At 61.3% G+C, this 54700-nt stretch carries 58 protein-coding genes (2 of these 58 running past the window's edge); 15 read left to right on the top strand and 43 right to left on the bottom strand.

The features are described 5' to 3' along the window. The 3 genes in view from ACOZHM_RS09190 to ACOZHM_RS09180 are tightly spaced (at most 5 nt apart) and all read right to left on the bottom strand, a layout consistent with a single transcriptional unit that may run on beyond the window. A protein-coding gene (locus ACOZHM_RS09190) for a DUF1684 domain-containing protein (protein WP_421568938.1) crosses the window boundary here: on the bottom strand, positions 1-946 show its 5' portion. It extends 23 nt beyond the left edge of the window; 946 of the gene's 969 nt are visible here — the first part of the coding sequence; it begins with the start codon at positions 944-946; its stop codon lies off the left edge, out of view. Between the two features lie 5 nt (positions 947-951). Continuing rightward, positions 952-3984, bottom strand: coding sequence for a TonB-dependent receptor plug domain-containing protein (locus ACOZHM_RS09185; protein ID WP_421568937.1), 3033 nt, complete (start codon positions 3982-3984; stop codon positions 952-954). Continuing rightward, a complete protein-coding gene (locus ACOZHM_RS09180; protein ID WP_421568936.1) occupies positions 3965-5152 on the bottom strand; it encodes an OsmC family protein in 1188 nt (395 codons plus the stop codon). The genes ACOZHM_RS09185 and ACOZHM_RS09180 overlap by 20 nt, the downstream gene beginning before the upstream one ends. A 171-nt stretch (positions 5153-5323) precedes the next feature. On the opposite strand from ACOZHM_RS09180, the gene ACOZHM_RS09175 reads away from it, so the two are divergent. The 4 genes from ACOZHM_RS09175 to ACOZHM_RS09160 all read left to right on the top strand — a co-directional run bounded on the left by ACOZHM_RS09175 (position 5324) and on the right by ACOZHM_RS09160 (position 9445). Continuing rightward, positions 5324-5728, top strand: coding sequence for a barstar family protein (locus ACOZHM_RS09175; RefSeq protein WP_421568935.1), 405 nt, complete (start codon positions 5324-5326; stop codon positions 5726-5728). A 567-nt stretch (positions 5729-6295) separates the two neighbouring features. Continuing rightward, positions 6296-7063 (top strand): M15 family metallopeptidase, encoded by a 768-nt coding sequence (locus tag ACOZHM_RS09170; protein WP_421568934.1) that lies wholly within the window; start codon positions 6296-6298, stop codon positions 7061-7063. A 67-nt stretch (positions 7064-7130) separates the two neighbouring features. After that, positions 7131-8822, top strand: coding sequence for a YadA-like family protein (locus ACOZHM_RS09165; RefSeq protein ID WP_421568933.1), 1692 nt, complete (start codon positions 7131-7133; stop codon positions 8820-8822). A 134-nt stretch (positions 8823-8956) separates the two neighbouring features. Beyond that, the gene (locus ACOZHM_RS09160) at positions 8957-9445 is read left to right on the top strand and encodes a GIY-YIG nuclease family protein (protein ID WP_421568932.1); all 489 of its coding nucleotides are present in this window, start codon (positions 8957-8959) and stop codon (positions 9443-9445) included. On the opposite strand, the gene ACOZHM_RS09155 is transcribed toward ACOZHM_RS09160, so the two are convergent. The 13 genes from ACOZHM_RS09155 to ACOZHM_RS09095 form a co-directional block, all read right to left on the bottom strand. Further along, positions 9442-9930 (bottom strand): hypothetical protein, encoded by a 489-nt coding sequence (locus ACOZHM_RS09155; RefSeq protein ID WP_421568931.1) that lies wholly within the window; start codon positions 9928-9930, stop codon positions 9442-9444. The genes ACOZHM_RS09160 and ACOZHM_RS09155 overlap by 4 nt on opposite strands. 334 nt (positions 9931-10264) lie before the next feature. Next, positions 10265-11098, bottom strand: coding sequence for a DUF5677 domain-containing protein (locus ACOZHM_RS09150; protein ID WP_421568930.1), 834 nt, complete (start codon positions 11096-11098; stop codon positions 10265-10267). A 101-nt stretch (positions 11099-11199) separates the two neighbouring features. Further along, the gene (locus ACOZHM_RS09145) at positions 11200-11871 is read right to left on the bottom strand and encodes a hypothetical protein (RefSeq protein WP_394161434.1); all 672 of its coding nucleotides are present in this window, start codon (positions 11869-11871) and stop codon (positions 11200-11202) included. Positions 11872-11929: 58 nt separating this feature from the next. Then, positions 11930-14845 carry a MobF family relaxase gene (mobF, locus tag ACOZHM_RS09140; protein ID WP_421568929.1) on the bottom strand — a complete coding sequence of 972 codons (2916 nt, stop codon included), beginning with the start codon at positions 14843-14845 and terminating at the stop codon, positions 11930-11932. A 65-nt stretch (positions 14846-14910) separates the two neighbouring features. Next, positions 14911-16818 carry a type IV secretion system DNA-binding domain-containing protein gene (locus ACOZHM_RS09135; RefSeq protein ID WP_421568928.1) on the bottom strand — a complete coding sequence of 636 codons (1908 nt, stop codon included), beginning with the start codon at positions 16816-16818 and terminating at the stop codon, positions 14911-14913. Continuing rightward, entirely contained in the window at positions 16796-17869 is a 1074-nt protein-coding gene (locus ACOZHM_RS09130) for an ankyrin repeat domain-containing protein (RefSeq protein WP_421568927.1), read from the bottom strand. The genes ACOZHM_RS09135 and ACOZHM_RS09130 overlap by 23 nt, the downstream gene beginning before the upstream one ends. Before the next feature lie 380 nt (positions 17870-18249). After that, a complete protein-coding gene (locus ACOZHM_RS09125; RefSeq protein ID WP_192095073.1) occupies positions 18250-18417 on the bottom strand; it encodes a hypothetical protein in 168 nt (55 codons plus the stop codon). Between the two features lie 160 nt (positions 18418-18577). Then, positions 18578-19288: a hypothetical protein gene (locus ACOZHM_RS09120; protein WP_421568926.1), complete on the bottom strand. Its 711-nt coding sequence runs from the start codon at positions 19286-19288 to the stop codon at positions 18578-18580. A gap of 45 nt (positions 19289-19333) precedes the next feature. Then, a complete protein-coding gene (locus tag ACOZHM_RS09115) occupies positions 19334-22123 on the bottom strand; it encodes a hypothetical protein (protein ID WP_421568925.1) in 2790 nt (929 codons plus the stop codon). 88 nt (positions 22124-22211) lie between these two features. Next, positions 22212-22871 carry a hypothetical protein gene (locus ACOZHM_RS09110; RefSeq protein WP_394161447.1) on the bottom strand — a complete coding sequence of 220 codons (660 nt, stop codon included), beginning with the start codon at positions 22869-22871 and terminating at the stop codon, positions 22212-22214. Beyond that, a complete protein-coding gene (locus tag ACOZHM_RS09105) occupies positions 22844-23818 on the bottom strand; it encodes a hypothetical protein (RefSeq protein WP_421568924.1) in 975 nt (324 codons plus the stop codon). Before ACOZHM_RS09105 ends, ACOZHM_RS09110 begins: the two co-directional genes overlap by 28 nt. Positions 23819-24014: 196 nt before the next feature. Continuing rightward, a complete protein-coding gene (locus tag ACOZHM_RS09100) occupies positions 24015-24632 on the bottom strand; it encodes a hypothetical protein (protein WP_421568923.1) in 618 nt (205 codons plus the stop codon). Between the two features lie 33 nt (positions 24633-24665). Next, positions 24666-25100 (bottom strand): hypothetical protein, encoded by a 435-nt coding sequence (locus ACOZHM_RS09095; protein WP_394161450.1) that lies wholly within the window; start codon positions 25098-25100, stop codon positions 24666-24668. 996 nt (positions 25101-26096) lie between these two features. On the opposite strand from ACOZHM_RS09095, the gene ACOZHM_RS09090 reads away from it, so the two are divergent. Beyond that, entirely contained in the window at positions 26097-27146 is a 1050-nt protein-coding gene (locus tag ACOZHM_RS09090) for an HNH endonuclease (RefSeq protein ID WP_421568922.1), read from the top strand. A gap of 129 nt (positions 27147-27275) precedes the next feature. Here ACOZHM_RS09090 and ACOZHM_RS09085 read toward each other — a convergent pair whose 3' ends face one another. The 11 genes from ACOZHM_RS09085 to ACOZHM_RS09035 form a co-directional block, all read right to left on the bottom strand. Further along, a complete protein-coding gene (locus ACOZHM_RS09085) occupies positions 27276-27542 on the bottom strand; it encodes a hypothetical protein (protein WP_421568921.1) in 267 nt (88 codons plus the stop codon). Continuing rightward, complete coding sequence (locus ACOZHM_RS09080; RefSeq protein ID WP_421568920.1) at positions 27523-27834, bottom strand: hypothetical protein; 312 nt, start codon at positions 27832-27834, stop codon at positions 27523-27525. The genes ACOZHM_RS09085 and ACOZHM_RS09080 overlap by 20 nt, the downstream gene beginning before the upstream one ends. Positions 27835-27884: 50 nt before the next feature. Beyond that, complete coding sequence (locus tag ACOZHM_RS09075; protein ID WP_407364906.1) at positions 27885-28226, bottom strand: hypothetical protein; 342 nt, start codon at positions 28224-28226, stop codon at positions 27885-27887. Between the two features lie 90 nt (positions 28227-28316). Then, the gene (locus ACOZHM_RS09070) at positions 28317-28535 is read right to left on the bottom strand and encodes a hypothetical protein (RefSeq protein ID WP_421568919.1); all 219 of its coding nucleotides are present in this window, start codon (positions 28533-28535) and stop codon (positions 28317-28319) included. Positions 28536-29030: 495 nt separating this feature from the next. Then, a complete protein-coding gene (locus ACOZHM_RS09065; RefSeq protein WP_407364908.1) occupies positions 29031-29390 on the bottom strand; it encodes a hypothetical protein in 360 nt (119 codons plus the stop codon). Then, a complete protein-coding gene (locus ACOZHM_RS09060) occupies positions 29377-29688 on the bottom strand; it encodes a hypothetical protein (RefSeq protein WP_421568918.1) in 312 nt (103 codons plus the stop codon). Before ACOZHM_RS09060 ends, ACOZHM_RS09065 begins: the two co-directional genes overlap by 14 nt. A gap of 406 nt (positions 29689-30094) precedes the next feature. Next, positions 30095-30673, bottom strand: a complete 579-nt coding sequence (locus ACOZHM_RS09055; protein ID WP_421568917.1) for a hypothetical protein — start codon at positions 30671-30673, stop codon at positions 30095-30097. Beyond that, a complete protein-coding gene (locus ACOZHM_RS09050; protein WP_421100563.1) occupies positions 30670-31347 on the bottom strand; it encodes a ParA family protein in 678 nt (225 codons plus the stop codon). The genes ACOZHM_RS09055 and ACOZHM_RS09050 overlap by 4 nt, the downstream gene beginning before the upstream one ends. A gap of 192 nt (positions 31348-31539) precedes the next feature. Continuing rightward, positions 31540-32010, bottom strand: a complete 471-nt coding sequence (locus ACOZHM_RS09045; protein ID WP_421568916.1) for a hypothetical protein — start codon at positions 32008-32010, stop codon at positions 31540-31542. Then, positions 32007-32249, bottom strand: a complete 243-nt coding sequence (locus tag ACOZHM_RS09040; protein WP_421568915.1) for a hypothetical protein — start codon at positions 32247-32249, stop codon at positions 32007-32009. The genes ACOZHM_RS09045 and ACOZHM_RS09040 overlap by 4 nt, the downstream gene beginning before the upstream one ends. After that, positions 32246-32434, bottom strand: coding sequence for a hypothetical protein (locus ACOZHM_RS09035; RefSeq protein WP_421568914.1), 189 nt, complete (start codon positions 32432-32434; stop codon positions 32246-32248). The genes ACOZHM_RS09040 and ACOZHM_RS09035 overlap by 4 nt, the downstream gene beginning before the upstream one ends. Positions 32435-32613: 179 nt before the next feature. On the opposite strand from ACOZHM_RS09035, the gene ACOZHM_RS09030 reads away from it, so the two are divergent. Next, positions 32614-34533 carry a type 4 pilus major pilin gene (locus ACOZHM_RS09030; protein WP_421568913.1) on the top strand — a complete coding sequence of 640 codons (1920 nt, stop codon included), beginning with the start codon at positions 32614-32616 and terminating at the stop codon, positions 34531-34533. 253 nt (positions 34534-34786) lie between these two features. Here the strand turns inward: ACOZHM_RS09030 and ACOZHM_RS09025 are convergent, their stop codons facing one another. The 6 genes from ACOZHM_RS09025 to ACOZHM_RS09000 all read right to left on the bottom strand — a co-directional run bounded on the left by ACOZHM_RS09025 (position 34787) and on the right by ACOZHM_RS09000 (position 38904). Further along, positions 34787-35923, bottom strand: coding sequence for a restriction endonuclease (locus ACOZHM_RS09025; RefSeq protein ID WP_421568912.1), 1137 nt, complete (start codon positions 35921-35923; stop codon positions 34787-34789). 56 nt (positions 35924-35979) lie between these two features. Then, on the bottom strand, positions 35980-36675 hold the full coding sequence (locus ACOZHM_RS09020) for a DUF6988 family protein (protein ID WP_421568911.1): 696 nt from the start codon (positions 36673-36675) through the stop codon (positions 35980-35982). Positions 36676-36803: 128 nt separating this feature from the next. Further along, entirely contained in the window at positions 36804-37052 is a 249-nt protein-coding gene (locus tag ACOZHM_RS09015; RefSeq protein WP_421568910.1) for a DUF6624 domain-containing protein, read from the bottom strand. Between the two features lie 75 nt (positions 37053-37127). After that, on the bottom strand, positions 37128-37625 hold the full coding sequence (locus ACOZHM_RS09010; RefSeq protein ID WP_421568909.1) for a hypothetical protein: 498 nt from the start codon (positions 37623-37625) through the stop codon (positions 37128-37130). Between the two features lie 75 nt (positions 37626-37700). Next, positions 37701-38084: a hypothetical protein gene (locus tag ACOZHM_RS09005; RefSeq protein WP_421568908.1), complete on the bottom strand. Its 384-nt coding sequence runs from the start codon at positions 38082-38084 to the stop codon at positions 37701-37703. Between the two features lies 1 nt (position 38085). After that, positions 38086-38904 carry a hypothetical protein gene (locus ACOZHM_RS09000; RefSeq protein ID WP_421568907.1) on the bottom strand — a complete coding sequence of 273 codons (819 nt, stop codon included), beginning with the start codon at positions 38902-38904 and terminating at the stop codon, positions 38086-38088. Positions 38905-39009: 105 nt separating this feature from the next. Here ACOZHM_RS09000 and ACOZHM_RS08995 point away from each other — a divergent pair, with 105 nt between their 5' ends. The 3 genes from ACOZHM_RS08995 to ACOZHM_RS08985 all read left to right on the top strand — a co-directional run bounded on the left by ACOZHM_RS08995 (position 39010) and on the right by ACOZHM_RS08985 (position 42462). After that, positions 39010-39369 (top strand): helix-turn-helix domain-containing protein, encoded by a 360-nt coding sequence (locus ACOZHM_RS08995; protein ID WP_236512292.1) that lies wholly within the window; start codon positions 39010-39012, stop codon positions 39367-39369. 26 nt (positions 39370-39395) lie between these two features. Beyond that, positions 39396-39704: a hypothetical protein gene (locus ACOZHM_RS08990; protein WP_394161478.1), complete on the top strand. Its 309-nt coding sequence runs from the start codon at positions 39396-39398 to the stop codon at positions 39702-39704. A 151-nt stretch (positions 39705-39855) separates the two neighbouring features. Then, positions 39856-42462 (top strand): AAA family ATPase, encoded by a 2607-nt coding sequence (locus ACOZHM_RS08985; protein ID WP_421568906.1) that lies wholly within the window; start codon positions 39856-39858, stop codon positions 42460-42462. A 348-nt stretch (positions 42463-42810) separates the two neighbouring features. Here ACOZHM_RS08985 and ACOZHM_RS08980 read toward each other — a convergent pair whose 3' ends face one another. From ACOZHM_RS08980 to ACOZHM_RS08955, 6 genes are all read right to left on the bottom strand, one after another. Beyond that, complete coding sequence (locus ACOZHM_RS08980; protein ID WP_421568905.1) at positions 42811-42996, bottom strand: hypothetical protein; 186 nt, start codon at positions 42994-42996, stop codon at positions 42811-42813. Positions 42997-43032: 36 nt separating this feature from the next. Then, complete coding sequence (locus ACOZHM_RS08975; protein ID WP_421568904.1) at positions 43033-43296, bottom strand: hypothetical protein; 264 nt, start codon at positions 43294-43296, stop codon at positions 43033-43035. Next, complete coding sequence (locus tag ACOZHM_RS08970) at positions 43293-43625, bottom strand: hypothetical protein (RefSeq protein WP_421568903.1); 333 nt, start codon at positions 43623-43625, stop codon at positions 43293-43295. Before ACOZHM_RS08970 ends, ACOZHM_RS08975 begins: the two co-directional genes overlap by 4 nt. A gap of 467 nt (positions 43626-44092) precedes the next feature. Further along, a complete protein-coding gene (locus ACOZHM_RS08965; protein ID WP_421568902.1) occupies positions 44093-44467 on the bottom strand; it encodes a hypothetical protein in 375 nt (124 codons plus the stop codon). Further along, on the bottom strand, positions 44452-44676 hold the full coding sequence (locus ACOZHM_RS08960; protein WP_421568901.1) for a hypothetical protein: 225 nt from the start codon (positions 44674-44676) through the stop codon (positions 44452-44454). Before ACOZHM_RS08960 ends, ACOZHM_RS08965 begins: the two co-directional genes overlap by 16 nt. Before the next feature lie 143 nt (positions 44677-44819). Next, positions 44820-45215 carry a hypothetical protein gene (locus tag ACOZHM_RS08955; RefSeq protein WP_421568900.1) on the bottom strand — a complete coding sequence of 132 codons (396 nt, stop codon included), beginning with the start codon at positions 45213-45215 and terminating at the stop codon, positions 44820-44822. Positions 45216-45844: 629 nt separating this feature from the next. Between ACOZHM_RS08955 and ACOZHM_RS08950 the strand changes: the two genes are divergently transcribed. The 6 genes from ACOZHM_RS08950 (at position 45845) to ACOZHM_RS08925 (ending at position 50490) form a co-directional block, all read left to right on the top strand. Next, on the top strand, positions 45845-46270 hold the full coding sequence (locus ACOZHM_RS08950; protein ID WP_394161496.1) for a low affinity iron permease family protein: 426 nt from the start codon (positions 45845-45847) through the stop codon (positions 46268-46270). 85 nt (positions 46271-46355) lie between these two features. After that, on the top strand, positions 46356-46772 hold the full coding sequence (locus ACOZHM_RS08945) for a hypothetical protein (protein ID WP_421568899.1): 417 nt from the start codon (positions 46356-46358) through the stop codon (positions 46770-46772). Positions 46773-46909: 137 nt separating this feature from the next. Next, complete coding sequence (locus ACOZHM_RS08940) at positions 46910-47407, top strand: ferritin-like domain-containing protein (RefSeq protein ID WP_313318627.1); 498 nt, start codon at positions 46910-46912, stop codon at positions 47405-47407. A 49-nt stretch (positions 47408-47456) separates the two neighbouring features. Beyond that, complete coding sequence (locus ACOZHM_RS08935; RefSeq protein WP_421568898.1) at positions 47457-48095, top strand: DUF6766 family protein; 639 nt, start codon at positions 47457-47459, stop codon at positions 48093-48095. Between the two features lies 1 nt (position 48096). Next, on the top strand, positions 48097-48660 hold the full coding sequence (locus ACOZHM_RS08930; protein ID WP_421568897.1) for a cysteine hydrolase family protein: 564 nt from the start codon (positions 48097-48099) through the stop codon (positions 48658-48660). A gap of 141 nt (positions 48661-48801) precedes the next feature. Next, positions 48802-50490, top strand: a complete 1689-nt coding sequence (locus ACOZHM_RS08925) for a diguanylate cyclase (RefSeq protein WP_421568896.1) — start codon at positions 48802-48804, stop codon at positions 50488-50490. A gap of 15 nt (positions 50491-50505) precedes the next feature. Here ACOZHM_RS08925 and ACOZHM_RS08920 read toward each other — a convergent pair whose 3' ends face one another. From ACOZHM_RS08920 to ACOZHM_RS08905, 4 genes are all read right to left on the bottom strand, one after another. Beyond that, positions 50506-51435 (bottom strand): NAD(P)/FAD-dependent oxidoreductase, encoded by a 930-nt coding sequence (locus ACOZHM_RS08920; protein WP_421568895.1) that lies wholly within the window; start codon positions 51433-51435, stop codon positions 50506-50508. 87 nt (positions 51436-51522) lie between these two features. Beyond that, positions 51523-52083 carry a DUF488 family protein gene (locus tag ACOZHM_RS08915; protein ID WP_394161507.1) on the bottom strand — a complete coding sequence of 187 codons (561 nt, stop codon included), beginning with the start codon at positions 52081-52083 and terminating at the stop codon, positions 51523-51525. 319 nt (positions 52084-52402) lie between these two features. After that, the gene (locus ACOZHM_RS08910; protein WP_394161509.1) at positions 52403-53305 is read right to left on the bottom strand and encodes a manganese catalase family protein; all 903 of its coding nucleotides are present in this window, start codon (positions 53303-53305) and stop codon (positions 52403-52405) included. 295 nt (positions 53306-53600) lie between these two features. Then, on the bottom strand, positions 53601-54700 hold the 3' portion of the coding sequence (locus ACOZHM_RS08905; protein ID WP_421568894.1) for a YbhB/YbcL family Raf kinase inhibitor-like protein. Its footprint extends 676 nt past the window's final position; 1100 of the gene's 1776 nt are visible here — the last part of the coding sequence; its start codon lies beyond the right edge, outside the window — the gene reads right to left on this strand; its stop codon occupies positions 53601-53603.

Here is a 54700-nt window from a genome sequence, read left to right as displayed (position 1 = left end):
TCTTCTCGCCGGCAAGCACCGCCAATCGCGTGCGCTGACCATTGGCGTCCTGCAGGGCCAGGCGGTTCTCCGGCGGCGGCAGCGGGCAGGTGGCGAATTCCGTGTATGCACAAGGCGGGTTGTGGGCGCGGTTGAAGTCCACCACTACCGTTCCGTCTGCCGCGACCGGATCTGTGCGCAGGTAGCGCCCCACCCCGTAGGTGAGCCGACCCGTGGTCTGGTCCTGGAACATGAGGTTCAAGCCTTTGGCCGGGTCACCCAGCGCCTCCAGCCTCCACTCGTGCCCTTCCTTTTCGAACACCACATAGCCGGGATTGGGGTTGTCGGCGACCTCACCGAGCACGTTGACGATGGGGAGCGTCCTGCCGGCCGGGTGCGGAACGAAGCGCGCCTGCACGCGCCAGCGTTCATCGGCCGGGAAGAAGCTCAGACCCGCGAAGTCGCGGCGCGCCGGCGCATCCGCGTGGCGCACCCGCAGGGCAAGGCGCTGACCGCGTTTGATCGCGGTGATCTGGCCCTTGCCCTCGTCATAGCCCAGCTTTGTTCCCGCCCCCGCCCCTTCCGGATCCAGGCGCACTTCGCCCTGTACCGGCTTGCCGTCAACGGTGACCGGAACGCCTGCGGCGACCTGGAAGTAAACGCCATCGGCGCGCTGCTCCACCTCACCCAATCGTTCCGGCGCTATGGACAGGCGGATGGCGTTGTCCGCGCCGCCGCCCACGCTGCCCTTGCCTGCTTCGATCCAGTGCAACCCGATCAGGCTGGTCCAGCCATCCGGTTTGCTCAGGTCCGCGCTACGTTGACTCACCCACTGCGTGTGTTCGTCCTGGAAATCCAGCGCTGCGGACGCGGCCGCGGACGGTATGACCGGGGCCCTGTCCTGCGGACCGCAAGCGGCCAGAAACAGCGTGACCGCGAACAGCGAAACGAATGCGTGCGTCTTCATGGTGCTCACCAGTTCTTGGAAATGCCGAGGTGGAGGTAGCGTCCGTAGGATTCGTGCAGCGCGCTCAGGTAGTTGCCGCTGGCGTTGAGCGGCGGCGCTTTGTCGAACAGGTTGCGCGCCCCCACTTCCACTGCGGTTCCACTGAGCCGCCCCCGGTTGAATTCCTTCTTCACCGACAACGCCCAGCGCTGCGTGGACCCCACCACGAAGGGCCTGCGGTCGGAATAAGCGCCTGCCGTCACGCTGCCGATGTAGTCATCGCGCAGGCGCACCGTCCAGTCCCGCAGGTTCCAGATCAACGTGGCACTGGCCCGCCATTCCGGCTTCGCGCCGTTGATGCCCACCTCGTTGGCCGCCCCAAGGTCGGGGGCGATGATGTTCAACTGCCCGCTGGCGATGGCCGCAGCCACCTGCTGCACCTCGGCAGGCTTCTGCTGCGTGTATTCCTTGAGCTGGCTGGCACTGACCAGGAGCGAGACGTTGCCCCACGTCGTGTCCGGCAGGCGCCAACCGAGGTTGTAGTCCACGCCCGAGGCCGTGAGCGGCCGGCGGTTCTGGTAGCGGTTGTAGATATGCGTCACCACACCCGCCGGTGCCAGGCCGGACCCTTCAAACTGCGCGATGTCCTCCGCCGTCACCGCTGCCCGCACCACGTTGGGGTTGCTGCTGCCTTCCGCCACGCGCAGGTAGGCGTCGTACAGCAGCTCCTCGCCCAGGGTGCTGATGGGGTTTTCCACTTTCACCCGCCATGCATCCACGCTCAGGCTGATCGCCCCCAGCCGCTCGGGCAGGAACTGCGGCTCGAACACCACGCCCCACGACGACTGCCGGGTGGTTTCCGGTTTGACGTCGTCGCCGTACGAGGTCACGGCACTCACCGACGGCTTCACCGACGAACCGCTGCTGAAGGCATTCAAGCAGGCGCTGTAATCGGGCTGCGCCCCCTTGCTGACCAAGGCATGGCAGCGAACCGCATCGTTGTTGAAGCCGAACCCATAGGTCGGCGGTGAGTTCACCAGCTCCAGCCCCGGTGCACGGAAGCCGCCGCTCACCGAGCCGCGCAGCAGCAGGCTGTCCACCACCTTCCAGGCCGCCGCCAGTTTCGGCTTGCCCACCTTGCCGGCATCGCTGTAATCCTCCCAGCGCCCCGCAATCTGCAGGTCCAGCGACTGCACCAGCGGAATGCCCTGTGCCGGAGACACCAGTGGCACGGCGAATTCGATCAACGCCGATGTGACGTTGCGGCTGCCGTGCACATCGGGCCGCGGGCTGTGGGTAAAGAAGTTGCTGGCCGCGACCGTGCCGGTATACCAGTCGGTATAGGGGGTGCTGCCATCAATGTTCTCGTCGCGATCATCGGTGCGGCTTTCATAGCGATACTCCACCCCCGCCGCCATGCCGATGTCGCCGGCATACCAGGTCAGCAGGTCGGAGCGGTTCACCTTGAAGTCCCACAGCGCCAGTTCGGTCGTGCCTTCGCGGGTCGCCTCGCCGATGAACGACGACGTGTCGTAGGGCGTGGCATCCCCGACCCGGATGCTGGCCGGGTCGCCGCCGCTGAACGGGTTGTAGGCGCTGGCGTCGGTGCGGTTCACCGCTTCGATGAAGGCATCGGTCAGTCCGCCCTGCTGCGTGTCGGTGCTGCGTGCGCGCGAGTACAGCAGCGCGGTTTCCCAGTTCCAGCCCCCTTCGGTCCAGCCGCGCACACCCAGCAGCACCCGCGACTGGTCGTTGTCCACCTTCACCCGGCGGATTCCCGAGTCTGCGAACTGGTAATTGAGCAGCCGGATCGCATCGGCACCGCGCAGTGCCTGCGGTACCCAATAGGCATCCGGACGGATATGCAGCAGGAAGCCGTCGCCGCCGAAGCCCGACTCGCTGCTCACCCAGGATTCGGAGGTGGCACGGTAGTAACCCAGCTCGCCGAACAGCTGCAGGTTGTCGTTGACGTCGAAGCGGCCAGTGGCAAACAGGTTGCCCTTGCGGATCGACGGGGACGAGGTGATGCCCGGCTCGGCCGCCGAATCGTAGTGATAGCGCGTGGGCACCGTGCCGGAGGTCAACGCACCCGTGGTGGGATTGACGTACCAGCTGCCCGTGCGGCGGCTGCCGGTATAGGTATCGAAATGGCCCCACGGTGTTCTGGTGCTGAACCCGGAGGTCCCGTTCGGGTCCGGCACGCTGGTGCCGTCGCCCAGCGGACGGCGGCCGTCGGTGGCGGTGAACCAGGCATCGGAATTGAGCTGCGCCGTCCGCCTGGAGAACCCATAGAGCACCGAGAGGTTGCCACGCCCCTCGCTGAAGTCGCTGCCGAAGTACCCATCCAGCGATAGCTCTTCGCGGTGGCCATCGGCCACCTTGCCGTAGTTCAGGCGCACGCCGCCGCCATCTGCGAGGTTGCTCGGCATGACGAGATCGACCACGCCCGCGACCGCATCGGAACCGTAGATGGAGGCCGCGCCGTCCAGCAGCAGGTTGACGCGCTCCAGGCCGAAGACCGGGATGGCGTTGGCGTTGTAGGTCGTGTCATCGCCGCTGTTGCTGATCGGGTGCTGCACGGTGCGGCGGCCATTGACCAGCAGCAGCGTGTACTTCGAGCCCAGGTTGCGCAGGTTGATGGAGCCGACGTCACCGCGCGCGACGTTGGAATTCCGGCCTGCATTGGTGGTGCCCTTCTCGGTCACGGCCACATCACCGAACTGCGGCAGGCTGCGGAACAGCTCGTTGCCGTTGGTGGCCAGGGTGGCATCGATCTGCTCCCGATCCACCGCCACCACCGGCAGTGCGGCCTGCGCCCCGCCACCGGCGATCTGCGAGCCGAGCACCGAGACCTTGTCCAGCGTGCGTGCGTTGGAACCGGACGTCTGCGACGCCGTCGCAGCGGCCTCCTCCGCAGTCTCGACAGGCTCGGCGGCCTCCGCAGCCTCCCCGGCCGGCGCAAGCAGCGTGCACAGGGCAAGCGCCAGATGACTGCGGCGCCATGCCAGGCCTTGCCGGGCGTGGCGTGCAGGTGTGCGCTCAGCGTGCAGCTTCAGCATATGCGCCTCGCACGATGCTGCCTTCAAGCTTCTGCTCGTCCTTGACCAGGTTGTAGAGCGGGCACGTCGCCTCCACCGACTGACGCAGCGCATCGATCTCCTGTTCCGAGGCCGGCGATTCGATCCTCACCTTGTAACGGATGTCGCTGTACCGCGCCGGCGAGTGCACGTTGCTGCCGAAGCGCGGACCCACCTGACCATCGACGGTCAGCTCCAGCGAATCCAGCAGCACGTTGCGCGACGCCGCCTGCACCTCGAAGATGTGGGTCAGGCAGGTTCCGGTCACGCCGAGCAGGTGTTCCTCCACCGTTGGCGCCAGGCCATAGCCCAGCAGCTCCGGCGCGCTGTCGTGCAGCTGCTGGTGGTAGCCATCCTTGCCCAGGAACACGCGACGCAGGCCGGTGCGCGGCTCGACGTGGGCGCGGGCGACCAGGGTTTCCGGCTCGGCGGGCTTGTCCTTGCCGACGCCCGGCTTCACCTGCCGGGCGAGCACCGCCGGGCGCTTCTCCTCGGTGATGAAGTCGCGCAGGCCCGGCGGCAGCTTCGGGTCGCGCACCGTGGCGCTGTGGACGTACTCCACGTCGGCATGGCTGACCTGCTGTGGCCGGGTGACCAGATCAATCGCCGAGGAATTCTCGTGCACGGCGCGCTTGAGCGCCTGCAGCTGCGCGTCGGTGGCGGGCGAATCGATATAGGCCACATACGAAAGATTGTTCGGGTACGCCAGGCTCTCGCTCTTGCGTTCGGGAATGCTGGTGAACACCACATCCAGGCCATCCAGCGGCACGTTCTGCACCGCCGCCCGCACGATGTATTCGTCGGCCACGGCGCTGGCCAGCGTGCCCACCAGCGAATCCCACGAGCCTGCACCGAGGTTGTAGCCGGCGTAGTTTCGGCCGCTGTCGCTGATGTATTGGAATTCGCCGGTCGGCCCGATGCGAAGGCGCCGCACGCCGGAGCGGCTTTCGGCGGTGACCTTCGCGTGGATCTCGGTGGACGTAGCGGTCTTCGCCGACTGCGCCTGGATGGCCTCGCGCTTGGCGGCCAGGTAGGTGCGCAGCGGCGAGGGCTGATCCTCAGCCGAGGAAACCAGCGGGGCCAGCAGGAGCATGGCGGACAATGCGGTGGTGCCGATTACCTTGAACGGCGACGTGCTTGCGATGGACATGGGAGAACGGCCTCCGGAGTGGTTCGTGAATAGAAGCCCACTCTTTCATGTCGCATCGCCGCATTTAAATAACCGTTGGCAATTCCCATATACATGCCCCACGCCGCCGCGATTCGACAGGGGGGTGCCACTGATAAAGTCGTGCTGACCAGGCATAGAGGACAGGACTGAATGACCACCACCGATCCACTGGTACTGGTACTGCAAGGCAGCGCAGTAAGTGACATCCCCAGTTTCTATGCCGAAATCAACCGGGTCTTCATGGCCGACGAGGATTGGCAGCTCGGGCATAGCCTGGATGCGCTGGATGACATGTTGTACGGCGGCTATGGCGTATTGGCGGGGCACGAAAGCGCGACGGTGATCTGGCAGGACATCGAGCAGACCCGCAGCGCTCTCGGCGAGGAAACTACCCGCGCATGGCTGAAGGCCAAGCTGGACGGAAACGACAGGTTCAACAGCCCCGTCATCGACGCCCAGTTGCAGGCGCTGGACGCTGGAAATGGCCAGATTTACTTCCAGATCGTCATGGATATCTTCTCGGCCCATCCCCGCATCACCGTGTTGCAGAGGTGACTCGGTTACACTGCATGCACACACCCGGATCAGCTCCCCTCCTCACACGCGTTACGTGAGTGACGGGCCCCGGGTTTTTTTCGTCTGCGCCTCCGGTTTTCTCGCATCACGCGCTGTTTGCCATCGTTTCTTGCGCCGCTCCCGTCCGGGCTGCCTCAACTACAATGGACTACCCGGCCTTCCCGGCCTGCCCTGCCCGATGGACCCCGCGTGACCCAGAAGCCCGCCGAACACACCCCGCTGATGAAGCAACACGGGCGTATGTTCTGCATCTGCATGTTTCTATAGGGTATTTTCTGGGACTGCGCCCGCCGAGGGTCAGCATTGCTACACCACCGCTACAACCTCGTCCGCGCTCTGGAGTGATCGTGCTTGGTTGACTTCCCCCGCTTGCATGCTATCGATTTAACTGAGCCTGGGTTTTACTCCTTCCCTGACTCACCAAGCCCTCGGCGACAGGCCTCCTCCCCCGGTTTGCCGGGGGCTTTCATATCCAAGCCCCCTCTTGCGCTTTCCTTAAAATCGAATACCCCTGAAAGCATCCATTGATCTTTCTGGGAGGAAAGCATGCAACCCCGTATCCAATATCTTTCCGTGCTGACGACCATCGTTTCTGTGGCGCTGGCCGGATGTTCAACCGTCAATTCCCCCCCCTCTAATCCGTCACCGCGCCCTCTGGGTTGGACAATCCCCAAAGCTCACGGCCCCGTTTACCGCTTCTTTCATCCCAAGCAAGAACGAGTCTGGAAGGGGGTCTCGCCTGCCTTGCGTGAAAAAGTGGAAGCCGTCTTGGCGCAGTTGGCGGCAGAGGGGTTTGATATTCGCGTGGTGGAAGGCTATCGGAGTCCGGAGCGACAAGCCGCTCTGCTGGCCTCGGCAAGTGGGGTGACGAGCGTGGGATCCTGGGGATCCTGTCATAACTACGGGCTGGCCCTGGACGCCGGGGTGTTCATCAACGGAGCGCCAAGCTGGGACTTGGACGATCCCCACGTGCTGGCGGGTTACATGCGGTTCGGTGAGCTGTCAGAAATGGTTGGCCTGAACTGGGGCGGGCGGTGGACCAGCCCCAAGGACTACCCACACGTGGAACTCAAGTCCGAATGCGGTCAGGCCAAGCTGGCTTATCGCCAAGGCCGCAAGCTCCCCCTTTTCGCAGCACCGCTAGAGCCAGCTACTTATTTGCTTGCACGCGCCTTGCCACCAAGTTGGTGCCCTCGTGGGTCGGGTTGGGCATGCGCGGCTTGGGGAACCGCAAAGCCCTTGGCTTGGCAATGGGAAACACCGCCCCGAGCATGTTTGGCGACCTTACCTAACAAGTTGAAAAAGATCACCTGATCGCCTTGCGCAAATGAAATCCCCTGCTATGGATTTAAGTATCAATCCATAACTCGGGAGGGTTCGAATGTTTCCGCATCGACTAGCTGTTTTAACTGCATTGATCGGCGCAGCTTTGTTTGTTGCGCCGGCTTACGCCCAAACCGCCACCGGCACAGGTGCCACCTCATCAGGTCCTAACTCAACGGCCACGGGTGAATACGCCCAGGCATCTGGACACAACTCTACTGCTACAGGAGCCTACGCGATTGCTACGGGCACCGGAGCCATCGCGAACGGGATTCAGGCCAATGCGTCCGGTGACAACGCGCAGGCGTCTGGCACCAATGCTCAGGCATCGGGCCAGAACTCGATGGCCATTGGCCAAGCCGCGAATGCGGCGGCAGCGAGGACTGTTGCCATCGGCACTTTGAGCTTTGCTGGTGGCGAAGATGCGGTAGCCGTTGGACAACAAGCGGTCGCGACCGGTGTTAAGTCGGTAGCTCAAGGGGTGCAGGCGCAAGCCAGTGGGGATCTTTCCATGTCCTTTGGCTACTTCAGCCGTTCGCGGGGCAATGCATCGATTGCTCAAGGCACCTTGGCAGAGGCAAACGCTGACCATGCCGTCGCGATAGGCACTTCTGCCGTTGCCGATGCATTTCAGTCGCTTGCGTTAGGCGTTGGGGCTGAGGCCCGAGCGCAGGATTGCGTCGCTTTGGGTTCTCATAGCCGCTGTTGGGCCAGCGATGAAGTCAGCGTGGGCTCCACTTATGAGGACGGGGGCCAGAGCACCCGCCGGATCACCAACGTTCGGGCCGGAACGACCGACACCGACGTGGCGAACCTCGGGCAGGTTCGTCAGGCTGCCCAAGCGCTTGGTGGCGGTGCCACATTCGTTAACGGGAACTTTGTAGCTCCGATCTACCAGTTCCGAAGCGGGGCAACGCATCAGACCGTTGGAGCGGCGTTGGACGATCTCGATGGGCGAGTCACTGCTGTTGAACAAACTCCGGGCAGCGGCTCTGGCATTCCTGGGCCACGCGGCGCAGACGGTTTGAGCGCTTACGAGGTCGCGTTGACCAACGGCTTCCAAGGCAACGAAAGCGATTGGCTGGCGAGCCTGAAGGGCGAGTCCGGCGCGCAGGGGCCGGCCGGCAACGATGGCCTCGACGGAACCGCGGGCACTGGTTCCGGCTCGGTGGCCAAGGCAGGCCAAAACGTTGAGGTCACCACCAACGCGGACGGAAGCCAAACCGTAGCAGTCAGCGACAACGTGCAACTGTCGGACGCCGGGTCGGTGAGCGTCGGCGCGACGACGGTCAACGCCCAAGGCGTGATGGTTCAAGGCGGTCCCTCGGTCACCACGGCGGGGGTGGATGCCGGCAACCAGCGCGTGACATCTGTAGCCAACGGCCGTATCGAGCGCGGATCGACGGATGCCGTCAATGGCGGACAGCTCTACGACGTGCAGCAGGCTTGGGATGACCGCTGGACCGACACCGACCGCCGTGTGCGGCACCAGGATCGCCGGATCAATGGACTGGGAGCCCAGCTTGGTGCTTTGGGCCAGATGGCAACTGCTGCTGCGGCGAATGGCGGAACGGCTGTGGGCCAAGTCAACCTCAACGCAGGCGTCGGATTCTCGGGCGGCGAGGCGGCGGTGAGCATCGGCTGGGGAGCCCGTATCTCGGATCGCACCAGCGTTTCGGCCGGCCTGTCCTTTGGTTCTGGGAACAAGCCTGTGGCCGGGTTCGGGCTGAGCATCAACCTGGGGCGCTGAACGATTGCGTGGTGAGAAAAGGAGGTGATCGCATCTCGGCAAGGGCCCCAGAAGGGGCCTTTGTTCGTGGCAGGCCTTGACGAATCGGATCTTTCTTTTATGGGTATGTAGGTATACCCATCTAGGGAGGACCTTTGAACTGGAAACGCGATCAAAAATACCTGCCCGGCCCTCGGCATCTCTACGGCCTGTTTTTTGAAAACGGGTGCTGTTACGTGGGGCAGACCGTCCATCTGAAGCAGCGGGAGCGGCAGCACCGCAGCCCTCGTGGGGGCTGGCAAGGTCGCCGCTTCTCGTTCGTTCCGCTGTCGAGCATGACGGGCACCCAGGCCGATGCTGAGGCTCACGAATACGCTTGGCGCTACAAGGCCTTTCAGAAAGGCTGGCGGATCTACTCCAAGCCGCCGGGCATCCTGATCCAAGATCCGCGTCGGCGGATGACATGGCAAATGAAAAGTCTGGCGCATGGATTTGTCTGGCCAGCGATCGTCCCAGCACCACGCAGGCACGCGGGAACGACCGGATGCCTGCTCTGGGGTGCGCTCAAGTGGCTGTTGCTTTACCCGATGTTGCTTATCGCAGGCCTATGGCTCCTGCAGTTGGCCAATGCCTACGGGCGCTAGAGCGCCGCGGGTTGGGCCGAGAATTTCCCCATCGGATCCGCACTAAGCCTCGCTCCATCCAGGCACTCCTCGTTCACCTTCCTCTGCTCATCCAAGAGGAACGAAAGCGCTGACTGCATGCTTCGTCCCTGAATTGCCACCATTGCGCCCGACATATACCTATTCATCATTCCCCTCTCGATATCCGACAGTGGCCTGCCAAAGCGATAGGCGTCTACAGCGTTGCTAAGAATCGTCGCGTTCAGCATGCAACTGCGGATCTCTTGGCGGTCGTAGGTGCTCTTCTCAAGAAGACCCAACCGCCTCTCGACCTCAGCGTTCTTCGCCAAGAGTCTGTAATTCTCTCGCGCAAAATCTTGCTGGTGGCCACGAGCCTCCTTCAAATCCACCTCGGCTTCGGAAAGCGACGATTGTGAGAGGAGGTGGGCGCCAGCAGAACCAACGCATACTCCAACCACCAAAAAAATCAGCGATTTTGCACTCATGACTTCCTTGTTCGAATTTCAATAGTTCTGGACAGGCTTGCGGTAGTCGGAGTCTATCACCGTCAAGCCACTTGGCTCACAAAACACTCAGTGACGGGTGCAAGCCCTCCCTCTTTGACCGGCCATCAGTCATCAAACGCATCGCAAACCGCGATGCGCCGTCTCTGACACGCGCCTGCGGACAGTCCCAGACCTGCAGTCATTGGCAAGCCTGGTTGACTCCAGGCACTTGCCGTCAATGAGCCAAGCCATGTCGTGACCGGACTGCGTGCCTCTCCGCCACGACCGGAACGGCCCGCTGCGGCCTCTTCGCTTGCAGGGTGATGTCCCGACGTCACTCTTCGCGGAGCGCCTCATCAGCCATCCTCTCATCAAGCGCATTGAAGCGTTGATACAGCTGTTCCACCTCATCGGGAAGGCCGACATCCAGATGGCTTGCGAGCCGCTGTAGGCCCACGAAGACATAGCGACAAGACGTCATCAAAAGGTGATCAAAATCCGTATCTTCCGGCCCTATCCGTATCGACTCCAGAACGTCCCCGTCCGTCACTAGTAGTCCTTTCAATGACTTCGGAGAAAAATGGAGCGCCTCGGAGGCCATGACGAACCTGCCATACATCAGATGATCCACGCCACCTGTCTGAGCCCAGTCAAACGTTTTGATGTCACGCGCCGCCCGTCCCTGATGAGCCTTGAAGTCGGTCAAGCGTTGCATAGCCTCTGTTATTTGCTGCTGCAACACCTCATCCGATGGCTCGCGAATCATCTCAGCCGGCCAGTCCTGGCGGAAGCTGAGGATGTCGCCCAACATCTTCTTCCGATTCAAGACGTCTTGGATCAGATAGTCCTGAAGTAACTCAGGGCGAGCTACTAAAGCCGACAGACGGGCCAGCGCCTCCATTAGGCTTCGTTGGTGTCCCAGCGCTTCGGTGTAGAATCCGTTCACTGCCAAGAGGGCCAGCGCACGAAGCCCTGACACCTGCCTGATGAGAAGGCAGGTAGGGATGAGCTGATGCGGATCGTCGGCCGATATCTCAAGCTTGGCGACGAAGAGTTCACCAGCAGTTGCAAGAGAGCCGGTGATTTCCAAGGATTCAGCATGGCGACCAAGCATCTTTTCGATGTATGGACCGCGGCCGTTGATGGGATCAAGACACTGCCCAAACATTGAATCGGCTCCTCTTATCACTGAATCATCCCGTTCGAACTGGTTGAAAGCGAAAACGAGAGATGGCTATTGTCAGAAAACGACAGCCGTCAGCGAACACTCTACTGTCCACGGGCGTTCGCCAAGATCTCTTCGGCCTGCAATGGCGGGATATAGATCACCATGGCAACGCTCTTGGCGTCAGATGTCATGGTATTGATCAATCCGTGCCTACGGACGTCTTGTTCACTAACCGATGAACCGTAGGGAATGAAAACGCCGGCGCGGACTGCGGGATTCTGCGGCGCAGGCACACGGAAGGCGTTGAACGATTTGATGATATCCGCCTCCAGCACGGCCGCTGCCTCACCACTGACCTGAACACCACACACTCCCACGTTGTTGATCACGAGGTTGAACGATGACGTCCCATTTCCTTTCGACGGGAGCGTATACATCTGTCGCCGCCCTCGCTGAGGCGCCCTGGAGTAGCCGCTGGCCGCCTCGTCAGCAGGTTGTAATGCATCAACTTCAATTAACCGCGTCACCTTCGCTGTATCGCTCTGGGTGTCATAGCAATACTTCCGGAAACTAGCGATAGCGGAGCTTTCCTCGACGCTCGAAGCAGAGGGAGCTTCTGAAGGAACATCCGCCGGGCTACTAACCTGCGGGCTATTCTCGACCGCAACGGGGGCAGTTCCGACCGGTGCCGGTGTGCCACCGGGCTGGCAAGCCACCAGCAAAGCCCCCATCGCTCCGGCAAAGACCGATCCGCCAAATCCATTCGCTTTCAAGCTGGTTCTCCTTGAGCACCACACGGCTCTCCGCGAACTATAACGCACCTGCATGTCGTCAGCGCCCCAGTCCCTGCTGTAGCCGTGAGGCCGGAATCCGGGCCCCTTCCAGTGATCCTGGTGGTATGGTCGCTCGTTGACGGCCATGATCGAAAACCTCCAAGAGGCGGCGCGCTTTGCGCTCGCCGTCACTCATTGCCCGTCGTGTTTCTTGCCCTTCTTTGTGCTCGTGGAACAGCGCATCGAGCTTGCTTTGAAGAGCCCCGGCCTGTGTCCTGGGACTCTGGGCTGGGGGCATGGCCCCCTGCCGCTCCTTGACCCCGGCATCGAGCACGGTTGCCTTCAATCGCTCCAGCCCCAACCGGCTATTGAGCTGCTCCACGTCGTCGTAGGTCCCGTAGAGCTTGTAGCTCCCCTTGGTGAGCCGGGTAAAGGCCACCAGCGACGACGCGTTGTCCATCATCCCCAGGTTCATGAGGTGGAACACTTCGCGCCTGCCCTGCCCCTGTGACTTGTGGACGGTCACGGCGTAATCGTGGACCACCGCCTTGTGCTCGTGCGTGTTCCAAACGACCTTACGCCCGTTCTCCTTGGGGTTATCTGACCGCAGCGTGCCGGTGATGTCGTAGCCGCCTGAGCGCGAGGGCTTGATGGATTGGATGGTAGCCTGGGTGCCGTTGACCACCCCCAGCTCCATGTTCTTTGCGGTGAACATCACCCGATCCCCTTCCACCAAGGCTAGATCGAACTTGCGGCCATTGACGCGCCCCTCCACCACCACTTCATCGGTGCCGATCTCGCCGCGCTCCTTCAGCCCTTGGCGAATCCCGGCGTTGAGCGCGCCCACCTCGGCCCGGCTATGCGCCAGCACCAGCTTGTCGTCCAACGGGGCCTTGTTCTTGAAGTAGTCGGTCACGAGGCGCTCGATGGATTTCTCCTGCGAGTGGGCTTCCACGATGGAGTCCATCAGCCGCTTTTTTTGCTCCTCGCCCATGTCCAGCGTTTGTTGCCGGCTGCGGGTGCCCTTCTTCAGATCGATCACCTTGCCGTTCTCGTCCCGAGCATAGAATCCCATCGCCGTCTCGCGGTCCTCCTGCCGCGCCTGCCGGCGAATCTCGGTCAACTTCACGTCCCCCACCGCCTTTTTGGTGAGCTGAAAGCCGGACCCGGCCCCGATGGGCTGCAGCTGCTCTGCGTCGCCCTGGAGGATGACCTTGGCCTTCGCTATCTCGGCATGGGCCAACAAGGCCCGGGTGTCGCGGGTATCCACCATGCCTGCTTCGTCGATCACGATCACGTCGTTGGGCTGAAGCAAGCGCTTCCCCTCATCCAAATCGAACAGCATCTGGGCCATGGAAACGCTGGGCATCCCCGATTCGGCCTCCAGCTTCTGTGCGGCCTTGTTCGACACGCACACCCCCAGGAGCACCATGCCTTCGGATTCCAGGGCCTCCTTGTAAAGCTCGGAGATCGTGGTCTTGCCCGTGCCGGCCAAGCCGCTCAGATTGGCCACCGCTCCACTGTTGAGGCAGATGTGGTCCACGGCCACCCGCTGCTCTTGCGACAGTTGGAAGCCCTTGGCCTCTTCGTAGTCAGCAATTACACGCTTCACGGTCGCCGGGCTGGCGTGGTGCTGGGTCTCCTTCGCCCGGCGGTTGGCGATGTCCACCACCGCTTGCTCGGCTTCCAGCATCCACGGGGCGCAGAACCGATCCTCGGTGTGCTTGCGGGCCAGCGTCAGCCCCCGGTCTTCGTCTGCCAGGCGCTCGGCGTTGACCAGCACCAGGCCATTGTCTTGCTTGAACTGTTCAATGCGGGCATCGAGCCCGGCCGCGTCCAACTTGCCCGCGTATTCCATCCCCAGCACCCGCACCAGATCAATGCCGTTGAACACCGCCTCGTTCTGATGCAGCAGCTCCAGCAACTCGGCGTCGCTCTTGTGCTCCACTTGGTCCAGGTTGCCTTGAGCTGCTTTGAGCTTGTCGGGGGTCAGGTCGAAGCCCTTCAAGGCCCCCTGCCAGTGCTCCACCAGCTCGGCATACGTGGGCTCGTCCTTGTGCTTCCGCGTGGCCTTGTTGGCCTGCTGATTGCTGACACCATGCTGTTCTGCGTATTCGAGCAACGCCTTGCGGCGCTTGCTGAAGTGGTCGATGACGCCCCGGTCGATACCGGCCAAGCGCGCATAGGTCCGGTTGGTCTCCTTGCCGTCGTCGTCTAACTCTCGGACGTGCTCAACCGGGTAGCCGAGGGCCTGGAGGTTCTTGTAGAGCTCCAGCTTGTAGATTTCGTCCATGGCCCGGGCATGCCGGTAGATTTCCACGGCATCGAAGGTCGATTCCTTGCCATCGGCCCCCAGCGCCACCCCATAGACGAGGTGGTGAGTGTGGAGATCCATGTCGAGGTCTCGCCCGGCAAAGTGTTGGTGGCTTGACCACACCAAGCCGCGGACACCGATCACGTCTTTTCCGCCTTTCCCGCGGCGGGTCTCGACCATCGATTCCAGCCGGTTCATCGCCGTTGCAGAAGCGGCCTGGTGCGCCTTGAGCACGGCATCGCGCTTTTCGGGCGACTCCATCGCGAACAAGATTCCCACGTCCTTTGGCGAAGACACCGTAAGGTCGTATCCCACCCGGTGACCGCCCACCACCACGACTTCGGGCTTGCCTTGGGCATCCAGGACAGGATCCCCGTTCTTGTCCACCTTCGCCCGCGCTTTGCCCTTGTGCCCTGCGTTCTGGCATAGAGCGCGCCCCGTCAGCGGGTCGAATCCTTCGGCCAACTTGCTCATGTTCTCGCGTGTCACTGCGGCAGACAGCAGGTTGAGGTGCTCGGCCATCTTGCCACCCCAGGCCATGGTGTCCTGCGCGTTTCCGTCTTTGTCGAGGTAATACTCGGTGAGCATCAGATACTCGACCACGGCCGCGCCGGACTTGCTGTCCGTGCCTTGAGCAGTCAATGCAGTGACGTTGAACATGGGAATCCTCCAGGAAGTAAATATCCCTTCAGATCTACCAAAACCTGAAAACTCCACAACCCCCACTACTTGCGGAAGATGGATTCCAGCTCATCGTCACTGACGGCGCGGAGCTTCGGCGACGTAGCGCCCCGCTTCTCCAGCTCTGCGGCGGCCTGGTCCGCGGTCATCTTCAACACGCGATGGACCTCTGCGGCGCTCTGCGCGTCACTCTGTGGCATGGGCTTCTGCTCCACCGGGCGAGCGCCCTCCTTAGTCCACCGAGCCCGACTCTGTCCCTTGCGGACCTTCGGGTAGCTCACCCCAGGCCAGTCCAGCAGGAGCAAGTCCCCGGTCGCCTGGACGATGGCGCGGATGCCCCAGCGCTCGGGGCCGTAGGCCTTGCCCTTGCGAAAGCCCAGGTCGTCGGTGAGCCGGCCTGGCGCCACAATGGCTTTCGACTCCTCGTGGACGGTTGCCTTGTCGTCATGCGTGCGCCAAGCAACGGTCCGCTTACCCAGGTTCCGGCTGATTTTTTCTCGCGTCTCGCCGACCTGCAACTGGCAAACAATGTGTGTGCCGACCAACCCACTGAATGCCTGGGCTGTCTTGTCGCCGTAGACCTTCTCAACCTGGCTCCAGTCCTGCACGGCCATGCAGGCCACTACGCCTTTTGAGCGGCCCAGTGCCAGCAATGGCTCGATGTTGAGCTTGCCAGCTGATGTGAGCTCATCGAAGAAGAACCCCAGGAATCGCCCGGCTTCATCATCCGGCAGGCTCGGCCCAATGATTTCTGGCACCGCGACGTTGATCATGGCCGAGATGTAACTGCGCGCAAGCACCTCGTCCGGCCCTGATTGAACGATGACCTGCTTGCGCCCCGTGTAGTCGTCTTTGATCCAATCCAACATGGAGAACATGCGATCCGGCTTTCGCCCCGGCCAGGCCAAGGCCAAGCGCTCGATGACCGCGGTGCCGTTGGCGAGGACGGCCATGCAGCTGGAGGTGGTGTTGCTGTCTGGGTTGGAAATGAGCGCCGCGGCCCGGGGGTAATAGACTGTCATGGCTGCGCACATTGGTTCAGCGGGACGGGACACCAATGAAGCTAGCTCACTCCAACCCCAGTCCTTGCCCCTCGTGGCTTGCAGTTCGCGCACGCAGCCTTCCAGCAAGGCTTGCGCCGCAGACGCCCAGAATGCGCCGCTGCCCTCCTCCGAGGGGATGATCGACTGCGAAAACGCCGCTGCTTGGGTTTGACTGGACACGTCACGGCCCACGTCCCAGATCCAGCTTCGCTTGTCGAACGGGCAGACGATTACCCCTTGGAAAATCGAGGTGAGATCTCCCTTGATGTCGTAAACGAATGCCTTCTTTTTCCCGCGCACCACCTGCTCCAACAGGTGCTTCAGGATGACGCTCTTGCCGCTGCCCACGCTTCCGTAGAGGAACATATGCCGGGCCAGCAGCTTCTTCGCAACGACCCAAGCCGGATGCAACGACAAGGCGTGCAACTCGTCTGCCCGCTCCTTATTCGTGAGTGACCGACGGCGCGCTTCTGCCAACGCTTCCTTCTCCTGCAGCAGTTGAGCGCCGGACACATGCCAAGTATTTGAGCGTGGGATGAGGCCCCGGAGGGTGACCCACGCAGCCGCCCACCCAGCTAACCCTGCCGCAACTCCAATCCTCGCCAGTGTGCCGAAGGTGGCCTGCTCGCGGGCGACCTCCCAGAACGCGCTGGCCGGCTCACGCAGGGAGATGGTGCCGGTGGCAAGGTTGCCCAGCGCCGCCAGGCTTCCGGTGAGGCCTTGGCTGTAGTTCATGAGGGTGTGGCTGCTCCCAATCTGCCAGCCCAGCCATAGCGCGGCTGGATAGGTCACCGTGGCGACGCAGACCCCGGACAGCAGGGCCTGGGGCCAATACCGGACGTCCCGGCTTGGCTCGATGCTCGATGGGACCGTCCAGCTCCAGCAGTCATAGACCGAAGGCTTGCTCACGCCCCTTCCCCCTTCCCCGGTGCACGTCACCAGGCTTCCGCCCTTCCCGGTCCAAATGCCCGGGGTCCGCGCCTGCAGCCAGCAACTCCAGGCAGCAACGCGCATGATTGTGTTGGGCGGCAACGTGGAGAGGTGTTTCGCCAAGGGGGTTGCCCAAGGCTGGATCCGCGCCGGCCCGAATCAACCGACGAACGATGCCGGGGTGGCCGTGGCGCGCAGCAAGGTGTAGCGGCGTCTCACCATTGGTGTTGGGGACATTGGGCTCGGCCTGCATACCCAAACACGCCTCCACCCCATCGAGGCTCCCCGTCGTTGCGTGCTCGCAAAGCCAAGTCTGCCAAGGCGCTCCGTAGAGCCCTAAGTGCGGAGAACGCGCATGGGCAGCAGCAATCACCTGGCTCCCATGCATCCGCGACAACGCGTCGCCGTAAGTCGCGATGAGGTGCTGTTCTGTCGCCCTCGCCTGCTGCTCAGGAACCTCGAAGCGCTGCAGCGCGCGGGCAATGTCCAAACGCGGCTGGGGTGGCGAAGGCAGCTCGGGCTGGGCCCGCAGCGCCTGGAGCCGATCGGCGGCGATGCGATTGGCCTGAACCTGGTCGATGGATTCGCGCAGTTCCGACAGGAGGCCGGCCCGTTGATCACTGGGCAGCAAGGCGTAGATCTGAGCGAGCGCCTTGTGTCCTTTGACGCCGGCATGGATCGTCGCATCCAACTGATAGGGGGAAAGAGCGGGTTCAACCTGGACCAGAGTGGCATGGCCGCCCTGACCCAGCTCAAGGTTGATTCGATTGGAGAACCGGCTGGGCGTCATCACCCAGTCAAACCCCACCTCTGTGCAGGTGTCCAAGCCAGCGACTTGGGACTGACGGCAGAACTGCTCGGCCAACGCCAGCGCTTGCCTGGGGTCGGACGTGGCCAACTGCTCGTGGTGCTTGCCGTAGAACCGGGCAAGGGTCAGCGGGTGGAGGATGGGGTGGAGCAACGACTCATGGGAACGATTCAAAAAATCGCCCCCGCTCAGGGTTGCTTGATTGTCGATGTGGGGTTCCATCCCCATTGCATACCGGTTTTTTCCGGTTTGGCAATCACCCGCAAACTTTCAGGAAGAGTGCAATCCCGACCACAAAACCGACCTGAAGGACAAACACGACGTTGTGCAGGTCCATTTGTTCTAGATCGGCGCGGATCCAGGCAATCATGCCAACCAGCCGGCGACGTTTGCGACCACGTAGCTCACCACGGAAATCCCACCCAGCGTGAGCAACAGGTTTCCCACGTTGTCTACCGAAAACTCATAAGCGTCAGCGAAAATATGCATGAGGACCCCCCTCGATTGTGTTTTGTGTAAACCCAGTCAAACACAAATGCACACATTGGCAAGCGCGAAAACGAGAAGCGCTCGACAGTTTTCCATTTTAGTCAACGCCGTAACTATTGCTTGATGAGATGTTCTTTGATCAGTCGCGAGAGGGCATCGGCCAGGGAGTAACCATGCTTGCGCGCATACGCCTCCAAGGCTTCACGGCACTCGGGCTCAACCCGCGCATTGATGACGGCGGTTCGTTTTGGCCTGGCAAATCGCTTGGGATTGTTGTTCATTGCTTCAGCATGCGTCCGCTTTTCCCTTTGTCAAACCCCGATCCTTGCTGTTGCCTTAAGCTGCTTTTGACGTTGCATTTATGGGTAGATCGGACCACTCATGATTCGACGCTGCATACACAAAGGGCCCCGAGGAGCCCTTTGTGGGAAGCGTCTGTCTTCACTGACGGAAGACGTTGGGCTGGCGCTCGCGATCCTGCTTCTGCCAGTCGAACTCGCTCTCGTATTTGCGCATCTTTTCCTGCTCGGCCTTTGCGGTGGCAGCAAAGGTGGCAAACCCGAACTTGCCATGTCCGTATTGGGGCACGCTCGCCTCCGTGCCACCGTCTCCCCCCTGCGCGGCTTGACGGTTCTTCCGCCATTCGTCCACCCGCATCATCGGGGTCTCGACCGCCCCATCGACGCGCTGCTCCTGCTTTTTCTCTTCCGAGGGCAGCATGCCCAGGCCTTGACGCTGCTTCACGGTCTCGTTGAGCTCGTCCTGCTTGCCTTGCATGCGCGCCTGATGCTTGGCTACCACCTCCGGCTCGGATTGCCGGGACCATTCCCGGATGTCTTTGCGTGCTTCCTTCAGGCCGGTCTCGATGCCCTGCAGCTTCTCGTCGTATTCGGCTCGCTGCTTCCGAAGGAAGAGGCCGGGGCGGCCGGCCACCTCCATCTCGTGGCGTTGAAGGCCTAGACTCTGAACCTGCTCCTCCAACTGGATGATGCGCTCCGGATCGAGGCGCTTGTCCAACGAGCGTTGCATCTTGTCCACGTCGCGCTGCTCGCTCTCGGCTTTCCGGTCCAGGGAGGTCCATTGCTTGGACTCCTCGCTGGTGGAAGCGGCCATGCGATCGCGGAACTGTTGGTCTTTCTCGGTGTGGTCCATGTTGATTGGCTCCTACGGTGGGGGGGGGGTGGTTGGGAGGGAGGCTTACGCCGCCCTCGATGCTTTGATGGCCTTGACCACGTCGTCTACCTTGTCCAAAGGCAAGAACGGGGTCTTGCAGATGTCAGCCCGGCGAACACCGGCGCGGTTAAACCAGAGGATGGCGCGCCCCTGCTGGTTTAGCAGGCCATTGAACTCGGACTTGGAGAACAGCGGCTGGGACTCGCGACGACCATTTGCAGGGATCTCGAGGTCTTTTGTCGCTTGGATGCCCGTGAACTTCTGCCCTACCCAGCGGTTCTTGCTGACCGGATCAATGTGACTCGCCACCACGCGTCCCGCCCCGGCCTTGCGCAACTGCTTCATGCCCGCTGCATTGGGGTGGTTGGGATCGAACAAAGCGTTGTCCAAGACCATGTCAAGCCCGCCGTCGTAATCCAGACCGGCCGTTTTGCTCCGAAATACAGTCATTTCTTCTACCCCGAAGCGCAGCTCCATGTATTCGTAGCTCTGAGGCGAGGTGCGATACAGGGCCCAGTTCTGGAAGCTGTTGCAGAACTGCTGGGCAGCGGCTTCCGGCAGCTTGGCCAAGATTCCTTCGTAACCTTGCGTAGCGTAGATACAGGCCATTTTTGTCGAGCGAGAGATCGGCAGGATGCGCTGCTCTTCACGGCCAATGAGGTTCTGGCATTCGTCCATGATTTGGATGACGGGCAGCTCACCGCGCCCGCGCCACTCTGCCTCGCTGACTTCGTTGCGAAGCTTGATGCCGGTGTAGAGCCGCTGGCTGATGAGGTTCTGAACCAAAATGCCGGCCGTCCCGTGCCGGGTATCTGGGACGTTGACGCCCATGGACGTCCCCTTCAGCATGTCGCCGACGTTGACCGATCCATGCTCAATGCTGTGCCACGGCACCCCTTGGTCGTCCACCAGGTATTTGCCGCGCATGAGCGGCACCAGCCTGTTCTGAACGTTGGCCATGAAGCTGCCACGGGTCTCTGCGGCAAAGGACGGCCACGTCTTGAGCACCCAGCCGAACGACTGCTGGAGCAGCGAACCGGGCTGCAGCAGATCCGGATGGATGGTCTGCGGGGCCGTTGCCAGCCGCTGTGCCCAATCAGCCTTGCGCGCAATAAAGTCTTCGTCGTTGCCCAAGTGAATGGGTTGAACCCCGATGTATCCCGCCGCAGCAAGCAAGCCCTCGCCGGGAATGTTGCTGTTGGCGCGCACGTCACCGATGGCTTGAATCAGCTTGTCGAAGCGCTCCAAGGTCCATTTCCATTCGCGCTCTTCGGAAATGGCGTGAATGCGCTCTTCCAGCTGCTCGCCAAGCCTGCTCAATGCTTCATCAATGTCAGCAACGTCTCTGCCATTGGCTTCATCGCGATCCCTGACCTGAAGCAACCCTTCAATCTCGGTCTCCAGCTCAAGCTTTTTCGCTGCATCCAGCGCACGCAGCTTGAGCTCGTGGTGATGAAGCGCTTCGAGGATCACGGCGGCGTGGTCAATGACCAAACTCGAGATGCCCGTCCAGATGTCCGCGTTGTCGTCTTCCATCTTGGTATTGGTCAGCGCGGCCTTCAGTCCTTGCGCATCCAAGCCTTCGATCAGCCCCAAGTGGACGCCGGTCTCGATCACCATGTCCAGCATGCCGCGGACCTCGCCAGCGAGGGCGCCCTTGCCGCAGAAGACCGCGAACGCACACGGGTAGCCGGATTTCAGAATCTCGGCCATCAACCAGCGGATATACGCGGACTTGCCCATGCCGGTTTCGGCCCAGATCATGGCGTGCATGAAGAGGTCCTCAACGGAAATGCCCGCTGGCGAATCGGTATCGTAGGACTTCTTGACGCCCTTCTTCCGCAGGTGGCCCAACGCCACGCCCCACTGGATGAAGGGGCTGGGGTCGGCCAGCGCTTTGCGGACCCGGGTCTCCAGCGCCTGGCTGTTGAAGTTCTCCATGAGGCCTTGCTTGCCCAGGTTGAAGCGCGCGCTTTGAGACTGAAGGACCAGGGTCCGTTCTTTGTAATCCCGGGCGTAGTAGACGAAGCCATAGGCGCCTGCCATCACGAACCAGAGGAAGCCGCCGATGACCGGCGGGAAGAGCATCGTCATGGCGATGGCGACCAAGCCGGCGGTGTTCCACAACGCGAAGCCTTTGATCCGCGTCCAACGACCGCCCCAGGCTTGCTGTTCCTGCTCAACGGGTGCCATCAGGCAATAGAGCAGTCCGAGAAAGAGGTAGACGTTGAGAATCGTTGCAAACGCGCCAAAGACAATCTCGTTGGATCCAGCCGCCAGGAGGAACCCTTTGGCTGCTGCAAGGGGAAGGATGAAGGTCAGCACGGTTGCCCTGAACGCCTCGGGCGCCTTCTCGCTGCGCGCAATGGCGCGGACGTAGGGCACCACCGCCGGCAACAGCAGCCAAGCCAGCCAACCCACGACTGGAATGGAGGTCAGGGCAGCGATCACGGCACCGATGGTCGGCAGGGCTGCATACATCAAGAACAACGCGGTGCTGTCTCCGCCCTGCAAGCGGTCGTGCGGATGGACCAGGCTTTCGATGACCTGGCCGTCCCTCGACAGCTCGGCACGTCCCTCCTGGTTCTGCAGGTCCCGCGGAGCAGAGGGCCAGAACGGCGCGAACTTTGCGTCTTTCTCATCCAGAGCGTCGGGGACAACGTAGGCGTTGGTTGCCGCGTCGTAGACGGCCCCCAGTGCCTCCGCTTTGGGCCCGTAACCGGCGGGCACCACCAACGTGCGGCTCGACACCCGGTTATGGGCGTTCACTTGCCCCCGAACGTTGGCAAAGCGTGCGGCGACTTTGGACCGCATCTGACGGCCACGGGTTGGGCCGGTGCTCGCAACAGCACGCGGTGTTTGAGCTGGACAACCACGTCCAACAGCGAATAGATGTTCATGATCATTGTCCCCCCTTAGTTCTCAACTCGTCCCATACGCTCGAGCACAACACAATGTCACTCTGTGCAAAGCGCTCAGTCCGAAATTTTTTCTCGCAATCCGCTCTGACCTTTGGGTCATCGATCGCCTTCGCCTCTTGAGGCGATGTATCTAAGCCGAGCAAACCTCGTAGCGCCTTGCTGCCCTTCTTTACGTCCCACGTGCTGAGTAGCGATGCCCCCTGGCCGATGGGAGATCCTTTCCAGTCTGCGAATGGAGCAGAGACCAGTGCACAGATCACGCTGACCACGACGACGGCCAAAAGCGTTGCTTTGGGAATCTCCGCCTTGCTTACGAGCCGTGCCTCCTCCGCGTGCTGCTGGTCGATCTGCCACGCCTTGAAATCGTGTTTGTGCTCTTGAACCGGACGATCGACAGCCAAGTAGTAATAGCTATCGCGCGTGTCCTGGAGAACGTTCCGGAGATCCAAGCCCTCGGGGCGCCCGAGGAACCGCTCACCATGCCAACGCATGAAGCGGGAGGTGAATGAAACCCCCGTGCCTTTATATGGAAGAAAAAGCCAACCCAACATAACGCCTCCCTTTTTTTGGTTATTCTTTACTTGTAATGGATCATTTGGTTTCGGCAAGGGGATCAGTTGATCCCCGCGTTCTTTGCCCATGCATCCATGTCGCCCTCGGCTTTTTCCTGCCATCCGTGTGTTTCATTGGGTTTTGGCTGGGGCGCGGGAACGACGGAGGCCTTAGGTTTTGTTGCTTGCCGGACCGGGGGCATCGAAACCTTGGGAGTGGGCTTGGCACGGGCAATGACAACGGGGACGGGCTTTGCGGCCGGTGCTTCAACAGGGGGCATCGCGACCGGCAGGGGCGTAGCCTTTGCGTCTACGATCGGCGCAGGCCCGCGCTCAATCGGCACGGCCACCGGCAGCGGATCAACGACGGGAGCCGGGCTCGGGGTGACAACAACCGGGGGCACTGCCGCCGCGGTTGGCGTGGCCGCAGGCACGGTCGGCGTTTCGGAATCGTGGCGAGTGACCCACCATGCCGTAGCGCCAGCAAGCACCAGGACAACAAGCGCAGCCCCGGCCAAGGTTCGCCAAGCCTTCGTCCGGCTCGGCCCGTTGTTGGGGGCATGGTCCGGCGCTGCTGATGCGACAGACGCCACCTGGGAAATACTTCCGGGGACGGATGGGGAGTGCTGATCAGGGGTGACAGGGTCCACCACTTCATCGGGCAGGTCGCGCAACTGCGGGAGCGCGCTCATCCCGTCGTAGATCGATGCAGCGATTGCGGGGTTCTCACGAAGCGCCTTGGCTTTCATTGGAACCAGTCGCTCAAGCAGCGCTGTCTCGTCCTCCGACTCGACCGTGGCTTCCGTCACAACCGGTGGTGAAATCGTCTCGGGCTCAACCAGCAGGAGCCCGGCAGGCGCAGCGGATGGAATCGCGGCGGCGGCGTTTTGCGCTCGCTCTGCTTCCTTCTTCCCCTTGGCCTCTGCTGCCCGGCGTGCGATGGCGTCTTGGGCCTCCTTGGATTTTTCGACCGCCTTCTCTGAGATCTCTTTGGCCTTGTTCCCGAACACGCGGCCCCAATGCTTGGCAGCGTTCATGACCTCGCTTGCGCCTGGCGAAGGAGCGGACCGCTCAGGGCTCGGCGTCCCTGGCATTGCCGGGCCGTCGTCAAACATTTCAGCCAACTCTTGGAGGCGGCGGAGCTCTTCAGGGGATGGGTTGTTGCTCATGGTTCCTCCAGGAGATTGAGAGAGATTTGGACCAGGGGCTCACGCCCCCGGTCCACGGCTGGCATCAACGAACGTCGGGAATCGGCGTGACACGGATCAGGAACGGCTCGCCGTTCTCTCCGCATGCCACTTCGGCCTTGTGGCCTTTCAGGGCACCGCGGCTCTGCAGCTCATCAAAAGGTATCGGACAGACAGCCAGGTCACCGCCTTCGAACCGAACCGTCAGTTGAATGTTCGAACGCTTGATCAGGGCGGCCAGCTTGTCCAAAGTTGCGGACGTCTTCTGGTTGACCGGCGCCATGTCCTCGGGCTTGTAGCGAATGGTCAGTGCGTCCAACGCGTCTGCTTGCCCGTCCTGGGTCTGGATGGTCTTAACGCGGATCTGAGCATCCAAGCCAGCAGCCTTCGCTGCATCTGCCACTTCTTGGGCTTCCTTGACCTGGGCGCGATAGCTGGCAATGCCACCCACTACGGCGGCGGCAGCACATGCCACTGCCGCCTTGTCTTTCTTTCCGGTCAGATAGGCCAGGCCACCGCCGGCCAAGCAACCGATGCCGCCGGCCTTGAACATGCGCAGCTTGTCCGTCCTCTTCTGCGGTTCCGGTTGACGCGACTCCTGGGCAGTCGACAGACCCGGAGCAAGCAGTGCGGCAATGGTGAGCGTGAGTGCGAAACGTTTCATGGATGACCTCCTTTGAGGCAGTGGGGGAAAGTGTTAAGAGCCGCTGGCGTAGCGCTGCCAGTCGGTCGCATCGGGTTTGGAAGGCGCCTTCGCCGCTTCTGGACGGGGCTTGCGCGGGCTTCCTTGGGATGGCTCGGGTGACGACAGGAATTGACTGAAGGCCTGAAGGGTCTTCATCACCAAGTCCTCGTTCGCCTGGACCGCAGCGGCGACTTCAACCCGCATGTCGGCAAGTGCGCTTTCCAACGCGAGGGCATGCCGGGCTTCCGATTCCCGGGCGGCTGCCCGAATCTCGTTGAGCGTGTCTGCCGTATCCAAGCCTTGAAGCACGCCTTGGGTTTTCTCGATGACAGCGAATCGCAGGAACTTGTTGAGCGAAATGCCCTGCTCTTTGGCGCAATACCGGGCGCGTTCCAACTCATCGCTGGCGATGTTGAACGACTTGGTTAGAAGCGACTGGCGAACCACTTACCCTCCTGCAATGAAAACCCATGCACCATGGATTAGCAGAGGATTTGATAAGCGCAAGCGGGCTAACTCGAATAACTTTTGTTTTGCTGGCTTTTCAGCACTTTTCTGGCGAACCTGCCGGCCAAGTTGTTAGCCAAGACAGGAAACAAAGCGCAGCAAGGCTTTACTGGGTGGAAACGCTCAGCGTTTCTAGCCAAGTCGGAACTCACCAGAGGTGCGACTTGTGTATGCCCCACTCTCCCTTCACCCCCGGAAAGCACTTAACGGTGACTAGGGAGACAAATCGGTTTCTCGCAATCGCCCCCCAGTTTTCGCTTCACCGCTCTTGCCCTTCCGATTTCCCCAGGTAGAAGTAAAGGAGAGCCGAAGTCATTTACAACCCGGAGACCCCAATGCCCCTCGCCCCCGCTTCACTCCATCGCCCCAATCCGTTTCACTTTCCCCCTGCAGTTCATCCAGCGCAGCCCCCCTTCACCCTGCTCTCTAACGATCAGCCCCCCGCCTCTTTCCGTATCAGCAACACCGATAGCCCCCATGTCCCCGCCTCCCTGTCACCCTCTATTTCCGTTGAGCGATTCCTTGGGTTTGGCATGGCGCGTGCTGGAGTTCGGACGCGCTGCTCGGGTGTTCGGAAAGCCCTGCCTCCATCCGTTTTAGTCAACTCTGCTCGGGGGTTCGGATGGTCGAGTGCTTGGGTTCCTGCGCTCGGTTCGGGTGCCTGGAGAGCGCTGACCCAATCTGTTTTAGTCAAGCGGGCTGCCCCGGCTCTCGTTCACTGCGCCCCGGCATTCGATCTGCGGTTGGGGGTTGAGTGCTGGCCTGAGAACGGATCAGCGAAGCGGGTTCTTGGTTTGAGATCGGCGGTGACTGGGTTGGTTCAACAGGCTTGGCAAATCGTTTTAGTCGAATCTTTTTCAAGCCCCTGCAACGCCCCTCTTCCTCCGTTTTGCGAACCGCTTGGTGGGTCTGCGTTGAGCGGCTGGGGGACTTCCCATGCTTGAGCTCGCCCCCTTCCTTGATGCCATCGCCCGAGCCGACGCCCCGCTGGAAGGCAAGGCCAATGGGTGGCAACGCAATGCCGTTTTGGCGGAGTTCGGCAACACCTGCGCCTTCTGCTCCGATCCTCTGGACCTGTCGTCTCCCAAGTCTTGGACCGCAGCCGCGTTGGTCCCCGCGCAACTGGGCGGCCCCGCTAACGTGGTAGAGAACTGGGTGCCTGCCTGCCGTCCCTGCACTGCTGCAAAGGGCCTGCGCGATGTCGTGAGCTGGTCTGACCGGCAAGCGTCAGCGGCCCCTAACCGGGTGGCCTTGCTGTTGGCGCGGCGTCGTTCCGCGTTGCTCTACGCAGAGAACCACTTCACCCCTCTATCGCGGCACTCGAAGCGCGAGCGGCTGCTGTCCCACCTGAGCTTTCGTTTCGACAAGCCCCGCTTCCGGGTCTATGCATGGTCCGGTGTGGTGGATGGGGAGAGTGTCGGCCTGGTGGGCTGGAGCACCCGTGCCGGGGATCCGCATGCTGTCGGCGAGGCCCTGCTGGCGTTACGACTGAGGGACGGGGCCGAGGTGTTGGCAGAGGGCCACGTGACCCTTCTACGGCTTCCGGCGGACGCGTTCTTGGGAGCCGTGTGGGCACTGATTGAGGCCCATGGGATCGTCGTTGAGATGGACGTGCCAGGCGGTGGCCCGCTAGATGTGGAGGACTGGCGCGAGTGCTGGCGCCACCGGGCGATGGACCCAGTGACGAATCAAAAGCGGATTCCGATGACTGGTGGGAAGGCGCTGCGTCACGCTCCCCGCTTGCTGTCCACAAACCCGGATTCGGTTCGGCGGTTGGCCCAACTGCAGGCTGCGAAACGGGCGGACAGGTTGGAAGAATCGGAGTTGCGGTATCGAGAAGTGATGGCGAGGAAGTCGAAACACCTAGATCTTGTGAAGCGCGGCCTGGAGCCCCCAATGCCGCTGGGCGAATACAGGGCGTGGGCAGATGAGGTTAGATCACTACAGACTGCCTGGGCGCGTTTGGCAAACGAGAGCCCGGGCTGACGCTCGGCGCGGAATGCGGGCCTATGCAGCAATGACGTATTCGTTGCCCTTGATCTTCTGCAAGTAGGCCCATGTGCCAGACAGCGCCAGGTTCGAGGGGGTTGTTTGCAAGCGGAAGGCGCGATCACGCTAGGCATCGCCCGAGTCGCAGTAGGCGGTGATGAAGTCGTAGCCCTCCTTCCCATGGAAGCGGAACCGATCCCCTTCTACACACTTCAGAAAGGCCTCGGGGAAGCATTCCAGCACCTTGCGCCTCCCGAACTTGACGGTCAGCGTCGGCGGCCCGTCCTCGTCAAACACCACCTCGTATGAGCTTGCCTCGATTTTAAGGAGCTCGGACAGGTGATGGATGGTTCCATAGCCGTCGTTCTCCACCTCACCACACATGATCGCCATGCGAGCCACGGCCGGGAAATGCTCCCAGCGCCAGTTCTGAATCCAGCTCCAAGTCGAGGCTCTCCCCTTTCAGCCGCTCATCAGGGATGCCGTGTGCCTTGAAGGCCTCTTCCGAAGATGGCCCGGCCACCTCCTGGTAGCCGGTATAAATGGCAGCAGGATGCGCGTTGCCGTCCTGCCCCTTATCGACCAGCACGCACATGATGTGAATGATCGGGTCGTCTCGCGTCACGCCAGTTGTGTCGCACTCGACCAAGAGCACGGGAAAATCGATGGGCTTGTTCCTTGCCATGGCTAAAGCATCCCTGACGCATGAGGCGGAAGTCTGTTTAAGCCCACATCTTACAGTTCGCAGGCCTCGGCCTCGCCGTTGGCTTGTTGGTTGAACCATCCCGCATAGGGCGAGTTCTTCACTAGGTGCCGGTTCCAATCCCGATCCCCGTCGGTCCACCACACCGGCCCACGTTCGCCCAATCCCCTCTTCGCGCTGTCCACGGCGCGCCGGGCGGCAACCAGCGCCTCCCCATCCCCTTTGGCCTTCGCTGCTTTGATGGCACGCCGCGCGTCCATCAGTTCGTGGACCAGACGCGCCCTCTCTGGCTCGCTAAGGGCTGGGTTGGTCGTGCGCCAGAGGCGCCCGCGGACGATGAGGTAGCGGCCGTCTGGGGTGGTGAGGTGATCCATGCACGGAGCGTATGGGGTGAGCGGTGACGGGGGAGCAGACAAAAGAAAGGCGGCCCTCTGGCCGCCTCTTTGCCCAGCACCCTATCCGGCTCACTGGCTGATTTCCTCGCAATCCAACGCTTCGGAAACCTCGGCCAGGGTGGCATACCCACGGAGGGTGGATTGGTGTTTACCGTCTGAGAGCTCCCAGCGCGGGGTGGCTTCGCAGTTGTTGGCGGCTTCCATTTTGACGTAGCGACCTGCTTTAGAGAGTTCCAAACCCAAACGGGCGGCGCGGTTTTCGAGGGTTTGGCGACGAGGGTTTTTCATGATGAATCCTTGTTTGTTTACAGGTCTGCCGTATTGCTTCCCCATGAATCCAGGTTACGACAGGCCAGGAAAATGTAAACCGAAAAACCCAACCTTTTCGTGACTAAAACACAAAACTGACGGGCGACCTCAGAAAATACAAAAACCCTGAAACGCCTCACATTTCTTGCAAAGTGCCGGGCCCGGCGGAAGCCGAGGCCCCACCTGCCCTTTTCCCAACGAGCTTTTGCTCCATGCCGCTTTGGACGTTGCTTTTTCTCTTCAAGAGCTCAAAAGAACGCGGCTCGGGACCGCGCCTCTAAAAGCCCCCTTCGGGGAGGGTTAGGAGATGGGCCGGGGCTCCAGCCCCAGCCACCGCGCCACCTTCCCACGACTCCCAAAAATGAGTTCCCAACGAAGGGGCACCTGCCCCATCTTGTCGCAGAATCGCCAGACTACAGGCATAAAAAAGGCGACCCTTGAGCCGCCATTTACCCTCCCCGATTGGTTCCCGCCTCACCGGCTCTGCTCCAGGCACCGGTCCACCAGTTGCCGCATCGCCTCGCCCAACGAGATCCCCGCTTTCCGGGCATCCTCCACCAAGCCCTTGGCCACCTCTTCGGTCACCTTCGGGTCCGGCAAAATCGCGCCGTAGCGCCTCCCATCCGGCCCATGCTGGGCACGGACTCGGGGCTCGAACGGCTCGCGCACCTCGGCATGAGCAGCGACAAGGGACGCCAGGGCGGCGGTGGGCGTAAGCCCCAGCTGGCGTGCCAAGGCTCGAAAAGCGGTTGCTTTGTCAGTGCCGATTCGAACTGTGGGCAACCGGCGCGGGGCCGGCTGCCCTCCGATCTTGTATGAGTCAATCACCGTCATAAGCCAGTTCCGAGATTCGCGCTTCCAGCGCTCGGCTCAGTCGGCCTTTGCTGCGAGAGTCCTGTAGAGCGAGAACGTCGCGCGCATCAGCAAAGTTGCACGCGGCTGCTTCGACGAGATATCGCTCAGCTTCTTCGATCATCCTCCACCCAGTGATCGAGTCTTCGCAATCGACCTGTGGCAGCATGCCAGCGAGCATGTAGGCCGCCTCAGCATGACCGGGCCATAGGGAGTCCGCCAACGGCCGGAGAACGTCCAAAGTGCTGTTGGCCAAGGCGACGCGTTGCTCGCCCGTCATCCCCACGCACTCTCCCTCGAGTAGATGAAGAATGCCTTTGGCCACGTCGAGGTTAGTAGGATACGGATTAGAAGTTCCCATTTTTTTTTACCCTTATGATTCAGGTTAGCGACATTGCCTCCCTATGAATCCAGGCTACGGCAGGGCCGGAAAATGTAAACCGAAAAACCCAACCTTTTTCTGACTAAAACACAAAACTGACGGAAAACCGCAGAAAACTCAAAAACCTGAAACGCCTCACATTTCCAGCCAAGCGCCGGGCCCGGCGGAAGCCGAGGCCCACCCGCCTTCTCCCCACGCCGCTTTTGCTTTTTCTTTGAGCCGCTTTTGACGTTGCCTTTTCCACCTGCAGCCAGCCATAAAAAAGGCGGCCCATGGCCGCCTGCCGTTCACTCCTACCCCAGGGCTACCGTTGTTTCCTCGCCCGCCCCACGATGGCTTTCCGGACCTGCTTCCGCACCGGGTCCAGGTCGTCAGTTGCCGTGGTCACGACGAGGCGACGCTTGCTTTTTTTGAGCTCCTGGCAGGCCCAGGACGCCAGCGCAATGAGCGCGGTGGTGAGAATCGGCTGCTCTTCCCCGGTGACGTCCTGGATCTGCTCGCGGAGCTTCGGCGGCACGGTGACCATCGTTCGCTCAACACGCGCCCCGTTTTCGTCGCGGTAGTCGAACATCGTTGAATCGCGCCCCACCTCCAGGTAGACCCTCTGCCCGGATCGGGTGTATGGCGTCTCCTCGCTGTAGTCGAAGTAAGTCTTGCGCCCTGCGGCGTCCCCGGCCGCCACCATGAGCTCAGCGAGCTGCTTTTTGCTGAACTTCCCCAGGTCTACGAGCGACGCGTAGGTCCGTTCCGGCTTGGCATGAACCACTTTGGCAGCGGCTGCCAAGTTCTTGCGAGCCGGCGTTTTCTTAGCGGCTGCTTTCTTTGCTGGGGTCTTTTTGGGGGCCATGGGGTCAGTCAGGGACAGAGGCGGGACGACCATCATGCCTGCCTCCCAGCACGGGTCAACTTTTTCTGGGTAAGCCGACTTACCCGCTGCTTGCGCAGGTCACTGGACTTCTTTGCTCGACGTTGCGCCGCGCGTTTTATTGCCTTCAGCCTCGACTCTATGGCATCGGACAGTGCAACAAAGTCAGCCTGCGCGGCCTGGGCGCGTTTGCCATCCAATGCAAAAACCGTGGTGCCCCGCTCGTAATAGCTCGAGAGGATCGCTCGATCCCGGATGACGATGGCCTGAGCCAGCAGCGGCTCCTCTGCCAGACGCCGCTTCTGCTCGCCACGGGCGGGGCGGTAACGGTTGGCGACCACCAGGTAGGGCTTACCCTGTTCCGTCAGCAGCGCAACAGTCCGGAGGAACACGGTGTAGCTGGCCGCGTCCAGCGTTGTGACCACAAGGTAAAGGTCGGCGTCCGGCATCTGTTCCTTGATCGGCATGGACGGCGGCATGTCCACAATCTCCACATCGAACAAGCCTGGGCTGGACGCCCGCGCAACAGCGAAGGGGGTTTGGTCAGACAGCGCAGCCCATGCCAGCGCCCCGCACTGGGGATCCTGGTCGTTGACCAGCACGCTTCGACGCTCCGCCAGCCGGGCCGCGAGGTTGAGGGTGGTGCTGGTTCGGCCAATGCCGCCCTTGAACCCGGTGATGACTAGACGCACGACAGCTCCTTTGTGGGTAGGTTGTGCAACACACTACGATGCAAACCTATTCCCGCAAGGGCCGTGCAGCTAGGGGGTTGTAGCCGTGCAGACGTCCTCGGTTCAGCGACGCCTGGGCACGGCGGAAGCCGTGGCCTTCCCCGCCCTTTCTCCCACCTGCTTTTCGGCGGCGAGCAGCCGCCGGCCCTTGCTTCAAGCCCACTCGGCGATGCGCCGTGGGGATTGAACGAACGCCGGGTGGTGTCGGTGGAGTTCGGTGTTCATTCGATCCACGGTATAGCGTGCGAACCAGGCCTCCATTGCAGGGGCAAGAACGCCCTCGCAGACTTCAGCCAGTGTCTTACCATCGGCTACCCGACGCCGTTCGAGCTTCCCGGCATGGTTTCGCCTCACGACGAACCGCTCACCGATCCGCACCAGGGGATTGGCTCCCGCATCCAGAAGCGCTGCAACCATGGCCGCATACCGCCCTGCTTGGTGTCGGTCCGACTTGAGCACGTTGGCATACATGACCGCGGCCACCGCCAAAGGGGTAATGCCCGGATCACCGGCCACGCCGGCATCTACGTCTGGTGTGCCCCTGAGCGCGTGCAGCCAACCATAGAAGGCCATCGAGTCGTTCGTTTGAATGGCACGGATGAGGTTTTCCGTTGAGGCGCTCATTGCCCCCCTCCCAAGATTCCGACGAGCACCAGGGCTGCCAAGACGTAGACAGGCACCAACGTCACGCGCCACCACTCCGCCGAGACGGCCTGAAGAACGCTGCTATGCCGACGTTGGGCCGGTAGTTGGTAGAACCGAACCAATGCACGCCCGGCGTCAAGGGGGTTGGCAACCATATCCCGGTAGAACACCGCAGCGCTCAGGATGCCGACTAACAGCAAAGCCAAGTTCAAGTTCATGCGAAGCGCTCCTCTTCCTTTTTCCAGCGTCGCTCACGGCGGGCCCGGGTGGCAAGGCGCTGGATTCGGCGGTGCTTGTCGGCTAGTTGGTTCAACCCGTTGGTGCGATCCAGGAGCTGCGGGGCTGTGTGGAGCTGGAAATGCGCCAGGTCATTGCTGGCGGTATAGGTGGGATGAATCTTCATGCTTGGGCTCTCTTTTGTTGGTTTTGTGAGTAGGTCGGCTTACCCATTAAACCGCTCCTACATCTTGATCCAACCACAAGTTCAATCCTTGTCAACCCATTGATTTGAAAGCTATTTGACTAAAATCCAAAAACGCCCAAGGGCTTGTCAAAACGCGGTTCTGTCGCATGCTGAAGTGAATGACACCGCATGCCCGCCCAAACCCACGTTCGCCCGCTCCAGGCTTTGCCCTGGCCGAGTTGCTGCTGGCCTTGGGAGCTGCCGCGGCCATGGGCGCAGCGGCGTTGTTCTTTTATCCCCGTGTCCAAACCCGAGTGCATGTGGCAACGGACGTTGAGAACCTCCGCGCGATGGCGAGCGCCATTGATCGTTCTTACGGCGTTGTGGGCACGTTTCGAAACGTAAGTGCCTCTAGCGTGGTGGAGGACAACTTGGCGCCTTCCGACTTCCGAAAGGGATCGCATGGGTCGGCGCTGAGCAACGCATGGGGCGGTCCCATTTCCATCACTCCCTCCACGGTTCACCGCTTTGGAGACAGCTTCACCGTGGCGTTCTCCGGCGTGCCCCGCCGGGCTTGCGTGCCGTTCCTCAGTGCGGTGGCGGGGGACGCCTACGTTCAGGATGTGCGAGTGGACGGGACGTCGGCGAAATGGAACACGGCAGGCCAGCTGGATGTGCCCACATTGGCCGCGGCCTGCCAGGAGAGCGGGAACATGTTGGAGGTGGTGTATTACTCGGGGTTGGCAAGCGGTGGCTCCGTTGCCACTGTCATTGACCCGGCTGGACCCGTGCCGTCTCCCTTCCTTGATGCACCAACGACCCCAACGGGAGCCGTGGCATCCGCGCCTTCGGTGGACGATGCACTACCAGGCACCCCTGTCGCTCCCTCCCCCGGAGTGCCGCCCCCCGCCATTCCGGCTGGCCCTGCCCTACCGCCGGCCGCAGCGATTCCGTTCGTGCCGCAGCCCTCGCCCATCGGCCTTCCCTCCCCGCTGCCGCCAGCCTTGGTGCCTTGCAAGCAGGCAGAAACCCAAGCGCAGACGGGCACGTGCCCGGCAGGGACGTGGGGAACGGAAACGCTTCGGACCCGCACCGTCTGTCCAAATGGCGGCGTTGACCCCAACACCGACGACGCGTGGGAACATCCCGAAGCTTGGGCACGTGCTGTCGAAGTTGTAAAGACGATTGCCAGCAGCTGCGAGGCTTGCCCCAGTATCCAGCGGCAAACGCAGGCCCAGTGGGTCACCCGCACGGGGTCATGCCCTTCGGGGACGACTGGGAATGTGTCGCGGGAATGGGAGCAGGTCCGTTCGCGGGATATCACCTACGCCTGCCCCGCCGGTCGCACCACGGCACCAGTGCCCAACGTCGGTGGATGGTCGGCCTGGTCGGATACCGGCGACCAGCGCAACGCGGTCAACACGTGCGTGTCCACGGCCCCCCGCTGCAGCGATGGCAGCTTGCAGGTGGCGGCGTGGTATTCCTCCGATTACGTGGACCTCCCGCTCCCTTCGGGTTCCTCAGCGATTCAATATTGGTATCCCGATGCGGTGGTTCGTCTGACTCCAGCGGAGACAGCACGGCTGCAATGGGCATTGAACAACGTGCCGGTGACCCGCGTGGAGACCCCTGCCCCGATGCCTGGCAACTGGCCGGCAAACGTCAGCGAGACAGCGAGCTACGCGGAGCAGTGCAACGCATTGGGAGACGTGGGGAACATCAACTACGCCTACTCATATGACTTCGAGTGCGTGTCCAACATGGGCATGCACTACTGCGACTACAACTGGACGGGTGGCGGCACGTCGCTGGCCGTGTGCCGCCAAGCCTGCGCTTCCGACTTGGTAGGGAGGACGAACAACCCCTACCACTGGGCGTGGACTGAGTCGTCCGTGGTTTCCGCCACTCCCGCCGCAACCTGCACGGGGCAGCCCGGCTGCACCCCCAACGGCAGTTATGGGAGCCAAGTCGGTATGCCGGCGTGCAATGAGAGCAATGTGGGCCAAGCCATCGCTTACCGCTGGTATCGGCAGTTCTACAATCCACCAAGGATCGGAATGCAAGAGTTTAGTATCACTTGCCTAGGGCCTAAACCGTAATCCTCTACCACTTGGTGATTGCCTATCTGGCCCAGTTTGTGACGCCTGAAAGCACAAACATGAGCCCTCGCCCCTGGGCCAGGCATTCGCGTCCAAACGTCAGTGGACTGGTGCGAGGGCGATGCCACGTCCACGTTTTTCCGTTGAGAATTTCTGCAGCAGCACCCCGGCTGCTCGTAGAGCAGCCAAGGCTTCAGCCTCAAGTGACACCGATATCTTGGTTTGGTGCGGTCCTTACCCTGCTTCTTCGCCTTCAATCCCAAGTGTCATACCAGAGTGGTTGACCATCCCATGGCGTGTAGTAGTTGCCATGTCCCCAGTAGTAAGCATTGTCACCCGTCCCCTTTTTGATCGCACGGAACACTGGTCCTCCTGGCATCCCATCGATCAACTGGCCTGTCAAGACAGGCATCTTCGCTCCTCTCATCGCATCGCCGGCAATGAGCTCGGAGGGAAGGTTTGCGAGAAGCGCCCCAGTCGCGTTCTCCTTCAGCACCACGCAAAAGGATGCTCTTTCTCTGCATGCAACCAAGCGGCCGTAGGCATGCCCCTCTCGGACGGAGTGGAGCAGTGGTAGCAGGGACTTCAACGCCAGCGCGTGAGCTTTCTCCCTAAGTGCTATCTGACTTGCTTCGTGGCACCACGCCTGAAGATCGCTTTTGTCCGCAAGCGTCAGCACTTTTTCCCGTGATGCCCAGTCGCTTGTGCCTGGCAGGTATCGGGAAGTGGTGATGAACAGCCCATTGGCCTGTTCCCTTCGAGAATGCGCCTCAAGGGCGGCAACGGCTTCTAGACCGATGGGGTTGCTTTCGGCGTAACGCTTTGCCTGGATAAGTGTGAGGCTGTCACCGAGTGGGGATTCAAGCCAGACTCGAACATCCACTCCCCCATCGCCCGTTCCAGGGCCAATGCGCGTTTTCCATCCTCGTGCAGCAAAAATGCTGCTGATCAACTCTTCGAAGGCCCGATGGGGCAAACGGTGAAAGTCCTCGGGGCGCTCCGCAAAGTAGGCGTAAATGTCCCCTGACACGTCTGCTGTATCTGCTTCAATCAGACGGCAAGTCCACTTCCACCGTGCCCGTCGGTCGAACTCACGCTGGCGTTCCGACTCGTCGTTGATCAAGTAGTAGTGAGCGATGCAAGAGTCTTGCAGCTCAATGAAAACACCAATTCGCTCCAGTTCTTCGTAGAGCTCGTTGATCTCTACGCATCCTTCGTTGAGGCTTCGGCCCACACCACCGTCCGAATACAACAAAGCAATAGGAACCCCCTCCCCTGGCTCCGAGTCGTGGTGTTCTAACGGCTCTTTATGCCCGGTGTCCTGCCAGAGATCGTGTTTGCGCCCCCAGCGCTCGGTAATGGCTTGCGCTTGAGCAATCAGTGCTTCCAAGTGCACATCTGGGTGCGAGTCATCTGGCTTCAATGTTCCGTCACTTTTCATACCCTTCAGCCTTCCGCTAATAGTGGAGCTCTGGGTAGACCGTGGGGTTGATGCAGAATCGGCTGGGCATCGAACGTCACGCGAAACTCCTCAGCCAGCTCATCTCGCCTAGCGAAGCCATAGGCAAATAGATTTGGGTTGGGTGTCAAAACGGTCTCCAAGCAACCGGCAAGCACACAAAAGAGATCGGCGCGAATCAGACCCAACATCACCTCGCCCTCCTCCCACCCAGTCCCAACGCGGCGATTCAGCTGCGGCGTTCCTCCGTGGGTGTATTTGTGGAGCCACTTTGCTGGCCCACCGGGCTTCAAGGCGTCTATCAAGCCCTGGATGGGCGGGAACGTAGGAACCAAATCCCTAGCCATCTCACCGAGCATGGGAACGTCTTGGACCGGATTGTCCTGCCGGTTTTGTGCTAGGCCATGGATCCTTTCAAGCGGCGCGACGTAGACGAACCAGAACCCTATCGTGGAAGCCTCAAGAATGGGTCGGAGCAGCGCCCCAGCCGAACCGTATTCACCGGCTTCAACAAGCCGGATGAACGCCGAATGGTGCTCCAGTGCCAGGTCGATGGCACACCGGGCAAGGTCCACACGGAGAGACACGGCAGGGGTTGGCGGAAGCAACGCACGAAAGCGGTCGTTCTGCTTCCGCGACTCGGCGCAACGGTTGTTGATGACGTGGAGTGATTCGGCGTCCATTTCGCGCTTCCGTTGTGGTCACCCTCCCAAGTTTGCCACGCGAACGGTAGTCGGAGTCACTTCACCGGGCGCTTGTAGATCTCTGACATCTGCTGCTTGATTCCTCAATCGACGGCAGGCTCACGGATTCATAGCGCGCGGTGAGCCCCTTCAGGTCCCCGGTCGGCTGAAGCGATAGGCTGTCGTCCTCGTTGTTCCGGGCACTGGGTGCCGTAGACCTGCGGCTTGCCCTGTTGGCGCAACACCCGGTCCTTGAGCATGGCGAACTGGCCAGAATCCGCCTCGTCCGCTTTCACCGCGGCCTGCAGCAGTCCCAACACCTTCTCCTGGAAAGCCAAGGTCCAACTTGGCGTGCTGGGCAATGTAGGACGCCGCACTGGCCCCGTCGCTGCCGACCATGGACCGGGTGGGCCACCCCTTCTCGTCCACCACCTGCTTCAACCAGGCCGGCATCAGCGCGCAGGAAAAGCGGTGCGATCCCACGCCCGCTTCGCCCAGCCGGCCATTAAGGCCGTCACAACCAATACCGGCAGACCGTAGAGGAAGGCTCCGTAAAAGGCGTAGTTGGCAAACGTCCCATAGAGCGGGTCGTCCATCAGCCGCAAGCCGAGCCACGCAGCCATCGCCACCAGGCCTCCGCCAAGCATCATGCCCACCGCCGCGCCCTTCAGGAATCCGTGATTGCGGAACGTCGGGACACGGCCGGTTTGGACGTGCCAGCCCCAAAGCCGCTGAGCTCGAACATGGAGAGCGAAGCAGAAGGCCAAGAACGCAAAGATCAGCCCACCCGGCACGCAGCAGATCAGGCCGATGAAGAAGTCCCGCTTCATGATTTCCAGTCCCGCTGCCAGTGCGACAAGCCCCAACGGGCCCAGAATCACGAACGGCAGGATCATCTGTGACGGCCCAGGCGGGGCCATCATGCGGGGCTGCGGTGCGTAAGCAGTCATCTTTTCTCTCCCTGGTGGTCTTGGCTGCACGCTTGATCGGAACCCGTGTGCAGTCAAGACATGGCGTCCAGGCGTTTAGCCTGCGGACGTCCCTTCGTCCTTCACTTCGACCGGCTGCCAACCCTCGCCTTGAGGGCGGAACAGTGCACGCAGCTTCGGCTTGAGGGTGCCCGGCTCCGGCTTGGTGGGCTGGCCACCGATGGAACCTTGGGCTTTTACCGACCCGCCCACCATGCACTCTTGATCCCCATTGGGCTTCTTCTCGCAATCGAACTCCAGGCCGCCCGCATCGGTGACCTCAAGCTTCCAGGTGCGCTGCAACGTCGCCTGCTTCCCTTGCTCGGTAAAGAACCCTTCTACAACTTTGACCCCGTCCTCCTTGGTGGGGCCCTTGCCACCAGAGCATGCTGTCAGGCTCAAGAGTGTCGTTGCTGCGACCACGATCATTGCTTGTTTCATGTCATGCGTCCTTGTCTTTGGAAGGGGTTATGCCGATGACCTGGTTCCTGTAGCCGATCTCCATCCGGTCGATGCGGAGAACGATGGCTGGCAGGCCGTTGGGCTTTAGCCTGCCCTCCATGACCTTGAAAAAGATTTGGTCTCCCGTGGCGTCACGCCCCACGCGATTCAGCTCAGCCACGTCTTCAGGCTTCAGGCGCAAGGCAGCGTGGTAACGGCCTCCGTGCTCGACCCCAACGACCGCTGATCCCTTTCCCAGCGGGGATGCACCCACCACTGCCGTGGGCAAAAACCCCGGGGAGCGGGGATACCAGGCGTTGTCGAAGATCTTTGCGTAGGCATGGAGGATCCCGGTCTTCGGGTCGATCTCCACGTCCATGGGAGGCCGCAGGTAGAAAAGGTCCGTGGCAGCAAACTGCCGTGCCTTTGCCTCAAACGCACTCGCTGGGTCTCCGGCCTGCCCCAACCGTTGAAAGAGGTGCCGCCAGCTGCCAATGCAGCGGGTGCGCGTTGAAGGCGTCATGGCGTAGCCCGCCTTTACTTGGGCGAGCAGGTTGCCTTCGCAGAGATCGAATCCCCCTGAAGCCGTGGCGGCAAGGCCCCACCGAACGCGGGTGTAGCCATCAAGGACCTCGGGGTCTCCGTCGTCCCAGTAGGTGCCGGCGGGCTCCAGGTAGCGCTTCGTCGCCGGCGCGGAAGCCGCGTCTTTGCCCGCCTGCATCAGCCCTTTGCCGATCCGCCCCAAAATGCCGTCTTGGGCTCCAGCGGTCCCGCTGGTCAACGCCATGACTACCGCCATGGCTGCAATCGTCTGCTTCATGCGTCCCCCTGTTACCGGCCACCCGGTCTATTTGCAAGTTTGGCAAATGCAGTGCAGCATTGGAAGCGGCAGACTGTGGGGTCGTTACTGATCCGTTGATCTCCCATGCCTGCTCCTCTCGCCCCTGCTCACACGTTCGGCCGTCGCTTGCGCGAGGCCCGGCTTGCCAAGGGCCTGACACAAGCGGATTTGGGGGCCGTGCTTGGGTTGGACGAGGAAAACAGCGCCGCCCCCAGGATTTCTCGTTACGAGAGAGGCGATCGAGTGCCTGACTTGGAGAGCATGGAAAAGCTGGCAGAAGCACTAGGGCTGCCAGTGGCGTATTTCCATGCGACCAATGACTTGGTTGCCGAAACCCTGTTGGTGATGTCCAGGCTTGATCCTGAGCAGCAGCGAGAGTTGTTGGCGAAGGTTCGGCAATACGCGAAGAGCAAAGGGGTCGCTACCGAGCCCCCAGGGTCTTAGTTTCTGGAGCTCATGGAGGAGCAGCGATGTTGAAGCGACTGAAGAAGTGGCTAGGAAAAGGGGTTGAATCACCACGCACTGTCCCCGTGCAGATGCAGGCCCTCATCGAAGTCAACTTGGTTGAACTCAATCTCGCATCCCTCGACGCCCTCCGTGGTGCCACCGGACACGGTGAACCTCTTTCCATTCGTCTGAGCGCACAAACCTGGCTCGGCGGGCTTAAGGAGCGAGCGAATGCGGACGAGCGAGCATGGGAGACCGTGGCGTTAGAAGCCCGGGCGTTCAACCGCCAGCTGGCATCGATCCTCGCTGCGCATCAGCATCCAGCCCCCTGATCCCATTCCAGATTGGGCACATCACCCCGTTCGATATGGCTCATTCGAGCCTACGACCACCGCCGACTTGCCTCCGAATGTGACCCGCGTCACTATCGAGGGAGGGGGACGGAGCCTTCCCGGCTACCGCCAAGCACAGGGGAAGTGACCGATGGCGAAGAAGGACGGGGCCGCTGCGCCCACGACGCTCGAAGACTGGTTGAACAGCCGCCCAAGCTGGTTACGCATGGCCGCTTCCTTGGTGATCCAGCACCGCCGCATGCCGAACGAAGAAGAGATGGAGGCGCTGGCGGATCACTGCCTGGCCGACGCAGCCAAGAAGCTGGATGCTCCCCACCCTGCTTTGGCACCGGGAACCATCTTGGGGACACCCCCCGCAGCTGAGCTTCGTATCGACTCGGTCTCCTCCATCCGCGGCGTCAATGCCCTTGGCGAGGACGCGGCACTGGATCTCAGCCAGGGTCAAATGACCGTCGTCTACGGACCAAACGGGGCCGGCAAATCGGGCTACGCCCGTTTGATGAAGCACGTCTGCGGCGCGCGGGCCAAGGGATCCATCCACGGCAACGTGTTCAAGCAGAACCCCGCTGCCGCCTCTGCTCTGATTAAAGTCAAGGCGACGCGAGCCGACGGCACCACTTCGCCTGCTGATCTCACTTGGCAAGCATCCGACGGCCCCCATTTGACGTTGAAAGCAGTCCCTGTGTTCGACTCAGCCACAGCGCTGGAGTTCGGAGACAGCGCCACCACCGCCACCCATCTTCCCCGGGCGATGCGGTTCGTCGGGATGCTCATCAAGATCTCCGATGACCTCGCTACCCAATTGAAGGCCCGCGCGGCCAAGCTCACCAGCAAACTGCCCAACATCCCGGAAGATCACGCCCAGAGCAGCGCGGCGACGTTTCTTCAGAAGCTGACGGCGAAACTGACCGAAGAGGAGATCAACAAGCGTTGCGCCTTCCCCGATGTGCTGAACGATGAGCGCTTGGCTCTGGAGACCGCACTGGCCCAGGCGAACCCTGAAGTGGCCCACGCCAAGGCCGTCGGAGAGCTTGAACGCTTGCCGCAGATGGCCACAAGCGTCTCGACGTTGAGGGAGAGCTTCAGCGACGAGAAGGCCCAGGCACTTTTGGATGCCCGCAGCAATGCAGAGGTCAAGCGCCAAGCCGCCACCGCTTATGCCACGGCCTTCCTCAATGGATTGCCGCTCAAAGGCGTCGGAGACGCCGTGTGGCGAACCCTTTGGGACGCCGCAAAGGCATATTCGACCGGTCTTGCCTACCGTGACCACCCTTTCCCCCACGTTGGGGACGAGGCCTGCTGTGTCCTCTGCCAGCAACCGCTGGAAGACGAGGGCAAGGCCCGCTTGGCCAGCTTTGAGAGCTACCTCAACGACACCCTACAGACAGAAGCAAAGAGCGCCGAAGACGCTCTGAAGGCGCTGAAGAAGGCATTGCCCAGCCCTCTCACTGATGTCGCCTGGCAGGCCCAGTGCGCCGTTATTGGCTTGGAAGCCGCCCAAGCCACTGAGCTGCTTGAGGCCATCCATACGAGGTTGAAAGCCATGGACGAGGCCACGGCGGCACCGCCCGTAGAGTGGTCTATGTGGACCAACGCCTACGATCAGAAGGTCAAGGCGACCGGCGCTGAGCGCGACGCGCTCGCGGGCTTGCTGGACCCGACGGGGCGGAAGGAGAAAGAAACCCGCTTGGCTGAGCTGAAGGCGCAACAGTGGCTGTCGGAACAGCGCGATGCAGTTTGGGCCGATGTGGTTCGCCTCAAGCGTGTGGCCACGGTGGAAACGGCCGTCAAATCGACATGGACCGGTCCCCTCACCACCAAAAGCAATGACATCGGCGAATCGGAGTTGGCCAAGGGCTATTGCGATCGCTTCAACGCCGAGCTTCAGGCGTTGGGAGGCCACTCGCTTCCCGTCCGCATGTCGTATCGATCCCAAGGCAAAGGGGCGTTCACCTTCTACGTTGAGCTGAAAGACGCGCAAGGTGCCCAGAAGAATCGGGAAATCCTGAGCGAGGGGGAGCAACGCATTGTGGCGTTGGCGGCCTTCCTGGCCGACGCGACGGGCCTTGAACGGGGCATGCCCGTGATCTTCGATGACCCCATCTCCTCCCTGGATCAGCGCTTTGAGGAGGCGGTCGCCAAACGCCTGGTAGATCTGGCCGAGCATCGCCAGGTGATCGTGTTCACACATCGATTGTCACTGATGGTCCTCTTGCGGAACGCCGCCGAGCACCGGACTCGGCTCGATCAATGTGCGATCAGCGTGGCGGTGGAATCGATCGCCCGAGACGGCAGCAAGACTGGCATGCGGGCCGAGATCGACACGTTCTCAATGAAGCCAAAAGACGGGTTTGGTCACATGGTTAGGGAGGTTACGGAACTCAAGCAGTTGGGTCCGCCTATGAAAGCGCTCGCGCTCAAGGCGGCATGCAGCAACTTCCGCATTCTAGTGGAGCGATCAGTGGAAGATGATCTTTGCTCAGGAATCATCAACCGCTACCGACGAGAGATCAAAACCCTCAACAAACTGCAGCGGCTAAACGCAATCACTCCGGCAGATTGCGCTTTGATCGACGGCATGATGACCAAGTATTCTGCGTTTGAGCACTCTCAATCCATTGACACCCCGACTTGGCTTCCAGAGCCGGACGAGCTGCTGAAGGACGTGCAAGACATGCTCGAGTGGTGCAAGAAGTTCAACGACCGCGCGAAAGCAGCGGCCTCCCCCAATAAGTGAATCATCACCATCCACCGCCACTCCACTTAGCGGATCGCTGCCATCAGAAGCACCACCTGGCAGCGTTTCCCACTTCGGGTGGCAGCGCTTAATGGAACTCGTGCGCGCGAAGAAGAGCCTGCAACCACTCTTCGGCGTCATTGACGCACGTCAGTTCTCGAACCACCACGCCCGCGACGCAATCCCCGGGAACAGCGAAAGGGTCGTTGTCCAAGTCGCTGTTGGACAAAGGGGAGTGGAAATCGGCCCCCTCTTGGAACGCCTTAAGCAGGTGCTGCCTGGCAAGATGATCCCGGCGCGCAGCCCATGCGAGGCGCACGAGTTCAGAAGGTGACCAATGAGGGCTCATCAAAACTCGTAATCGTATGGAGCACCCGAGGGAATCCCGGCCATCGGTCCCGAGTAACCGACGTTCTGAGCCAAGTTTTGGGCGGTATGCGCCATGCGATCAAGGCGCTCCGGAACCTTGTCCAGGGCGAAGATGACCATTCCGAAGAGGGCGATGTTGAGCAGCTTGTTGAAGATCTTGCGCATGGGACGGTGTCCTCCGCTATGTCAGGTAATCGGGTTTCAGATGAGACGGTAATGCTGGGCAACGCCCACCAAACAGCCGCCCCAGATGCAGGCCACGACCAATGGGGCGCAGAGCAACAGGACTCCCAAGGCCACGTCGGACAGCGTTGCTTGCTTGCCGGTGACCATCTCCCAGCCACACCGGGCGACGCCAAGGCCTGAAACGCCCAGCCAAAGGAAGTGCAGCAATGCCAAGTAGTCGTGAGCGGCCAGCGGCTTGAGCTCGGGGATCATGGGCAGCCGATCGGGTTGAGCGCTCATGGTTCGTCCCAACGAAGAGCGTTCAGCGCGGCGAGCTGTTGCTCGCATTGAGCGACGGTGAGCACGTATCGGGCGTAGGAATGAGCCTGATAGGCCCGAAAGCCCTCCTCGGAGGGAACGTTCGACGCCTCGTCGACCTTGGCCGTCAACGCCTCCCACTGATCATTTCCGGCGCCTTGCATCTCCAGGAACAGTGCCCAAGCCTTCGGTCCTCGTTCCCGAGCGAGCGATTGCACCTCATACATAAGGCGGTTCGTTTCGTTGTCTCGCTCGGCGTCCAACTGGTCCACGCAAGCATACCCTTGCTCATTGAATGGATAAAAGAACATAGCAACTCCTTAAACGAAATGTGGATTGGATTCGATCCGGTCAGCGATGACCTTGGCGAGGAAGAGGCCGAGCAACAGGCTGGAGGTGTAAACAGTAAGGACGATGACCATAGGCCTATCTCTTTCTTGAAGTTGTGGTCAGCGGATTGCCTTCCTCTGATTCCAGGTTATGAGAAAACCCATTTTTGACAATGCCTTTTACCGATCATTTTTTGACTAAAGCTCAAAACTGGATATCCAAAAGCAGATCTTGGAAATAGTTGCACCAACTCACATTTCCCCGTTCAAGATTGAGCCTGGGTAGGCGCATAGGCCCTTTCCTCTTTCCCCATCCAGGGTTTTGCTCTAGCCGCTTATGGCTTTTGGCTTTTGGTCGTTTGCTCCCCCTGATGGCACTGCATCCTCCACGGAAGCCAGTCAGCCGTTCTAAAGCGCAGACAAGAAAAAGGCAGCAACCGCCGTGCGGCTCACGAGCCCTCGTTATCTGGCCACGAACTGGCAGCCAGGCATCGGCTCACCAACTGCCGCACGGCTTCGCCTCGCTTGATCCCGGCCCTGTTCCCATCAATCAGCAACGCCATCGCCACATGTGGTTCGACCCAGCACTCCGGCAGCATGGCCGTATACCGCTGGCCTCCCCCCTTCTGAAGACGCACGCGCTTGGCAAAGGGCTGCCGCACCTGGGCATGCTCCCGGATGAGTTGAGTCAACGCGGCTTGAACGGAAAGCCCCTGCTCTGCCGCCAGGCTGGAGAACGCAGCCAGCACGTCGGGAGCGATGCGCGCCGCATAGATCTCCTCAGGGCCCGCCTTGGGTGGTTTGGGCTTCAACGTGTAGGGCATGGCGTGCTCGGTTTGGGCTTGGGCAACCACGCGTGATCGTTCGCTTCAGCAGGTGTCAGCAGCGCGGACGTGCCCAAACAACAGGCCAGCTGGTAATGGCCGATGGTGTGCGGGAACTGCTGCAGGTGGAGGTGCATGGCGCGGTCGAAGTAGCAGATGCCGCCCTTGCGGCGTTCGTAGGCGAAATAGCGTTTGCGGCGATCAGTCATGTGCTCTCTCAGATGTCATTCCCACGATCAACAAACACTATAAAAACCCCATGTTTTGACAAGGGTGCCTACCGATCATTTATTGACTAAAGCCGCTATTTGCCGGCTCGAATGCAAAAAACACGAATACTGGGAGATGGTCCTCACTTCTCTGCATCCTTGATCACCTCCAACACTTGGCAGGCGCAAATGCAGTAGCCGTGGTGATCGCTGAAGGCGTTGTAGACCAGTTCATCGATCTCGTCCGGGGCCCGATGGCCAATCTGCTCAGCATCAAGGAGCACTTCCCCTTCGCTCGGCAAGCACTTCAGCACCCGCCCGTCGATGTCCCACTCGACACCCGAGATGAGGAACTTGCGCAGGCCGTAGCCCCAACCGGGTGCAACGGTGGCGACCTTCAGCACGCGGCGGACGGTGCTCGTGGACGCTTCAACGTCCTGGGCGATGTCGCGAACAGTGCCGCCTGCTTGTGCAAGGCCAACGATGGCCCGGTCGCGGTGATGGTTGGACAGGGGGAAGTGCGGGGTTGCGTGCTTCATGGGTAGCCCCTCATCGATTGGGATGATGAAAGGCTACGATGCGGGGCGCGGGCCGTCAGGACGAAAGGGGCAGCTGCCCCTTTTCGAGTTGCGTGGAAAGGCGCCCCCGAAGCGCAGACTAGCTCGAATCGCCTGCACCACGTCCGCGCGCGCACGACCCGGCTATGGTGGCCGCTCGTGTCTTCAGCCACCGAGTGGGGCCGCTATCGCCACCCTAGGTCCACGCGATCCAGGTTGTAGTCAGCGCCGGCTTCGAAGGCGGCTTGATTAGCTGGGAGGTCGCCGTAGTGTTGTGCGAAGTCGGCGGGGTTGAATCCGGCATCTTCAAGCGAGAGGGCGTAGAGGCGTTGGAACTCGGCGTTGGCTTCGGTTTAGTGGTTCATCGGGCTTGGCCTGCTGGCAGAGCGGATTGCTCGCAAACCGATAGCGATAGCCCCGGACCCGGCCCTTCCCGCACCCAAGAGCAAACACGGCCACGCCGTGGGCACCCTGCGAGCGAGCTCGAGACTCAGTGATCGAGGCGAGGCCTTCCCACATCGCGGATGTTTCATTGACGCGTTGGTCAGCACGCGGCCATTACCCTAAGTTTGCACCGGGCTGGAGCCGGGACTGACCGAGAGAACAGAACCATGAAGAAGAGATCGTTTGGACACTTTGCGGCCGTGGCGGCCCGCGCGTCCGGGAGCCTAGGGGCGTTTGTTGCAGCCTTGGGCGTGGTGGTGGTCTGGGCCGGAAGCGGGCCGCTGTTCAAGTTCAACGACACGTGGCAACTTGTCATCAACACCGGCACGACGATTGTGACCTTCCTGATGGTTTTCTTGATCCAGCACACTCAAAACGGGGACACGGCGGCGCTCCACATCAAGCTCGACGAGTTGATCCGGGTGACCAAGGACGCGAACCAGGAGCTCCTCAACTTGGAGTCCATGGAGCCCGCGCACTTGGAGGAGATCCGCCAACGGTATGAGTCGTTGGCCAAGACCGCGGCGGATATCAAATCGAAGAAGGAACGCTGTATGCCGTGCCGGGAAGACGCCCTGCTCGAGCCTGAATGATTTAAAGAGCGATTAGGCCTTCGTGTGGGTGGCTAAACGTCGCGGGGCGACCCGAAATAACATTTCTCCTCTGCCCAGACCGTCCATGGCCATGTCCTATCGCGATCCCCTCCCGGCTGTCCATGGCTCCGTCTTGGTGCTGGAGAACGATGTCGACTTGGGGCCCTTGCTGCGGGACGTCCTTACCATGGCCGGCTACGATGTATTCTTGGCCCAGTCGAGCTCCGAGGCTCTGGCCCAGCTCTCTGCCACCTCAATGGCCGCCGCCGTCTTGGAGTGGTCCGCGCCAGATGGCAGCGGAGAGGTGGTCGCCGATCACCTGCTCGCGCACCGCATCCCCTACGTGGTTGCGTCCGGCTCCATCGGCCAGCACATGTTGCCGGCACGCCACCTTTGGGCGCCCTTTTTGCCCAAGCCTTATACGATCACCGACTTGATCACCGGGGTGGAGTCCAGCCGGGGCTCCGGGGTGCCCGTTGAGGACCGCCCGGCGTCGCCATAGGGACCACCCGATCGCCTGGGAATGAGCGCGGTCCGGGCGGCTTGGTTAAGAGATTCTCAAGGCCCGAGCACCGGTCTTCACGTGTTTTGGGCGAGGCTGGCGTCAAGGTATTGGTTCACCCAGCAGAGGACCGATAGATGGCCATCAAAACCCTTGAAGAGCTTTTTGTTCACGAGCTGTCTGACATTTACAGCGCTGAAAAGCAGCTGACCAAAGCCCTGCCCCGCTTGGCCCGAGCCGCCGAGAACCCGGATCTCGTGGCTGCTTTCGAGACCCACCTGGAAGAGACGCAGGGTCAGGTCGAGCGGATCGACCAAGTCGTCGAAGTGCTGGGCATCCGGCTCAAGCGCATCAAGTGCGCCGCGATGGAAGGGCTGGTTGAGGAAGGCAAAGAAGTCATTGATTCGGTGGAGAAGGGACCCGTGCGCGACGCCGCACTGATCGGTGGCGCCCAGAAGGTGGAGCACTACGAGATCGCTTCTTACGGCACCATCGCAGCGCTCGCCAAGCAGTTGGGCTACAAGGACGCCCTTCCCTACCTGTTGGAAACACTGGCGGAAGAAAAATCGACGGATGAGAAGCTCACCCTTCTCGCCGAACAGGGCGGCAATCAGAAGGCAGCGGCTGGCAAGTAACCGAATGACTGGCGGGCCTTCGGGCCCGCCCTTGATCTGGACAGGAACCATGTGGCGCCGAAACGGGTTATCGATCGTCCTCGTCGTGCTGACCGTGCTGTTCTTGAGCGCGCAAGCGGTGACGGGGTGGAACGTTCACAACGAGGAGCTGGCACAGCACGGCCAAGCCGCGTTGGGATTCGGTGCCTACCTCACCACAGGGCACTTCAGCAGCGCGACGTTTGAGAACTGGGAGAGCGAGTTCCTGCAAATGGGGATGTATGTGCTGCTCACCGTTCGGCTACGCCAGCGTGGCTCGGCGGAGTCACGCCCGCTTGACCCCGACGAGGAAGATCCAAAACTCGACGCCGGCCCTGCCCCGTGGCCCGTCCGCCGAGGTGGCATCTGGAAAAAAATCTATGGCCACTCTCTGGCCATCGCTTTTTTAAGCTTGTTTGTGATGTCTTTTGCTCTTCACGCCCTCGGCAGCTGGAGAGCGCGGTGCGACGAAGCCCGATTGGATCACTTGCCCGTCCCTGGATTCTTTGAACACCTTTTCAGCAGCGACTTCTGGTTCGAGTCCATGCAGAACTGGCAAAGCGAGTTCTTGGCCGTTCTGGCCTTGGTCGTGTTGACCATTTTCCTGCGTCAGAAAGATTCGCCACAGTCCAAGGCAGTGGAGGCACCCCACGCCCAGACGGGGGACTGACATGCAACGCCCGGCCCTGCTCATCATCGATCTCTTCTCCCGTTTCGATTTCCCCGACGGTCAAACACTGGCGCCACTGGCGCTTAAAGCCGCCAAGAAGGTCCGGCAGATCCGAGACGTCTTTGACGAAAAGCAGTGGCCCGTGATCTACGCCAACGATAACTTCGGGGATTGGAAGTGTGGCTTCCATCAGCTCGCGGAGGTTTGTCGCCACGAAGAAGGCCCGTCGGGCGACATCGCCAAACTGCTTTTCCCCGGTCCGGATCACTACACGGTGCTCAAACCAAAGCACTCGGCCTTCCTCGCCACGCCCTTGGCGGTGCTTCTCGCTAAGATCGGCGTCGAGCAGTTGGTGCTCGTCGGCATGGCATTGGACTCTTGCGTGCTTGCCACCGCCATCGATGCCAACTCCCGCGAGTTCTCCACGGTGGTGGTGTCTGATGCGACCGCCTGCGTGCCGGAACGCAGGCAAGCCGCTTTGAAGCTGCTGCGCTCCACTGGCGGAGTCGAAGTGCGCACGGCCCAAGCGCTTCTACGTTCGCTCGAGAGCGGACATGATCGGTGACAGGTAGGTAGGTCGAACGTTCCATTTGCCATGCAGTTGCGGGATGGAAGAACGCCTGAATTCGATACCGTTCACAGACAGCTGGCCCAGACGCCTCTACGCTTCCAAGCAGTTCAACCAAAGTCATAGAGAGGGGTGCCAGTGGTCGAGCAAGCCCGTCTGTCCGCTTTGCATGCATTGAACATTCTGGACTCGGACCCGGAGCCTTTTTTTGACGCCCTTGCACGCGCTGCACAGTTGGCGACAGAAATGCCCATAGCATTGATCTCCCTGGTGGATGGCGGACGACAGTGGTTCAAGTCTCAAATAGGACTTGAAGACGTGCGTGAGACCCCGCGCGACGTCTCCTTCTGCACGTGGGCGGTCCTTTCAGGAGATATCTTCGAGGTGGAGGACGCCTCCAGCGATCCCAAGTTCGCCGACAACCCATCCGTGCTGGGCGCCCCCTATGTCCGCCATTACGTGGGAGCACCGATTCAAGTGGCCGGCGGCCATCGGGTGGGCACCTTGTGTCTGCTGAGCCAAACGCCTGGCAAACTGACACCCCGCCAGAGGGATGTCCTTCAGTGCTTGGCCGAGGCCGCTGCCGTGGGGATGGAACAACGGGCACAGCTGCTCGATCGGGTGTCCGAGGCTACTCGACTGCACGGCGACCTGCAGAAGAGCCAAGCGCTGCTCGAACAGACCAACGCCCTGGCCAAGGTGGGTGGCTGGGAGCTCAACGTTGATACCAACGAGCTTGAGTGGACCCAACAGACCCGCCTGATCCATGGGGAGATCTATGCGTCTCCCTCCTTGGAGTCGGCGCTCTCCTTCTACCCTGAATCGGCGCAGGGACCCATACAAACCGCTCTCGCCAGCTGCGCCGAGCACGGCACCCCGATCGACCTGACGGTGCCATCCACCAAGGCTGACGGAGAGCGGATATGGGTTCATGTCGTCGGACAGCGCCTCCAAGACGACCGTGGCACGCGCCTGATCGGGGCGGTTCAAGACGTGTCGCTTCAGCGCTCCGCCAGCGACGCGTTGGCGCTGAGCGAATCTAAATACCGTCGGCTGTTTCAGCACAGCATGGGTTTGATCTGCACGCACACCTTGGAGGGCACTATCACGTCCATCAACCCCGCCGCCTCCCTATCACTGGGTCGGGAAGAGCAAGAGCTCATCGGCCACCCGCTGTCAGCGATCCTTCCGCCGGACAGGCGGATGCAACTCCATGCCTATCTGGCCAAGATCAAAGAGGATCAGAGCGACTCAGGAGTGATGGAACTTGTTGCCTCCGATGGGTCTCAGCGCTTCTGGGCCTACCACAACGTTCTGGACACGGAGGCGGAGCCTCCCTACGTTCTGGGGCACGCCCAGGATATCACCACGCAACACCTGCAAGAACAACAACTTCAAGAACTTGCCATCCGGGACCCGTTGACCCGATGCTTCAACCGACGCTATCTCACCGCGCTCGCTCAACGTCAGTTGGACGCTTGGGGCTGCTTGGTGTTCGACCTGGATCACTTCAAGGAGATCAACGACACCCAGGGCCACGCAGAAGGGGACGCTGTGTTGATCAAGTTTGCTGCGTTTCTAGAGTCCAAGCTGCTGGACAACGAGGCCGTCATCCGCCTAGGAGGCGATGAGTTCCTGGTCTTCGTTCCCGGCGCGACGGCTGAGCGCATGCACCAGTTGGAAGCCTGTTACCGGGATCACGCCGATGAAGCGCCAATCCGATTTTCCGGCGGTTGCGCCGTCAGCCGACATCATGAGTCGGTCGGCGACACCATCAATCGTGCAGACATAAAGCTCTACGCTCGTCGGAAACAAGAACGTCCGTGAGCCTTTAGCGATCTGTCAGGGAAGCAACCCCAGCAAGGAACGGTGAGCAGCCACGCCTGCCAATGCCCCTTCACCCACCGCCAAGGCAATGTTCCCAGCGAACCGGGCCGCATCCCCGCACGCAAACACCCCCGCGACCGTGGTCTGCTTGGCCGAATCGGTGGTGATGCATCCTGCGTCCTCTGTCTCACAGCCCATGCGCGTAGCCAAGTCCGACGCCAAACGGGTCTCAGGGTGAACGAACAAGGCTTCCACGTCCCGCACGCTTCCGTCCGCGAGGTTCAAGATCGCTTTGCCGGTCACACCCGCTAAGGCACTTTCCTCTAACGTCACGCCAATGCCCTTCAGCTCCGCTGAAAGCTCTTCGATCTCGGCCGCTGAGAGCGTTGCGGCGTGGAAGGCCGTGACAGCGCCCCATTGCGAGAGCGCCTTGACCTGGTCCATTGCCTCCGCTTTGGACGCAATAAGCACGCCGATGTTTGTTCCGCAGATTTCATAGCCATGGCAGTAAGGGCAATGGAGGACCGTTTCGCCCCAACGCTCTGCGAGCCCTGGAATGTTGGGCAACCGATCCACCACCCCATGGGCAAGGATTACTCGCCTGGCGTGGTAGCGGTCACCGGATGCGCAGTGGACAGCGAAGCCCATCTCGAGAGAGCCGGTGGCATCAATGGCCTGATCGGTCGCCCATTGCACTCGGTCGTAGGCGAGGAGCTGCCGACGTCCCAGCTCAAGGATCTGGACCGGGGCCACCCCGTCCCAGCCCAAGCACCCGTGCGCCTTTGCAGCACGCTTGTTACGCGGCTGACCGTGGTCAATGACCAGCACCGTGCGGCAAGCCCTGGCCAGCTGCAGGGCTGCGGACATGCCCGCATAGCTACCGCCGACCACCACTGCGTCGAAGGGAGGCAGGTCCTGTGACGTTGTGCTGCTGGGGCTGATCATCGTGCTTTGTTCCACCGTCGATGGAGAAATGATGTTCTGGTGTGCACAGGATTTTATGTATTCGCCTCCGCGCCGGCGTAGGCAGACTCAGAACAACTCAACCTGCGGCGCGGGGTAGATCAGGTCCTGCCCCACCGCCTTCGCCATCGGGCTTAGCGGATGGGGCTTGGGTTTTGCGTTGGAGACGATGTGCAACACCTCATGGGCCCGGTGCGTCAAAAGGTCGGAGATCAGGCGACGATGGCAGCGCCACCATGGCGCCTCCGCGCACATCAGCGCGGTTCGATGTGCACCCGCCAGCGCAAGAACCTTCGTTAATCCGCTGGCAAACTCTGCGGAAGCCATGTGGTCTGCATAGCCTTGGAACGCGGCGTTGTCCCATGCCCCGTTGGGAGAATTGGGCTGCGTCCTTCGCCGGCCACCAAGTTCGGGAATCCACTCATACATCACACCATGGGCCGGCAACGTGTCTGCCATCTGTTCCGATGCAAACCAAGGGTGGCGCCGAGACCCCGGGAAACGCCGCACGTCCGCAATGGCCGATATCCCTTGCGCAGACAGCAGTTGCAAAAAGTCGCTCCAAGGCCGAGTGGAGTGGCCGATGGTCCAGATAGTCAGCGGGTGCGGGGCAGGCGGATCGGACGGCATGAGGCAATTGAACACCGTTGCGGATAAAGGCCGTGTCGTCACTGCATGGGAGAAGGCTCCAGCCCCTGCCTTAATGACGTCGTCCTGCCGGCGCCTTCATTGAGGAGCCTTGAAGGGGGGTAAGGCTCGTTTGCCCACCATGCAGGTTTGCTGAATCTGTTGTCCACCCAAGGACCCTTGCGGCGCCGTTTTTTTCAAGCAGGTCCTTGATGGTGAAAGCACCGCACATATGTGCTTGAAAACTCGCGCCAAGGAAGGGGCTCTGAGAGGAAGCCCGTCGGCTGGCGGGCTTCATTTGAACCGGGTTACGTGAATCTGGTCACGGCTCCCGTGGATTGACGTCGACAGCCCCGGCACCAGGGCCTGCGCCCAGTTCAGCCCCGGTCGCCGGGCGCGCGTCGGGATCAGAAAGGGTTCTCGCAGCCATGGTTTCCAAGGCGACTTGCTCCCTTTCGCTGAGGTCCACGTCGCAGCTTCCATCCCCGCCGTCCAACGCCGCTTGAGCGTCACGGTCGGTGACCCGCTCCCAAAGCTCGCCGCTGTTCCAGCTGCCCTCTACATCGCCCTCGCCTTGCGACATGTCCATGTAAAGGTCAGTGAATGCAGGGTCCCCGGGCAGCTTGCCCGGAGGGAAGTTGGGCTGGATGCTGTAAAGCGCCTTTTCAAACGATTTCTGGTGTGCGATTTCACGGGTCATGAGGAACCGAAGGGCGTCTTTGATGCCCGGGTCATCGGTCACGTTGATGAGCCGTTCGTAGACGATCTTCGCGCGTGCTTCTGCCGCGATGTTCGATCGCAAATCCGCCGTGGGCTCGCCAATGCTGTCGATGTAGGCGGCTGTCCAGGGCACGCCGCTTGAGTTGACCAACGCCGGGCCACCGCCATACAAGATTTGCTCGGTGTGGCTGGTGCTGTTTTGGCCCATCAGACGCATGTCTTCGGCTTCCATCATGCCTTCAGACTGAATGGCCTTAGGGCCCCGGTTGAGCATCGCGATGATCGTGCCAATGATCTCAAGGTGGCTGATCTCTTCGGTCGCGATATCCATCAGGAGATCCTTGCGGCCCGGATCCGCCTCGCCGAGACCCTGCGTGAAATACCGCATCGCTGCGGCCAGTTCGCCCTGCGGACCTCCGAACTGCTCGAGCATCAACGCCGCCAGGGCGGGATTGGATTCTTTGACCCGAACCGTATACATCAACTTCTTGTGGTGAAGAAACATTTGCGCGTCTCCTTGGGGCTGGCTATGGCTTGCCTTTATGGAAGAGTCGTCATCTCCTCTGCGGCATGGGTATGGTGCCTGCTCGGGCATCGACGTCCCGTAGAAAACCGTGACGAAAAATCCGCCCTTTTCCACACGCGCTCCTGATCTACGCGTAACTTCTACGCGACTCCGCGCTTCTGTGAGACGTCGGCCGCCCAGAACATCTGAGCGGCATTCCCTAGGGCTGCTCGTGACCGGTTGCGGTCTGGCCATCGGTTACCTATACGCCGACCTGGTCAGCGACGGAGCGGGTTTACTTCAGAGGAGGATCGGTCTGCTGATAGGTCCCCACGAGCTGGCCCTTGCCAATCACATGGCCTTTGGCTGCCTTGAGCACTTCATCGCGGGTCGCCCCAGGACGAACCTCCAATCGGGCGTCCAGTGCCAAGATCTGGAAATGGTAGTGGTGCGGGGGATCCCCCACTGGCGGCTTCGGCCCGTAGTAGCCGATCGAGCCGCGGCTCGTTGCCCCTTGAAGCACGCCCTCGGGATCGGTCAGCCGGGGCTGAGCTTGGAGACCTTCCGGTAGACCGGTCAGGGATCCGGGAATGTTCCAGGCGACCCAGTGGACGAAGGGCTTGATGGGTGAGGCATCGGGATCCTCGGCGATCACCACGTAGGTCACCGCCTTTGGGACAGGGTTCCACGTCAGCTGGGGCGATACGCCTTCGTGATACGTACTGAACCGCTTGGGCATGGGTTTGCCATCCTGGAAAGCCGGGGACCGCACCGCGATGGACACTGTTTCGGGGGTGCGCTCCAAGACCAACGGGACACCCGTCCCGGCGGTGACCTGCCGCTCAAGGGACTGCGAAGGAATCGCGGTGGGCTGCGCTGCAGCAGGGGTGCCGCCGCTGTAGCTCACCCGATAGAGCGTGCCATTGGCATCATCGCCCACCAACAGGGCTCCGCCACGTGTGATGGCCAGCCCCACCGGCCGGGCCACATGCTTCTGGCCCCCATCGACCAGGAACCCGGTCAAGAACGGCTCAAAGGCGGTGGGCTGCCCGTTGCGGAAGCGGACCCGAACCACCTCGTAACCAGAGGCGGGCTTTCGATTCCATGAGCCACGCATGGTGACGAACGCATCGCCCCGGTATTCCGCCGGGAACTGGCTGGCCGTGTAGAACACCATTTGCATGGGGGCGGCATGGGCGGTATAGCCCAGCGTCATGGGCTCGCTCATCTGAGCCCACTGCGCCTTCGTGATTTCCCCCGGCGGGGTGCTCTGCGGGTTTTGTCCGTCCTTCCCCCAGATGTGCGGCCAGCCATACTGCTTGCCTTTGACGATGTGGTTCAGTTCCTCCGGCTGGACGTCATCGCCCAGGAAGTCGATGCCGTGATCCATGCCCC

Origin of the sequence: Stenotrophomonas sp. PD6, assembly GCF_049199305.1 — a bacterium.
In the GTDB taxonomy this organism is placed as follows: Bacteria; Pseudomonadota; Gammaproteobacteria; order Xanthomonadales; family Xanthomonadaceae; genus Stenotrophomonas.
This window is presented reverse-complemented; position numbering and strand designations above follow the sequence as displayed.

Bases quoted from the DNA above. Each gene is read 5' to 3' on its own strand.
- ACOZHM_RS08960 (WP_421568901.1), bottom strand. From the start codon at position 44,676: ATGACTGATCGCCGCAAACGCTATTTCGCCTACGAACGCCGCAAGGGC.
- ACOZHM_RS08985 (WP_421568906.1), top strand. From the start codon at position 39,856: ATGGCGAAGAAGGACGGGGCCGCTGCGCCCACGACGCTCGAAGACTGG.
- ACOZHM_RS09035 (WP_421568914.1), bottom strand. From the start codon at position 32,434: ATGAAGATTCATCCCACCTATACCGCCAGCAATGACCTGGCGCATTTC.
- ACOZHM_RS09150 (WP_421568930.1), bottom strand. From the start codon at position 11,098: ATGTTTGGGCAGTGTCTTGATCCCATCAACGGCCGCGGTCCATACATC.
- ACOZHM_RS08965 (WP_421568902.1), bottom strand. From the start codon at position 44,467: ATGCCCTACACGTTGAAGCCCAAACCACCCAAGGCGGGCCCTGAGGAG.
- ACOZHM_RS09105 (WP_421568924.1), bottom strand. From the start codon at position 23,818: ATGAACGCTGCCAAGCATTGGGGCCGCGTGTTCGGGAACAAGGCCAAA.
- ACOZHM_RS08915 (WP_394161507.1), bottom strand. From the start codon at position 52,083: ATGCCGTCCGATCCGCCTGCCCCGCACCCGCTGACTATCTGGACCATC.
- ACOZHM_RS09155 (WP_421568931.1), bottom strand. From the start codon at position 9,930: ATGAGTGCAAAATCGCTGATTTTTTTGGTGGTTGGAGTATGCGTTGGT.
- ACOZHM_RS09060 (WP_421568918.1), bottom strand. From the start codon at position 29,688: ATGACGGGCGAGCAACGCGTCGCCTTGGCCAACAGCACTTTGGACGTT.
- ACOZHM_RS08945 (WP_421568899.1), top strand. From the start codon at position 46,356: ATGGCCATGTCCTATCGCGATCCCCTCCCGGCTGTCCATGGCTCCGTC.
- ACOZHM_RS09000 (WP_421568907.1), bottom strand. From the start codon at position 38,904: ATGAAGCAGACGATTGCAGCCATGGCGGTAGTCATGGCGTTGACCAGC.
- ACOZHM_RS09055 (WP_421568917.1), bottom strand. From the start codon at position 30,673: ATGATGGTCGTCCCGCCTCTGTCCCTGACTGACCCCATGGCCCCCAAA.
- ACOZHM_RS08980 (WP_421568905.1), bottom strand. From the start codon at position 42,996: ATGCGCAAGATCTTCAACAAGCTGCTCAACATCGCCCTCTTCGGAATG.
- ACOZHM_RS09010 (WP_421568909.1), bottom strand. From the start codon at position 37,625: ATGACTGCTTACGCACCGCAGCCCCGCATGATGGCCCCGCCTGGGCCG.
- ACOZHM_RS09185 (WP_421568937.1), bottom strand. From the start codon at position 3,984: ATGCTGAAGCTGCACGCTGAGCGCACACCTGCACGCCACGCCCGGCAA.
- ACOZHM_RS09110 (WP_394161447.1), bottom strand. From the start codon at position 22,871: ATGGGCAAAGAACGCGGGGATCAACTGATCCCCTTGCCGAAACCAAAT.
- mobF (WP_421568929.1), bottom strand. From the start codon at position 14,845: ATGTTCAACGTCACTGCATTGACTGCTCAAGGCACGGACAGCAAGTCC.
- ACOZHM_RS08930 (WP_421568897.1), top strand. From the start codon at position 48,097: ATGCAACGCCCGGCCCTGCTCATCATCGATCTCTTCTCCCGTTTCGAT.
- ACOZHM_RS09165 (WP_421568933.1), top strand. From the start codon at position 7,131: ATGTTTCCGCATCGACTAGCTGTTTTAACTGCATTGATCGGCGCAGCT.
- ACOZHM_RS08995 (WP_236512292.1), top strand. From the start codon at position 39,010: ATGCCTGCTCCTCTCGCCCCTGCTCACACGTTCGGCCGTCGCTTGCGC.
- ACOZHM_RS09005 (WP_421568908.1), bottom strand. From the start codon at position 38,084: ATGAAACAAGCAATGATCGTGGTCGCAGCAACGACACTCTTGAGCCTG.
- ACOZHM_RS08970 (WP_421568903.1), bottom strand. From the start codon at position 43,625: ATGTTCTTTTATCCATTCAATGAGCAAGGGTATGCTTGCGTGGACCAG.
- ACOZHM_RS08920 (WP_421568895.1), bottom strand. From the start codon at position 51,435: ATGATCAGCCCCAGCAGCACAACGTCACAGGACCTGCCTCCCTTCGAC.
- ACOZHM_RS09075 (WP_407364906.1), bottom strand. From the start codon at position 28,226: ATGGATCACCTCACCACCCCAGACGGCCGCTACCTCATCGTCCGCGGG.
- ACOZHM_RS08950 (WP_394161496.1), top strand. From the start codon at position 45,845: ATGAAGAAGAGATCGTTTGGACACTTTGCGGCCGTGGCGGCCCGCGCG.
- ACOZHM_RS08940 (WP_313318627.1), top strand. From the start codon at position 46,910: ATGGCCATCAAAACCCTTGAAGAGCTTTTTGTTCACGAGCTGTCTGAC.
- ACOZHM_RS09120 (WP_421568926.1), bottom strand. From the start codon at position 19,288: ATGGACCACACCGAGAAAGACCAACAGTTCCGCGATCGCATGGCCGCT.
- ACOZHM_RS09020 (WP_421568911.1), bottom strand. From the start codon at position 36,675: ATGGACGCCGAATCACTCCACGTCATCAACAACCGTTGCGCCGAGTCG.
- ACOZHM_RS09125 (WP_192095073.1), bottom strand. From the start codon at position 18,417: ATGAACAACAATCCCAAGCGATTTGCCAGGCCAAAACGAACCGCCGTC.
- ACOZHM_RS09065 (WP_407364908.1), bottom strand. From the start codon at position 29,390: ATGACGGTGATTGACTCATACAAGATCGGAGGGCAGCCGGCCCCGCGC.
- ACOZHM_RS09080 (WP_421568920.1), bottom strand. From the start codon at position 27,834: ATGGCAAGGAACAAGCCCATCGATTTTCCCGTGCTCTTGGTCGAGTGC.
- ACOZHM_RS08990 (WP_394161478.1), top strand. From the start codon at position 39,396: ATGTTGAAGCGACTGAAGAAGTGGCTAGGAAAAGGGGTTGAATCACCA.
- ACOZHM_RS08975 (WP_421568904.1), bottom strand. From the start codon at position 43,296: ATGAGCGCTCAACCCGATCGGCTGCCCATGATCCCCGAGCTCAAGCCG.
- ACOZHM_RS09100 (WP_421568923.1), bottom strand. From the start codon at position 24,632: ATGAAACGTTTCGCACTCACGCTCACCATTGCCGCACTGCTTGCTCCG.
- ACOZHM_RS09180 (WP_421568936.1), bottom strand. From the start codon at position 5,152: ATGTCCATCGCAAGCACGTCGCCGTTCAAGGTAATCGGCACCACCGCA.
- ACOZHM_RS09045 (WP_421568916.1), bottom strand. From the start codon at position 32,010: ATGAGCGCCTCAACGGAAAACCTCATCCGTGCCATTCAAACGAACGAC.
- ACOZHM_RS08910 (WP_394161509.1), bottom strand. From the start codon at position 53,305: ATGTTTCTTCACCACAAGAAGTTGATGTATACGGTTCGGGTCAAAGAA.
- ACOZHM_RS09175 (WP_421568935.1), top strand. From the start codon at position 5,324: ATGACCACCACCGATCCACTGGTACTGGTACTGCAAGGCAGCGCAGTA.
- ACOZHM_RS09085 (WP_421568921.1), bottom strand. From the start codon at position 27,542: ATGGCGATCATGTGTGGTGAGGTGGAGAACGACGGCTATGGAACCATC.
- ACOZHM_RS09040 (WP_421568915.1), bottom strand. From the start codon at position 32,249: ATGAACTTGAACTTGGCTTTGCTGTTAGTCGGCATCCTGAGCGCTGCG.
- ACOZHM_RS09115 (WP_421568925.1), bottom strand. From the start codon at position 22,123: ATGCGGTCCAAAGTCGCCGCACGCTTTGCCAACGTTCGGGGGCAAGTG.
- ACOZHM_RS09090 (WP_421568922.1), top strand. From the start codon at position 26,097: ATGCTTGAGCTCGCCCCCTTCCTTGATGCCATCGCCCGAGCCGACGCC.
- ACOZHM_RS09170 (WP_421568934.1), top strand. From the start codon at position 6,296: ATGCAACCCCGTATCCAATATCTTTCCGTGCTGACGACCATCGTTTCT.
- ACOZHM_RS09130 (WP_421568927.1), bottom strand. From the start codon at position 17,869: ATGGAACCCCACATCGACAATCAAGCAACCCTGAGCGGGGGCGATTTT.
- ACOZHM_RS08935 (WP_421568898.1), top strand. From the start codon at position 47,457: ATGTGGCGCCGAAACGGGTTATCGATCGTCCTCGTCGTGCTGACCGTG.
- ACOZHM_RS09070 (WP_421568919.1), bottom strand. From the start codon at position 28,535: ATGAAAAACCCTCGTCGCCAAACCCTCGAAAACCGCGCCGCCCGTTTG.
- ACOZHM_RS08955 (WP_421568900.1), bottom strand. From the start codon at position 45,215: ATGAAGCACGCAACCCCGCACTTCCCCCTGTCCAACCATCACCGCGAC.
- ACOZHM_RS09030 (WP_421568913.1), top strand. From the start codon at position 32,614: ATGACACCGCATGCCCGCCCAAACCCACGTTCGCCCGCTCCAGGCTTT.